Source organism: Pseudomonas sp. NBRC 111133 (genome assembly GCF_001320605.1).
In the GTDB taxonomy this organism is placed as follows: Bacteria; Pseudomonadota; Gammaproteobacteria; order Pseudomonadales; family Pseudomonadaceae; genus Aquipseudomonas; species Aquipseudomonas monteilii.
The window spans coordinates 52855-107965 of sequence record NZ_BCBJ01000023.1; the positions used below are offsets into that span (position 1 = coordinate 52855).

A 55111-nucleotide genomic window follows, 5' to 3' on the forward strand; every position below is an offset into this window, starting at 1 on the left:
GCCATCATCGCTGACTTCGAACTGCCCCACCAGCTTCTGCAACTTGCCGGCATCCACCTTCACCTTCTGCGCACTGCTTTGCAGCACCACGGCGGTCTGGCGCATCTCGCTGGACGACTGGTTGACCTGCTCGATGGTCTTGCCGTATTCCACACTGCGCCGGTTGAGCTGCTGGATGATGGCGAACATGCCCTCCACCGCCTGGTGCAGTTGCACATTTTCCGAAGAGGCGTCCTCGGCGAGGCGCAGACTGTTGTCGACGTCCTGCACGCCCTGCTCCATGAAGCTTACGGCCTGACGGGTTTCGCCCTGCAGGCTTTCGACCATATGGCGAATGTCGTCGGCAGCACGCGAGGTGCGCGCGGCCAGGCTACGCACTTCCTCGGCCACCACCGCAAAGCCACGGCCATGCTCCCCGGCGCGCGCCGCCTCGATGGCGGCATTGAGCGCCAGCAGGTTGGTCTGGTTGGTGATTTCGCTGATCAACCCGGTAATGTTGTCGATCTCGACCATGCGGCTGTCGAGCCGCTGCACGCTGGACGACGAGCGCGCGACCACATCGCGGATCGACTGCGTGCCCGCCTGCACCGCCAAGTACTGCTCGCGCGCGCGGCTGACCACTTCGTCCATGGCCTGCTTCATCTGCTCGGCACTGACCGAAGCCTGCTGCAACTCGCCGAGCTGCTCTTCCATGATGATCATCATCTGGTGCACGGCGTCCGCCACATCGGCGGAGCTCACGCTGGCTTCCTGGCTGCGCCCGAGCATCACTTGGTTGGTGCTGCCGACGGTGCGGCTGGCCTTGACCACCTGCCCCACCACCGCGTCCAGGCGGTCGATGAAGCTGTTGATCCAGCGCGCCATGTCGCCGCTTTCGTCGTTGGCCAAGGTGCTGGTGTCCAACCGCTGGCGCAGGTTGCCTTCTCCCTCGGCGATGGTGCGCAGCACGCCGCTCATGCCATTCAGCCTGGCCGCCAGGCGCTTGGGCCCGAGCACACCGAACAGCAACGTGGCGCCGAGCATGCTCGCGGCCTCGATTGCGTCGTTCAGCCCTTGCGGCAGGCCTGCACAGTGCTGCACCAGGTAGTTGCAGCCGAAAAGGGCCGCCATGATCGCCACATAGGGCTTCATCAAACCGTAGCTCAGCGAGCGCCGGCGGTAGACCTCCTCCAGGTCTGCCTCGCACATCATGCCCCAGCGGTCGGGTGAGCCCGGCAACTGGAACGTTACGCCCTTGCCCACCACCGGTACGTGGCGATAATCCGAATAGCCGGGGTAGGTCACGAACAGGTTTTCACCGCGCCTGATGGTCTCCCTTACGCCCGGGTGCAGTTCCCGCGTGGAGGGATCGGTGAAACGCAGCTCCAGTTCGGTATGGCGCTGGACCTGCACCGTGGTCCAGGGCGTGTGCACGCCGCTCTTGAGGTTTTCGCCATGGGTGAAGGTGGCGTCTTCGAAGCGCGAGCGGGACAGCGCGATGCCAGGCTGAATGGCAAGGTCGAAGCGCGATTGCGCCATGAACAGGTAGTTGTCACCCGACTCGGGGTAGATGTGCCCGGCCTCGCGCTGGATCAGATCGCCCAGCACGTCGTTGGGCACCCGCCCGCACAGGCAACCGAGCACTTTGCCCGCGTGCCTGAGGGGCTGGTAGAACATCAGCGTGACTTCGTCGTGAAAGCGTGAGGATGACGGGCCGATCTGCAAGGTCAGTGGGTCGCTGTAAGGCCCGTGCAGAAAGGGGGCTTTCAGCCCTTGTGCCAGGGCTGACATGTGTTCGATACGCGGCGTGCCACGTTGGGGCCAGGTCGAAGCGATGACGCTGCCGTGGGCATCGACGACAAACAGTTCGGAAAAGTCCTCGGCCTGGGCCAGCGTGCTGCGCAACATCGCGCTATCGACTTGAGCGAGACCGGGCGCCAGTTGATCGGCCAACTCGGCCAGATGCTCCCACTGCTCGCGCGCCCACTCATGCAGCAACTGCACACGGGTGTGGGCGATGGCTTCGAAGGTTTGCTCGATCTGCGGGTAACTGGCCCGGTTAACGCGGCACGCCCAGCCCATGCTGAATTTGCCAGTTTTACCAAACCACGGCAGCCAGCCCTTTTCATGCGACGACAACTGCATCGAACCACTGGAAAGCGACATTATCTTCACCATACGCGACATCGAATGGCAATCTGATAGCAAGTCGCACGCCAACGCGGCAGGGGTGATTAATGGGTGATTTCGCGAGCCTGCCGCACTTGATCAGTGCAGAACCGTGGCAGAGAAGCGCAAAGCGCACCAACGAGGGGCAACAATGATGGGATCACACGTTCAAGTTGAGTGAGGCAGATAGCTTCCGAAACTGCTCGCACATCGCACAACAGTTCGATAATCGCACAAATTCAGCCAAACCCCCTCTACTGTTGCCCTATCTTGCGGCACGCTATAGCGAAAGTCAGCAAGTAATTTCAACCGCTGACAGGCCCCATCGCGTCACGCGCTCCGGCCAGCCCGACAACCACAACTCCAGGAACAACCAGGAGCTCGCCTTGATCAATAAAACGTACGAGTCCATCGCCAGCGCGGTGGAAGGGATTACCGACGGTTCGACCATCATGGTCGGTGGCTTTGGCACGGCGGGCATGCCGTCCGAGCTGATCGACGGCCTGATTGCCACCGGTGCCCGCGACCTGACCATCATCAGCAACAACGCCGGTAACGGCGAGATCGGCCTGGCCGCCCTGCTCATGGCAGGCAGCGTGCGCAAGGTGGTCTGCTCGTTCCCGCGCCAGTCCGACTCCTACGTGTTCGACGAACTGTACCGCGCCGGCAAGATCGAGCTGGAAGTAGTCCCGCAGGGCAACCTGGCCGAGCGCATCCGCGCCGCAGGCTCGGGCATTGGTGCATTCTTCTCACCAACCGGCTACGGCACCCTGCTGGCCGAAGGCAAGGAAACCCGAGAGATCGACGGTCGCATGTACGTGCTGGAAATGCCGCTGCACGCCGACTTTGCGTTGATCAAGGCGCACAAAGGCGACCGTTGGGGCAACCTGACCTACCGCAAGGCCGCCCGCAACTTCGGCCCGATCATGGCCATGGCCGCCAAGACCGCCATCGCCCAGGTCGACCAAGTTGTCGAACTCGGTGAACTGGACCCGGAACACATCATTACCCCGGGTATCTTCGTCCAGCGCGTGGTCGCCGTGACCGGCGCTGCCGCTTCTTCGATCGCCAACGCTGTCTGAGGCCTGCCATGACCATCACCAAAAAGCTCTCCCGCACCGAGATGGCCCAGCGCGTGGCCGCAGACATCCAGGAAGGTGCCTACGTCAACCTGGGCATTGGCGCACCGACCCTGGTGGCCAACTACCTGGGCGACAAGGAAGTGTTCCTGCACAGCGAAAATGGCCTGCTGGGCATGGGCCCAAGCCCGGCGCCGGGCGAGGAAGATGATGACCTGATCAACGCTGGCAAGCAGCACGTGACCCTGCTGACCGGTGGTGCGTTCTTCCACCATGCCGACTCGTTCTCGATGATGCGCGGCGGCCACCTGGACATCGCCGTACTGGGTGCCTTCCAGGTGTCGGTGAAAGGCGACCTGGCCAACTGGCACACCGGTGCCGAAGGTTCGATCCCTGCCGTAGGCGGCGCAATGGACCTGGCCACCGGCGCCCGCCAGGTGTTCGTGATGATGGACCACCTGACCAAATCCGGCGAAAGCAAACTGGTGCCTGAGTGCACCTACCCGCTGACCGGCATTGCTTGCGTCAGCCGTATCTACACTGACCTGGCCGTGCTGGAAGTGACGCCTGAAGGGCTGAAAGTGGTCGAGATCTGTGCGGATATCGACTTTGACGAGTTGCAGAAGTTGAGTGGTGTGCCGCTGATCAAGTGATCGGCGAAACCTTCTGGCAAGACGCAATCTCTGTGGCTTGCCTGCGATGGGCTGCGTAGCAGCCCCCATGGCCCCAGTCAACAGCCACTGTCTTTGCTCACTCAGGCGATACCGATACTTGCCAGCACCGTTCCACCACCCGCACTAAAACTCCACCTTGCCCCGCCCCGCCTTGACGGTGCTCCGCCTGGCTTTTCCTTCGAGGCGGCGGGTCTTCGAGCCGAGGGTCGGCTTGGTGGGGCGGCGTTTCTTCTCGGTCTTGCCGGCAGCGATGATCAACTCGGCGAGACGCGCCAATGCGTCAGCACGGTTCTGCTCCTGGGTGCGGTACTGCTGAGCCTTGATGATCAACACGCCGTCGCCGGTGATGCGACTGTCACGCAGCGCCAGCAGCCGCTCTTTGTAGAACCCTGGCAATGATGAGGCCGGGATGTCGAAGCGCAGGTGCACGGCGCTGGACACCTTGTTGACATTCTGCCCACCCGCGCCTTGCGCACGGATGTAGGTCAGTTCGATTTCGGCATCCGGCAGATGCACGTTGTTGGAGATGGTCAGCATGACATGGTCCTGGTAATTACCCCATTATCACAGCCTCCGTCGCTCTCCCATAGAACAACAGCACGCAAAGTGTGGCCGCCTTTGCCTTAGCCGCAGCGCCTAAGGCTGGACGTTGTTGCTGCGTGCACGCTGAAAGCGTGTAACCACAATTTGAACAGCTCCGGCCACAAGGCACAGCACACCTATTTTCCAGCCCCCTTCCACGCCAAAGTTATCGGCGATCGTCCCTACGATCATCACGCTTACGAAGATGGCGGCGGGCAGGATCAGTTTGTTCATTTTGGCAATCCGAATGCGAGCGACAGAATGTGTGAAGAGGCACAGTCTACACAGAGACAGCGCCCGCGCTGGTCAGGATCTCGTGAAGAGACCGGTAACGTGTGGAAATAATCAAACCGCCAAGCGGTAAGCGCCAATGAGATGCCGTCCACCATTCGAGCCAAATGACCGCAAAAAGAAACCCCGCATTAGCGGGGGTTTGATTTCAGACTCGCTTAACCGCGGCCTCGTAGACTTCGTCATTCAGGCATTGCGGTAACCGCCCTGCACAAGGTGGAAAGGTAAGGACGCTTTATCCATGACGAGCTGGAATGCTTTCTACGAACGCACGAACACGCGTGCTCCCTCTCTGCTGCTCAGTTGCGCCATTGATCACGCCAAGCACCTACACCCCCTGCATGCGGTAGACCTCGGGTGCGGCGCCGTTAATGAAACACTGCAGATGATCCAGGCGGGCTGGCAGGTGCTGGCCATCGATACGGGGGACGGTAATTGGGTTTCTCGGGATTTCGTACAGAGCCTAGTAGGGGCTCGATTACTCACCTTAAGGCCTATTACGGGTGTAAAAGTAGATGGCAATCAGATCCACCACAGCAACCACGACAGCGATGAAGGTCATGAAGTAGATCTCATCACGAAGCATCATTTCGTTCCCCCAATACTTTCACGTCTGTACGAGCGAGGTGCGTTCGCTGTCTGCGATAACCCCAAGCCATTTACCCCATTAACATACGCTTGAGGGTGTTGTCCTTGATCCAATAGTGGTGCACCAGGCCTGCACCAGCATGCAGCCCGATCAGCGCATAGCCTGCATTGCCAACCAGTTCATGCCAGTCCTTCAGCGTCCTCGCCAGTGCGGGATCCACGGACAACGGCGCAGGCAGGTTGATGCCCCAATACGGCAGCGGTTTGCCTGCAGCCGCCAACATCAACCAAGCCAACAGCGGCGTAGCGATCATCAGGCTGTAAAGCGCCAGGTGAGTGGCGCTGGCCATCGCCACCTGCCAGACGGGAGGCTTGGGCACGATCGGCGGTCGAGGGATGAGCCGCCCCAGCAGGCGCACCCAGACCAACACGAATACAGCAATCCCCAGCATTGCGTGGCCACCCAGCAACGGGCCTTTGAGCGCGTGCCCCTTGGGTAACGCCCCGCGCAGCTCGACACAGGCATACACGCCGACGAACAGAACGACCATGCCCCAATGCATGATGATGGACAGGCGACCATAGCGGTCAACTCTTGATTCGCGCTGCATATCCATGACCTCAGAAAACTGAAAGAGATATCCGTTGCCACAAGGCTTCAATGAACAGGCCATTCCCGGCACGGACAGCGCCAGGTTGCCGAATCAAGCTTAAGGAAGTCTGAAGTGAGATTGCCGGTTGCCTCAGGCCAGAGGCAACGACAAGGTCGCAGCCAATCCACCACTGACTCGGTTCTCGAGATGCACCCGCCCACCAAGACGGTCAATGATGGTAGCCACGATGGACAACCCCAGGCCGGCACCATTGGGGCTGTTACGGCTGTAGAAGCGCTCGAATACACGTGATAGCTCAGCGGCTTCGATACCCGGCCCCTCATCCTCGACAATTAGCTCGAAGCGCTTGTCCAGGCGCCTGAGCAGCACCGTGATGCGCCCACCGGGTGGCGAATGCTCTACCGCGTTAGACACCAGGTTATGCAGCGCAATCGTCAGCGCACCGGCATCAATGGCCAGATGGTGATCTCCCTCGCCAATATCCAGCGAAGGCTCGAGGCCCCGGTCCAGTATCCAGGGGGTCAGTTCGGCCATGGTGTCGGTCACCACCTCGGCAAGGTCGACCTGAGCAATAGCGCGTTGTCCCAACCGAGGCTCGACACGGGCCAGGGTCAGCAGTTGATTGACCACCCGAGTCAAACGGTCAACCCCACCGATGAGAAAACCCAGGGCCTTGTGGCGCTCGGCTTCCTGACTGGCCTCGAGCGCGTTCTGCGCGTGCAGGCGCAACACCGCCAGCGGCGTGCGCATCTCATGGGCGGCATCGGCAATGAACCGATGCTCACGCCGCAGCAGGTCCTCGATCTGGGCCAACAGGCGGTTGATGGCCGCCTGCATCGGCTCAAGCTCGGATGGCAGAGGCACCAGTTGAAGCGGCTCCAGCGAATCGGCGTGCCGCCCGCGGATGACATTGGCCATGTTCTGCAAGGGCCGCAGCCCCCAGCCGATGGCGGCCCAGACCAACAGCACCAGGGCCAGGCTGCCGAGCAGGAAGGGGAACAAGGTGTGACGTACGATCCGGTCGATCAGGTCGTAACGCACGTCGTCACGCTCGCCGACCCAGATCACCCAGTTCTTTTCCGGTACCGGCAAGACGAAACCGCGCCATTGCCTGTCGCCACTGGAAAAGTCGTAGAAACCCGGCGCGCTAGGCAACGGATCAAGTGTGGGCGCGCTCGGTGTGTGCACGAGCAACACGCCGCCCTCCCCCCAGACTTGAAATGCCAGCTTGCTTTCGTAAGGGTGGCCAACCCGGTGACGACCCTCCTGCCCCAATGCTTCGTTGAACGCGCGGTACATGGCGGCACGCACGTCATCCTGCACTGGCATGCTCATGACACCCTGCAGCAAACGCGCGTTCTGGGCGAGGTGCGCGTCATACACCTCGTTAATCTCATGGCGGCTGTCGTGGTAGTTGTACAGCACCAGCAGGCCAGTGCCGACCAACAACAGGAACATGACCCGCCAGAGTGTGCGCTGACGCAGCGAGCTCATGCCTTGCCCTCGACCAGATAGCCAATACCGCGGACCGTGCGGATCAGGCCATTGAAGAGTTTCTTGCGCAGGTGGTAGATGTTCACCTCCAGCGTATTGCTCTCGGGCTCCTCATCCCAACCGTACAGCAGCTGAGTCAGGCGTTCGCGGGTGAAGACCTTGCCGGGTTGGGCCAGCAACTCATGCAGCAGTCGATACTCCTTGGGGGTCAGGATGACTTCCACACCGTTGTAGCGGACTTGCTGGGTGGCAGGGTCGAGGCTGACACCGGCAGGCTGTTGCCCCCTGCCCTCACGCGGCGCAGCAGTTCGATGCCATCCAGGCGGGGCAAGCCAACGTCCAGAATCGCCAGGTCGAACGCCTCATGTTGCAAGGCATGCAAACCACTTACGCCATCACGCAGCCAGTCGAGCGTGTAGCCCGCCTGGCGCAAGCCGTCGCAGATGCCCTCACCCAGCGCGGTATCGTCCTCAACCAGCAGCAGCCGCATGTTCAGTCCTGTTTGTCCTTGATGGCCTTGAGTAAAGCATCGATATCGGCGCGCCGGCCCTGGTCAGCCAATTCACGTCCTGGCCGGGGCGGTGCCTGCAAGGCTTTCTGCAACGCGGCGGTGGCTTCAGGGTAGCGCTTCTGCCGATACAGATGATCGGCCCAGAAGTAATTGCTGTCGATCCCGTTGGGGTTGATCTGCAGGGCTTTGCGCAGCAGTTTGTCGGCTATTTCAGCGTCACCAAAACCGATCGGCCAGCCGGGTACCTGGTCGTAGAGCGTACCCAGGCTGGTGTAGGCCGAGCCTTGCAGGGCGTTGGGGTCCAGCGTCATGGCCTGCTCCAGGCTGGCTTTGGCGGCCTTGACCTTGCCCAGCGCGCCGAGCCCACCGACGGCGCCCGCCCAGCTGCTGTGGATGATGCCCTCCCAGATCAACGGTTCAGGCGTGCCGGGGTATTGATGAACGAAGGCAGTGGCATCACCGGCCAGCTTTTCAAATGCGTCGGCACGTTGTTCCTTGGGCAACTGGTACTGGATCTGCGCCCAGCGCTGCTGCAGATCGCTCAGGTGCTGCATGCCTGCCGGGTCCATTGCCCAGCTGAGGGGGGCGAATGCCAGCAAGCTGGCGATCAACAGACGCTTCATTTGCTCGACTCCTTGGAATGGCTACCGATGTAGCGGCGAATAACAGGCAGTTGCTTGCGCAGCGCACGGTCGACCACCCCCGGCAACATGCCGTTGATGCGCACGAACAGCTTTTCAGGCCAACCCAGGTACAGTTCGCTGCGCTCGGACTGCACGGCCACGAGTACGGCACGGGCGACATCGGCGGGATCGTCCATGCCGACCTTCAGCGCCTGGTTCAGCGCTGTCGCGGCACTGCTGTTCATGGCTGTGCGGGTAGCCCGCGGCGCGGCATACAAGACGTTCACCGTGGTGTCGGCCAACTCGCGCCGCAGCGCTTCGGAGAACCCCCGCAACGCGAATTTGCTGGCGCAGTAGCTGGCGTAACCGGGGTAACCGATCGAGCCATAGGTGGACCCGACATTCACCACCAGGGCCTTGGGTTGCTCGCGCAGCAGCGGCAGGCAGGCGCGGGTCAGTTGCAGGGGTGCCTTGAGGTTGATGTCCAGCAACTCGTCCAGGGCGTGTTCGTCCAACTGGTCGAGCAAGGCGAACCGGTTCACGCCGGCGGCATTGATCAGCACATTGAACCCACCCATCTCACGGGCCCGGCTGACGACCTGCTCGCGACCTTGCGAGGTACGCAGGTCGGCGGTCTGCCAGCGCAGGCGGTCCGGGTAACGGTTCATCAGGCCTGCCAGCTTGCCCAGGTGCCGGCTCACCGCCAGCACCCTGGCCCCGGCCGCGCACAGTTGCTCGGCCAGTTCCAGCCCGATGCCGCCACTGGCCCCCGTAAGCACCACCACCGACTCAGGCAAGCGCATGCTGCACCTCGGCCTGGCCCGCACGCGGCAAACCTTCGAACATCTCGGTGTACAACCGGTACACCACCTTGGCGGCGTGAATCACCGCCTGGTGATCATCGACCTCGTCCAGCCGGTCCATCAGCCGCTTGTAGGTGACCATGTGGTCCTGGTCCAGCGCGCCGTGGGAGCTCAGGTAGCTGAACGCGCTGTCCGGCAGCCCCAAGGTGCTCTGGATGGAACCGGCGGCATGGGTGGCCAGGGCGATGCTGGTGCCCTCAAGGACGTTGACCATGCCGAACAGCCCCACCGGGTTGCCCCGGGCAATGAGGTCGTACAGGTAGGCGACCATCAGCTCGATCGGCAAGGCCGGGCGGCCGTCACGCACCGCCTCCCAGTCTCCGCCGCAGGCCTTGATATCGTTGAGGATCCACTGCTCGTGGCCGTATTCCTCCTCGATGTACTCGCAGACGGCGCCGCGCAACCATTCCAGGCGCGGGGGCAAGCGCGCGCCGCAGGCCATCATCAGCGGCACGGTGTGGCGCACATGGTAGTAGGCCTGGGTCAGGAAGGCGATATAGCTGTCGCGGCTGACCTGGCCGGCCAAGGCTTCCCGGATCACCGGCACCGCGAACAGGGCCTGGCGTTCATGGCTGGTTTGCAACTGCAGGGTGTCGAAAAATGACATGACGGACCTCACAACAGAATGTCGGACAACAGGGTGTGATAACGCTGCAGGATCGCCTCGCGTCGCGGGCGGCCATTGGCGGTCAGGGTGCCTTCGCCGGGGGTCAGTGGGCCTGGCAGGCGCCGCCAGGCATGCACCCTGGCGTAGTCGGGCAAGGTGGCATTGCTGCGCTGCACGGCCTGCTCAATGGCCTCGTCGGTGGCCGCCGGATCAAGTGGCCAGAGCAAGGCCAGGTTGCGCGCAAGCCCCTCTCCGTGCACGAACGCCTGGGCGATCACGCCGCTCTGGGACAGCTCGGCTTCCACCCATTCGGGGTTGACGTTGCGCCCGAAGCTGGTGATGAATTGGTGTTTCTTGCGCCCGTTCAGATACAGATAACCGTCGTCGTCGAAGTAACCCAGATCGCCCGTGGCCCACCAGACCGAAGCGTTGGGTGCCTCCCCGAGGTAGCCAAGCAGCACGGAACCGCTGACGAACACCTCGCCATCGTCAGCGATTCGCACCTGAACATGAGGCAATGGGCGGCCGACGCTGCCTCGGCGAATCGCCCCCGGACGGTTGAGCGCCACTACCGAGGCACACTCCGACAGCCCATAGCCTTCGAAAACCGGCAAGCCTATGGCCTCGGCCCGCGCCAGCAGGCCGGGCGATACCCGTGCCCCGCCGACCGCGACGAAGCGCAGCGGGCCAACCCGCATCAGCCCCCGCTCGATCGCCGTGACCAGGCCCATCAACAGCTGCGGTACCAGGATCAGGCTCTGCGCGCCACTCAAGGCGATGGCCCCGAGCAAGCGCTTGAAATCGACCTGGCTGGCGCCGCCCATACCCAGTTGCGCCTGTGAGTAGAGCAACACGCGGGCCCCTGCCATGAGTGCGGCGTAAACGCCCAGGTTTTCCAGCAGTACGCCCAACGGTAGCACCGCCAGGTAGCGCTGGGGCTCGGTAGGCCGGCTGGCCAGCTGCAGTTCATGCGCGACGCGCAGCATGGCATCGGCGCCCAGGCAAACGCCTTTGGGCGTGCCCGTGCTGCCAGAGGTATAGGTGACCTTGGCGGTACCCTCAGGCAGCACCACCGGCGCTGCCAGATCGCGCGTCCAGAATGCCTCCTGCTGGACGAAGCCTAGCTGGCTGAACAGGCCATCCCAGGCAGGCTGGCAAAGCACAAGGCTTGCGCCGCACTGTTCGATGCAGTGCTGCACCTGCGCCGTACTGAAGAACGTTGGCACGATCACGCAGGCTCGCTCCGAGACCAGCGCCGCCAGGTCCCAGAACAGCAATTCAGGGCCGTTATCCAGCGCAAGGGCCAACACGCCCGGGGGTTGCGCGCTCAAGGCCTTGGCGCGCAGCCAGACCTCGGCGAGCAATTGCTTGTAGGTGAACCGCTCATTGGCGCCCTCCACGGCCAGGGCATCGCCGCGCTCACGGCCCAGGTCAAGCAGCAACTGCCTGAAGCGTTCCAGTTCATGCGGCATGGCCGGCCTCCTCGTTCAGCGCAGGCAGCCCCAGGCGCCGGAACACCCCTGCCGACTCCAGGCGCTCGAAGCCCTGGCGGATATCACCGACGAACACGTGCGGGTGCTGGTCGTAATAGTGCCCCCAATGCTCTGCCGGCTCACTCAGGCGGGCGGGGTCGGCCTGGGCCACCACCGTCGGCACCAGGCCCAGGCGCTGGAAACTGTTGATCAGCGTCGATGCGCCGGTGAACGCCACCCAACGCAGCCCCCGTGTAGCGAGCAGCCAGGTCACGGCCGTGATCATGATCCGGGCGCTGCCGGCACTGAGCGAAGCCAGGTTGCCAACTTCGACCATGCACTCGCGCCCCAGACTCACCCCCGCCGCTCGGGATATCGCGCTTTCCAGGGGCTCATCCAGATAGCGCTCGAGAAACAAGCGCCCGCTGCTGGCCGGGCGCATGCCGGCTGCGGCTATCAACCGCCCATGGCTGTCCCGCAGGGCCAGGAGTTCTGGTAGGTAATGGTGGATATCGGCCTGGTGCACGTCGGCGAAACACTGGTGAATGAAATGCTCCAGCTCGCCACGCCCCTGATCATCCTGCAGGTGCAGGGACAAATGGGCGTGGTGTTCAACATGGGTGCCGATAGGCACTGGGAGCAGATTGCTCCATAGGGTCTGAGTCATGAAGCTCCCCCGGCTGGGTTGGTCAGGGCGAGTATCCGTGGCGAATCTGAAGGGAATCTGAAGCGGAGTGAAAAGCGGCAGGTCACCCGCAGACGCTGTCGAATCAACGCGGTGATTTGATCAAAATCAAACGCAGAGTCCGTGCGACGCTCACTATGCCTGCAAGGAACCGCTGCCTCGAAAAATCTGGCAGCTAGCGGCCAAGAGCGGCCCTTTCACACCTGGAATCATTTTGCGAGGTTCGGTCCATGAAAAGCGCACGAAAACTGTTTGCAATGGCGTTGGCAGTATCGTTGGTGGCTCCAGGTTACCTGCTGGCCGCCACCGATACCGGTACCACGACGCCACCGGCCGCAACCGGCTCGAAAGCCGGCAAGCCCACCGGGCATGAAACCTACAAGGAACAGGAAAAGCATAAAAAAACCACGAAGTCCCATGAAAAGAAACCCATGACGCCGTCTCAAGGCAAGCCCAGCAGCTCAGGTTCCATGTCCACCCAATAGCATGTTCCGGGGCAGCCGAATCCACCCACGCAGAGTCTTGCCCTGTGGGTGGCCTGGCCATCACAGCAGCCAGTTGGCGGCAATGCAAGGCGGCGTGGTCACGACCGGCTTTACGTCTGGCGGCTTTTTCGAAGCGCTTCCAAACCATTGAATAACGCCATGCCAGTCAGCATCGCAGCCACGAACAGCCAGCCTTGCCAAAACCCGCCGGCCAGCAACACCAGGGCCGGCCCTGGGCACACCCCGGCTAGCCCCCAGCCAATGCCGAAGATCAGGCTGCCCCCCACCAGCCGACGGTCAATGTCACGCCGGGCAGGCAACTGCATCGCGCCGCCGAGCAAGGCCACAGTGTGCCGACGCGCCCAGGCCATGGGCAGCAGTGCAGCCCCGATGGCGCCCACCATGACCAGTGCCAGCGACGGGTCCCACTGCCCCGCGAGGTCGAGAAACCCCAATACCTTGGCGGGGTTCGCCATGCCTGACAACAGCAACCCCACGCCGAACAGCACGCCCGCGATGAATGCACTGATCCGGGTCATTTCATGCTCCTGGGTAAAGGTGCCGAACCACGAAGACGGTGGCAAAGCCGGTGGCCATGAAGCACAACGTCGCCACCGCCGAGCGAGGGGACAGGCGAGAGAGGCCGCACACACCATGGCCACTGGTGCAGCCACTGCCATAGCGGGTACCCACCCCCACCAGAAGCCCCGCGACCATGAGTAACCCAGGGGCCGTACTGAAATGCACCGGGGGCATCGCCGAGAACGCTCGCCACATCAGTGGCGCCGCTATGATGCCCAGTAAGAAGAACAGCTTATCGCCTCGCCCCTCTTCCGCGCGTTGCAACAGCGAGCCGAGCAGGCCACTGATACCGGCAATGCGCCCATTCGCCACCACGAACAGCCCGGCGGCCAGGCCGATCAGTGCGCCGCCGGCCAGTGCCGACCACGGTGTGAAGGCTGCCATATCTACAAACATCATCAGCTCCCCTTGCCAGACTGAAGAAATGAACCGACTTTATCTTAACGCTGTGTTTTACGTTCGATCGCGTGCCACACCCTCATTCCCGAACGCGGCGTCCCAGCCGCCGTGCCCCCGGCAATGCACTCAAACCGTGCAATACCACGCTGAGCAGGACGCACGCGATGGCGCACGCGATGATCGTGCCACCCTCTTGCAACGGCGCATCCAGTATCAATATCGTGAACACGATGGACGCGAGGCCACGGGGGCCGAACCAGCCTATGAACAAGCGGCTCTCGGCGCTGAGTGTGCTCCCCGCCAGGCTGAGCCAGACAGGCAGCATCCGCACCAGCGACAGGCTCGAAAGCGCGTAGAACCAGACCGAGGGTGCCATGATCTGCGAAGCTTTGGGCGCCACGTAGGCTCCAAACACCACCCAGGTCAGCAGTGACAGCGCCTCACCGCACGACCCGCCGGTGACGAGCAACGGCTGCGTTTCGCGGTTGAACAGGTAACCTGTCAGCAGCCCTGCGCAGAAGGCGGCGATGAAGCCGCTGCCCCCCAGTGCCTGGGCGCAGGCGAAGCTCAGCAATGCCAGCGCGGGCATTACCAATTGCTGCCAGGCCTCGATCTGCAGGCAATGGCGTTGTGACAGACGTAACAATCCGCCCACCAACAGCGCAAGCGCCGCCCCCGAGAGAACACCGATTCCCAGCTCCTCCAGGAAGAAATAGCCCGTCAAAGCAAAAGGCATCGTCGAGTGGGCCTCCATCAACAATGTCAACAGCAGGAGCAGTACCGGCACGCAAATGCCGTCGTTCAAGCCGCTTTCGACATTCAAGCTCTCGCGTACATTAGCCGGCACCTCGGGGTTGCTCACGACTGCCTTGCCAAGGGCGGCATCGGTCGGGGCCAGTATCGTCGCCAACAACGCCATCTCCAGCCAGGGCATCTGTGGGAACATCAGCCAGGCGGCAAACCAGCCCGCAAACAATGTCAGCGGCAGGCCGAGGGTCAGCAGGCGCAAAGGCAGGCTACGGGATTGCCGCAATTGGGCCAGATCGGCCTTGGCGGCATCATTGAACAGGACGATTGAAAGGGTAAGCTCGGCCAGAAAGCGAAGATCGTTGCGGTCCAGCGAAAGGTTCAACAACCCAAGCCCGGAGGGACCTGTTAACAGGCCCGCCAGCAGAAACAACAGCGGCCCGTTGATAGGTTTGGATTCAAGCGCGCCGGCCAGGCTGGCGTACAGCACCAGCAAGGCGGCCAGAACAGCCAGGTTCTGATACATGGCCACGCCTCGGCATGAAAAGCGTATATACGAACGCTATCACTGCGCGCGCAACGCGACGATCTGAAAGGCGGCAGAAGTTATCCTAAGTCAACAATGCAGGTAATAAAGATCTCACGTGCCGGCAACGGTCATGGCCCATGCCTCAAGAACGAAAAATCTCGAACGGTTCCACCCGTAGCACTTTGCGAATACCCAAGTAACTGGAGGTGCCGGCAATCAGTGAAACCAGGCCAAACGTCAGGCCCAGGTTCCAGAAGGTCACGATGGCGGCATAGTTGGGCAGGTACGTTCGCACCAGTTCAATCACCCCCGTCATCAGCCCGACACCCAACCCATACCCGGTCAATGCGCATGAGATCGCCATAAACAGAATCATCAGCACCAGATCCTGAGCTCTCGCACCCATGGCCTTGAGTGCCGCGAACTTGTCCAGGTTCTCGAGGATGAAGCTGTAGAACGTCTGACCTGAAATGGATAAGCCCACCAGGAAGCTGATCAATGTCATCAGCAAAATATTGGTGCCCACGCCCGTCTGGTAGATGTAGTAATCCGCGATCCGCTGATTGAACTGGGCCTTGGTCAGCGCTAGATAGCCCAGCCGGGCGACCTCTTGGCGAATCCGTATGGCCTCAGACGCGGCTCTCGGCTTGACCAGAATGTAGGAAATCGTGAATCGCGCAGTCGGTATGTACTCGATTGCTCGCCGATAGGTGGTGTAGAGGGTCGGTACGCCAATCAGCCCGCTGGACAGCACCTTGGCGATACCGACCACCGTGCCGCGATGATCATTGAGTTCGAACTCCGTGCCTAGCGTGGGGCTACCTAGCTTGCTGAACTCCGCGTCGTGAACGACGATGAAGGCGTTTTCACCATAGAGCGCCTCGATGGCGCCCTGCTCCAGCTCCGGGCGCCCATAGAGGCTGGTATCGTCCAGCCCCACCACACTGACGATCTGGTAGCTGCCATCGGCAAGCCGGGCCTGGGCATTGCCGATGAACACCGGCACGGCGTACTCCACCTGCTCCATACTGCGCACCGCATCCAGCAGATAGTCCGGCAGCGCAATCACTGCGGTCGGCGTGTTGACTGCTGGATCCATCACCCACATCGGCGCACCGATGTGGGTGACCGTCGAATGGGCCCTGCTCAAAATGCCAGCAAACATGGCCGTCATCTGCATCATCAGGAATACCGAGAACGTCAGGCCAACCAGTAGCGCGGAAAACTTGGCCCGGTCGTTGACCAACAGCTTGTAGCCGATACGCAAGATCCCCGCATATTTCATGGCGCCTCTCTCCCGCTACCGACTTCAGGCGCGTTCCACCAGCCACCACCTAGCGCGACGTACAATGCGACTGTGTCTTGGCGCCGCTGAGCTGAGGCATCCAGCAACAACATGTTGGCCTGTTGCAACTGCACATCGGCAACCAGCACATCGACGTAGGGCACCAGCCCTGCCCGGTAGCTGGCCTGCAACGCTTGCAGCGCCGCTTCAGCCGCCGCGGCTGACTCGCTACGCTTTTGTAGCGCCACGGCGTCCAGCTGCAAGGCGTCGAGCACATCTGCCACCTGCGACAATGCCGACAGCACCACTTGCCGGTAGGTAGCCGCGGCCTGTCGGTAAGCCTCCCGCGCGGCCTCACGGCCGAACCAGCGTCGCCCACCTTCGAACAGCGGGATATCGATGGCGGGCCCAATCGACCAGAACCGTCTGGAAAACAGCGAGCCCAACGCCGTGCCGCCCGTGCCGTACTGCGCCGAAAGGGTGAAGCTGGGGAACAACGCGGCAGTTGCCACCCCGATGTCCGCGCTGGCCTGGTGCAGCTGCGCTTCGGCTACCCGTATATCGGGACGTTGACGCACCAGCTCCGAGGGCAAACTGACCGGTAAATCGTGCGGCAGCGCCAAACTGCCGAGGCTGATATCAGGCACCGGCATCTGGTTCGGTGCCGCGCCCCCCAACAGCGCCAGCAGGTGCCCCGCCTGGGTATAGCGTTGCCGCAGGCCGGCCAGCTGCGCCTGGTTGGTCGCGATCAGGCTCCTGAGGCTGGCTTGCGCCGAATCGGCGAGCGTGCCGCTGCGTACTTGCGCCTGGGTCACCTGCAGTTGCTGTTGCTGCAAGGCAATCAGTTGCTCGGAGGCCTGCATTTGCGCCGCATAGGCCGCACGGGCTATGGCGGTGTTGACCACGTTCGCTGTGAGGGCAAGAAACGCTGCGTTCATGCGCGCGGACTGCACGTCGACCTGTGCTTGCAGGCTCTCGACGGCCCGTTTTTCGCCACCAAAAACATCGAGCGCATAGCTCACGGTGCCACTGAGGGTCACGACATTGAATACCGAATCCGCCGTGCCCAGCCCCGGCTGCCCGCCATTGCCCCGCTGACGATCCCCCTCAAAACGACCACTCACCTGTGGGTAGTAGACACCCTGGCCGGCCTTGAGCAGGTCCTGACTCTGCCGCAGGCTGGCTTCAGCCGCCTGCAGGCTCGGGTTGCGGGCAATGGCTTGCGTTACCAAAGCATCCAGGGCTGGCGAGCGAAACAGTGTCCACCAGTCCCATTGCAGGTCGCCGCCAGGCACGAACCCTTGGCTCTGGCCCTGCGCTTCGATCGGGTTGGCAAGGGTGCCCTGCCAATTGCATCAGTTCAAAAGGCGGCAGTTTTTCGATCAGTATCTCATCGACGTAACAACGCACCACGAGGCGATCCTGAACGCTGGTCATCACCAGCAACGGATTGAAACCCTGAGTGTGGATGCTGTAGGCCCCCTGGGGCGATACATAGCTGCCGACGGCACTGTTGATGGAGACCACAATGCCGTCGCTGGGCGCCTTGATCACATAGCGGGCCAATTCGGCGGCAGCGGCCTTGAACGCGGCCTGGGCTTGGGCGGCCTGGTTCTTTGCGGTGTCCAGGGCGTCCTTGCTGATCGACCTGGCGTCAATACCATAGGCGGCCAGGCGTTTGGCATACTGGTCGCGGGCAATGGCCAGGTTTGCCTGCGCCAACTCAAGGTTTGCCCGAGGCACAGCGTCATCCAGTGTCACCAACGGCGAGTCACGGCTCACCGCCTGTCCTTCATGCACCAGGATGCGGTTCACGGCCGCACCGGGTCGCCTTCCATGACCCGGCCATCCTCCATATGCATGATTCGATCGGCGAAGCGTTCGATGCGGGTGTCATGGGTGACAATCAGTACGCAGCAGCGTGGGCTGAGCACGTGCTCCCTGACGAAGGCGATGATGAGTTTGCCGGTGTCACCGTCAAGCGATGCCGTTGGCTCGTCCAGAATGAGCAGGCCAGGCTGGCCCACCATCGCCCGTGCAATCGCCACCCGTTGTTGTTCGCCGCCGGACAGTTTGGCTGGCGTCAGTTCAGCACGCTCGGCAAGCCCGACAATGCCCAGCACTTCCCGGGCTGTTTGAAGTGCCGTGTGCCAGGGCTGATACCTGAGGATCAGCGGGATCGCCACGTTCTCGGCACAGGTAAGTTTGCTGAACAGGTGATAGTCCTGGAAAACGAAACCGAACTGCTGCAGCCGCAATTCGGCCAAGCGGTCAGCATCTAGGGCCCAGATGTCCTGGCCATTGATGACGACGCTGCCAGTGTCGGGGCGCAGAATGCCGGAGAGCATGCTCAACAGCGTGGTCTTGCCGCTGCCGGAAGGCCCGACGATGTAGACCATTTCGCCGAACCGCACGCTGAACGTCACGTCGTCGACCGCTTTGACCCGAGCGGCTTCATCGCCAAACCACTTGCCCAGGCCCTTGGCGGGAACGGCGGGAACGGCGACGGTATCAAGCTTGCTGTTGTCCATCATGCTCTCCCAATAGCATCGCGGGCTTTCCAGACACTCCACATTTACCCGTTGCTCAACGCAGTGCTGTCAACCAATGACGAAGTTCATGTATCGAACGAGTATTGAGCACGTTTTCAGGCTGTAAACAGGCTCGCCGTGCCTGACCCACCTCATAACGCAAACGGGCCAGTTCGTCCGCGTCGCCAGCATCGGCACTGACACTGATCAGCGCACCGTATCGCGCATACGTCGTATGCTTCCGGCGGTTGTCACCTGCGCAACACCTGGAATTTGCCGCACATAGCCAAGGATGAGGTTGGCGACGGGTTCAATGATCGCCAGTGGAAAGCGCTCAGGGAGTGTCATGCTGCCACCTCGCTCGTGCGGTGAGCCTGCAGATGTTTATGGTCCAAGGCGCATCAACCGATCCAGTGAATCTCCGGCGCCTTGCGCTGCACATCCGCTGGCACTGAGCGGGGATAACCTACAATCACCGGTGCGACAGTGGCGCACTCATCAGGCAGGTGCAAAGCCTGCTTGCCAGCCGGCGTGGCAAGATAGCGCTGTGCCAGCCCTATCCAACAACTGCCCAGGCCCTCGGCATGCGCCGCGAGCATCAGGTTCTGCGCCGCCAGCGCGCAGTCTTCAACGGCCCAGGCACTGGCCGTCTTCGCGGCAATGACGATCAGCGCGGGAGCATGGTAGAAGATCTGAAAGCGCTCATTATCCAGCATTGCTTGCAAGGATTCAGGCATCTGCTCGCCACAGTTCTTTGCCAGGTACTTCTTCGCATCGGACGATATCTGCTGCAGAAGTACTTCGTCACGTACCACGGTGAATACCCATGGTTGCAGGTTCATCGCGCTCGGCGCCTGTACAGCGGCTTCGATCAGGCGAACGATCAGATGCTGCTCGACAGGCTCGGTGGTGAACTCACGGGTCGAACGTCGCTCGCGAATCGCTTCATAGATATTCATGGCTCAGCCTCGAAAGTGTTTATCCAGACCGTAACGCGCCTTTGAGCAGCCTGTTTGACCTGGATCAGAACCGGGAAACTCATGCACTTGGCAGTGACTCGGCGGGCTATCACTTGGCTTTTATCAAGCCCACCTCAAGGCGCCCGGGTAAGCTCCCCGACAGAGTTATCCAGTAGAGGAAAAACGCCATGAATCGCACCGTTCCATCAAGGGTCCGTCTGTATGACGAACACGATTTGGACACTGTGCTGCGCTCGATGGCCCGCCAGGCCTTGGCACGTCTGCCTGCGTCCGCAGTGGCGCTGGTAGGCATTCAGCGGCGTGGTGAGCCGCTGGCGCAGCGCCTGCAACTGCACCTGCAAGCCCTGACCGGTGCTGCGCCATTGCCGCTCTACCCGATCAAGGTCAAGCGCTACGCGGATGACCTCAGCCTCCTGCATGCCCATACTCAACTCACCGAGAACCCTGAGCTCGCCAAGCTGGACCTTGCCGGCACCACCTTGCTGGTGGTCGACGACGTGCTCTACGAAGGGCACTCGCTGCTGCGTACCTGCGCCTACCTCGCCGAACTGGGTGCGCGCCATCTCATCAGCGCAGTGCTCGTCGACCGCCACGTCTGCCGCCAACCGGTGCGTGCCGATATCGTCGGCATTCACCTACAGGTCGCGACGCAGGATATCGTCGAATGCCATGTGCCTCCGTACGAAGCGCAATTCTGCGTGGAGGTGGTGCGCCATGGCCGAACAGGCGATACCGCCTGATTCAACTGTCACGTGCGGGCTTGATCGTCAGGATGCTGCACGGCGCATGGCTGACCAGCCGCTCGGTGGTATCGCCGATCAGCTTGGCCCATCCTCTGGCCTGCACGGCGCCGACCACCACCACATCGGCCCCCAGCGTAGCGATATGGGACTTGATGACGCGCAACGGCGCACCTTCGCTGAAGAACCGATGGCTGTGGGCGATGCCATGGGCATCGGCCAACGCATCGAACGGCAACTGCAGCGATTCGCGCACTTCGTCCGCCCAGGGGCCGGCGAGGTCTGGGTTGGCCAGCATGGCGATTGGCAGGTCGTAAGCCGACAGCAGGTGCAACTGGCCCTGGCATTGCGTCGCCAGTTGCTGACCGGCCATCACCAGCGCGTCATTGAGTGGCGAGGGATGGGAGACATCCACCGCGACCAGCACGTTACCTGGCAGGGCCGGGGCATTGGCCGGTACGAACATCAGCGGCACCTCGCTCGCATGCAACAGCACTTGGTCAAGCGAGGTCCGGGCCAGCTGGTCGGTCAGGGAGCAGCCCGGGCAGCCCTTGATCACCAGGTCTGGCGCGTAGCGGGTGATACAGGCCGGCACCTGGTCTCGTGGATCGGAGGTTTCCACGGCCTCGAAACCTGGGCGTGCCCCCCTCGCCGGCTGTTCGTCCAGTAGCGCCTTGAGCTCTGTGCTGAAGTGCATGAAGGAAACGGAAGGCAGCGGGGTTGTCTGCAACTCGTGGCGCAGGCGCAGCTCGCCCGGTTCATGGATACCCAGCACGTGCAGGGCAGCACCAGACGCCTCAGCCAAGGCCATGGCCCGGGACAGTGCGGCATTGGCCTGAACCTCAGTCATGATCAACAGGATCCGGCGATACGGGTTCATCGGGCACCTCCCGGCGCGGCTGTTGGTTGGCGTACGTTTGTCATTATCGAAGCCGTTGCCGATTCGTTCTTGATAAAAATCAAGGCTCCCAGGCGCCATCGCGCCACCCTACGCGTAAGCCCGTGAGCCGTCATTGCGACGGCCATCGCTGCGGAGGCCATCATGAACGCTTTGACGCGACTGCTACTCATCTGCCATCCGGACCTGCACCCCTCACCAGCCTTGGCGCGCGCGCAAGCGTTGGCCAAGGCCACAGGCGCCACCTTGCACCTGGTGGTGCTGAGCCAACTGCCATCACGCCTGACCACCCTTGACCAGGTACTGCGCAGCAGTGCCCGCAAACAAGACGCCGAGCATCGCAAGGCATGGCTGAATGAGCAGGCACAGGCGCTTGCCAAGCAGGGCATTACCGCCTATGCCGAAACGCTGGATGACGATGATCCACTCAAGGACCTGATCCGCCTGGCGCAGTTACACCGCGTGGAAATGCTGATCAAGGACATCCGCCACGAAACCGTCGTCAGCCGTGCCCTTCTCACGCCGCTGGACTGGCAGTTGCTGCGCCGTTGCCCGATTCCGTTGCACTTGGTCGCTCAGGCTGACGCGGCACTGCCTGCGCGGGTGCTGGCGGCCGTGGACCTGGTCGAGCACGACGCGGCGGTGCACAAGTGCAACGACCATGTCCTGCAAGCTGCACAGGTGCTGGCGCAGCGCTGCAAGGCACAACTGCATGTGCTCCAGGCCTATGAACCGAGCCCTAGCTTCATGGCCTACGCCGCCGCACCGGTGGCATGGACCGATGAGGTGATCGAAGAAGTGACAGGTAGAGCGCGGGAACGCCTGACCCGCTTCGCGGCCCACTACGGCATCAAGCCGGACCATTTGCACCTGATACGCGGGGCTGCCCGGAGTGTCATCAGCGAATACGCCAACCAGCATGGCTTCGATGTGGTTGTCATGGGCACCCTTTACCATGAAGGCTTGACCAAGGTCATCGGCAGTACCACCGAGCAGACCTTGTACAAGGTGCATACGAGCATCCTGGCAATCCACGGCTGATTGGCCGCCGGTTTGCAATGCTCCGTGCCCTGCAAACCGGCAGCCCGTCTCAATCGCGATGCCAATCGACGCTCAGGTAGCGCTCACTGTCGCTGTAGCGATAGCTGCAGACGCCGTCATAAGCGGCTTCCAGTTCATGTCCAATACGGTTGGCCAGGTGCGTGCCCGTGGTGGTCGCCAACAGTTCGTCGTCCTTGCAGTCGATGGCGATCAGCCGCTCGAGCACGTGGGTCTGGCGCTCTTGTTGTTCGGCATGCTGCATGAGCTGGCGAATCTCCTGCTCATGGGTCGTGACGAAACGGCCCGACACGCGCACCTGGCCCGCCGCGGCATGGTCTTCAATGCGTCGACAGGCGGGGCATACAGTCGACTCCAGTGGCCCGAGGCCGTTGGCTCCGTGCGGGTGCCATTCACCCTCGTGATAGACCGCGCCACATTGCGGGCAAAGCGCGCTGCCGCCTGGGCGAAGGGGTATGGCGTAGGGGTCGAAGGGACGGGTTTTGAACAATTTGTCCTTGTGGCTTTTCTGATACTTGTCCATCGGCGTGCTCGCTATACGGATTGTGAAAATCGCAGCTCTTAGCATGCGCTGACCTGCACAGTGTCCGTCCATGGGCCACGCTGCACTTGATAATCGTCAAACCCAGCGCTGCCACGCCGCTTATGTTGCCGATAACGATCCAGGGAGCACCGCCAATGAATACCACAGCGCCATTGATGTTTGCATTGCAATGCAGCGAGGGCTACGGCAATGCCGTTGCCCGACGCCTGGGCGTCACGCTGTCGGCACATGAAGAGCGAGACTATGAGGACGGCGAGCACAAGTGCTGGCCCATGGACCCGGTCGAGGGGCGAAACGCCGTCGTGATCCACTCGCTTTACGGTGACACGCACCACAGCGCTCACGACAAACTGTGCCGGCTGCTGTTCTTCTGTGGCGCGCTCAAGGACGCCGGCGCCAGCCAGGTGACAGCGGTGACGCCCTATCTGTGCTACGGCCGCAAGGACCGCAAGGTGGAATTTCAGGACTCGACCATTACCCGCCACCTGGCTCGCCTGATGGAAGGCTGCGGCATCGACCGGGTGGTGGCCTTGGATGTGCATAACCCCAGCGCATTCGACAACGCCTACCGGATCCCGGCCTGGAACCTGGCCTGCGCGCAGCTGTTCGCCCAGCGCCTGGCGCCGCTGCTGGCTGCCCAGGTTATCACGGTGGTGTCGCCGGACATGGGCGGCATCAAGCGTGCCGAACAGTTTCGCCAGGCACTGGCCCAGCTGCTCGCGCGCCCGGTCGTCATGGCCATGGTGGAAAAGCACCGGCAACACACGCACCTCAGCGGGGAGTGCCTGGTGGGTAATGTGGCTGGCAGCACGGTCGTGCTGTTTGACGACATCATCAGTACCGGCCAGACACTGTTGCGGGCCGCACAAGCCTGCCATGGCGCTGGCGCATCCCGCATTCTGGCTGCCGCCACCCACGGTCTGTTCACCACCGCAGGAGCGCTGTTCGAAAGCGGGATGTTCGAACGCATCCTGGTCGCCGACAGCATCACGCCCTTTCGCCTGCCCGCCGGTTGCCGGGCTCAGTTGGACATCGTCGACACCAGCGCCCTGGTCGCTCAACGGCTTATGCCGTGACGTGGTCAGCCGTACAGCCCTACACCACCAGGATATTGCAAGGCACCTGGTACAACACATGCTCGGTGGTGCTGCCGAACAGACGGTCCAGTCCCCGTGCGATGGGCCGCCCCATGACCAACACGTCTACCGGCTGTGATTCTATGTATTCGCTGAGCACCGCGACAGGACGGCCCAGCACGAAGTGGCGGTGTTCCGGTGGCGCTCCGAAGCGATCGGCCAGTTTTTTGAAATCATCCTCCAACGCTTGGCGCAAAGGCCCGGCGATGTCCCCGATGGCCCAGGCGGCATACCCCATATCGCCCATATAGGCCATCGACAGATCGCAGGCGTGCAGGAGGTCCAGTTGCGCCCCGGTCTGCAAGGCCAAGGCACTGGCCTGCTGGACGATACTGTCATTTCGGGCTTGCCCCTCATCCGAGGTATCAGCCACGTCCACCGCCGCCACGACCTGGCGTGGCAACGCTGGCCGGCTGGCACCGAGCAAGTAGACCGGGACCGGACAGTGACGCAACAGCTGCCAGTCAAGCGGCGTGAAGAAAGCGCGCTTCAGCGCAGGTTCATGCTCGACCTGCTTGAGCAGCAGGTCCGGTTGCATCTCCAGCACGTGCTGCAGAATGTCATCCTGCAGGTCGTTGCTCCAGGCCACCTCGGTCGTCACCTGCACGCCAGAGGCACGCAGCACGTTTGCCTGGGCTTCCAACTGTTCCTGCTGAGCCTGCCGGTAAGCCTCCCGCTCCGTTTGATGCTTACCGGACTCCAGCAACCAGAGTTTGTCCAATGATTCGAGCAAGGCGACGATGTGCAGGCTGGCCGATGCCGACCTTGCCAGGGCAACGGCCTGCTCCAGGGCGACCGCCTGGTGCAGCATTGGGCGCATGATCAGCAACAGGCGTTGATAGTGACTCATGATTGCCTCCAACGGTAGGCCGGCCTGATCACTCAGGTATCGGGGGTTGCATCAGCGGTGCGCTCTTTTCCGGGATATCGGTCATGGTGGCTTCGGTCAGCAGCAAAATGCTGGCGACCGAGACCGCATTTTCAAGTGCGACGCGCACCACTTTCGTAGGGTCGATGATGCCCGCCTCGTACATGTCGACGTACGTGTTGGATGCGGCATCGAAGCCGATGCTGCCCGTTTCGGCTAGCATGCGAGCCACTACGACGCCAGCATCCACGGCGGAATTTTCAGCGATCGTCCGTGCTGGCGACTCCAGTGCCCGGCGCAGGATCTGCAGCCCCGTGCGCGTGTCGCCTTCCTGGTTGAGCTCCTCGGCAAGCAATGCCGGTACAGCCTTGAGCAAAGCAAGGCCACCACCGGGCACGATGCCCTCGGCAATCGCTGCGCGGGTAGCCGACAATGCGTCATCCAGGGCGTCCTTGCGCGCTTTCATCTCGGCTTCGGAAGGTGCGCCCACGCGGATGACCGCCACCCCACCGGCAAGCCTGGCCAGACGCTCCTGAAGCTTCTCCCGGTCGTAATCACTGGTGCTGGATGCGATCTGCGCACGGATTTGTGCGACACGATCAGCCACGGCCTCTCGCGTACCCTTACCGCCGACCAGTGCAGTGCTGTCTTTGAGCACCACTGCACGGTGCACCTGGCCCAGCTGGGACAGTTGCAGGTGGTCGAGATTGACGCCCAGTTCAGCCGAAACCACCGTGGCACCGGTGAGTACGGCAATGTCCTGGAGCATTTCCTTGCGCCGATCACCATACCCGGGAGCCTTCACCGCCACGGCGCGCAATACACCGCGAATCTGATTGACCACCAGCGTGGTCAAGGCTTCGCCATCGATGTCCTCGGCAATCACCATCAACGGCTGGCCGCTCTTGGCCACCTGTTCAAGCAGTGGCAGCAGGTCGGCCAGCGCACCGATCTTGTGATCACACAGCAGTACACACGCATCGGTGAGTTCGACCTGCATCTTTTCAGTGTCGGTGACAAAGTACGGGGACACGTACCCCCTGTCGAAACGCATGCCATCCATGATGTCGACCACGGTTTCGGTGGTCTTGGATTCCTCCACGCTCACCACGCCTTCCACGCCTACCTTTTCCAGGGCGTCGGCGACCAGCTGGCCGATCAGGGGGTCATTGTGGGCGGACAATGTGGCTACCTGGGCTTTTTCCCGAGTCGTGTCGACCGGGCGTGACTGCGCCAGCAATGCCGCCTGAACCAACCCCAGGCCCTTGTCCAGTCCGCGTTTGAGGTCGATGGCACTGGCCCCGGCCACCACGTTTCTGACGCCATCGGCAAGGATTGCCTGGGCCAGTACCGTCGCCGTGCTCGTACCATCTCCGACCGCCTCCGCCGTGCGCTCGGCGGCCTGGCGCAACATCTGGGCACCGAGGTTCTCCTCAGGGTCCTGCAGGTCAACGCGCTTGGCGATGGACACGCCGTCATTGCAGACAGTCGGGCGACCCCAGGTACTCTGCATCAGCACCGACTTCGACTTGGGGCCCAACGTGACGCGTACGGCATCGGCGAGCTGGGTGGCGCCACTGAGGATCTTCTCCCGTGCCGCTGACCGAAAGAGGATTTTGCTGTGCGGCATGATGTTCGGCTCCCGTGTAGGGCAGCGTGATTGACTGGTACTGCCAGCATCCGGCTCAGACCGCCCTTGGCGCTTGATTTTTATCAATCGTGCGAACGCCTGCAGCGTTGCTCAATGTTTATCGAGGTACCGATACAAGGCGTCTTCCTGGTCGAAATGCAGTTTCGCCAGGGTATCCAGGCGTATGAGCTGGTGCTGGATTTCGTCGGCGCTCGGGATGGCGGCGGCCTGGGCGAAATCCTCGTTCATGCGCGTCAGCACATGGATCAGCCTGAACATTTCCCGGTGGGTATGGCTGAGCGCCGAGAGGCGGTCCTCGCCCACCATGTAGCGGCTCAACAGCGGGGACAGCCGCAGCTCGTCGGCCCGCTCGTGGCGCTCCAGCAAGCCATGCAGGGCGGCGACCAGATGCTGGAGGTCGGCCCGTGCCCGCTCTACAGGGCGGCTGGCAAAGTCCCGCGCCATCTGGCTCAGTTCGGTCAACAACCCGTCCAGTTGCCGATGCTCGTCCTGCATGCGCTGCAGACTCTCGGCCGGCAACCCGTTGCGGCCATCACCCGCAACCGGGCCGAGGGCGCGAAGGGCGTTGAGGATGATCAACAGGTCGATGCCTTCCTGCAGTATCGCCCCCATCACCGCAGGCAGGTAGCCGGCCGCAGCGAACAGCATGGCCAGCAGCGAGAGGCTCATGCCCATCCACACGCCTTGCCGGGCGATGTGCACGGCGTCCCGGGCGATGTCGAGCGCTTCGATCAAGCGATCCAGCCTGTCGACCAGCAGCACAACGCCGGCTGACTGCGCCGAGGCTGTCACGCCGGACGCGCCCATGGCAACCCCGACATCGGCCGCAGCCAGTGCCGGAGCATCATTGATGCCATCCCCGACCATCAGCGTGGGGCCTCTTCGGCAACCCTCCTGCACCAGGCGGACCTTGTCCTGCGGTGAGAGGCCAGAGCGAAGTGCATCGATACCCGCGGTCAACGCGATCATTTGCGCCGTCTGCGGGCGGTCGCCAGTCAGCATGACAATCTGGTCGATCCCGCGCGCTCGAAGCCGACGCAAGGTCTGGGGTGTTTCCCGACGCACATCGTCGGCCAGCCGCAGCATCGCTTTCAATTCACCGTCCACGGCCACGAAACTGCCACTGCTGGCCAGATAGTCCAGCTGCTGCAAGCATGCCTGTGCCCAGTGGCCCGCATCCCTGCCCTGCTGCACGAATGCCAGCAGCCCCAAGCGCACGGCTTTACCTTGTACCTGGCCGGCCAAGCCTTGGCATGGAGCCTCCTGCACCTGTTGCGGCGCCGCCAGAGTCAGGCCCCGCGCAAGGGCCGCGTCGACAATGGCCCGAGCGATCGGATGGGTGGAGGCCTGGGCCAACGACGCGGCCCACTGCAAGATCTGCAGCGGCGCGCCCTCTCCGTTAAGCTCGATCGATTGCAACCGGGCGTGGCCGCTGGTCAAGGTACCAGTCTTGTCGGGAAAAGCCTGGCGGATTCCGGCGAGCGCCTCCAGTACCGCGCCATCGCGCACCAGAATGCTACGCCGCGCCGCTCGCGAGATGCCCGACAGCACGGCAATCGGCACCGCAAATATCAGCGGGCAGGGCGTGGCGACCACCAGCACGGCCAGCACACGTTGCGGGTCGCCACTGGTCCACCAGGCGAGCGCGGCGATCAACAATGTCAGCGGGATGAACGCCAGCGCGTAGCGGTCAGCCAGGCGCACGAAGGGTGCCCGTGACCGGCGCGCCGCCTCGACCAGGCGCACGATGCCGGCATAGGTGCTTTGGGCCGCGGTCTGCGTAGCCATCAGCAGCATCGGCGCGCCAGCGTTGCACACTCCGCTGGCCACCGGATCGCCGCAATGGCGAGTGACGGGTAACGACTCCCCGGTCAGTGCCGCCTCGTCCAGGGTGGCCTGGGGACTCTGCAGCCGCCCATCCACTGGCACGATTTCACCCAGGCGTACCAGCACGGTCTGACCTGGCCTGACCTGATCCACCGCTACCTCGTGCAGCCCGTCGTGTTCCTGGACCCACGCACGTTGCGGCGCTCGGTCGATCAGCGCGCGCAGTTCGCGCTCGGCATGCCGCACGCTGAACGCGTCGAGGGCTCGTCCGGTGGACAGCATCAGCGCGACCACCGCAGCCACCAGCATGTTCTCCAAGGCCAGGGCGGCGGTGATCGACAGCAAGGCAATCAGGTCGATACCCGCCTCACCTCTGGCCAGGCGCCTGAACATTTCTACCGCCAGGACCCCGGCCATGACCAGGCCGCCGGCTCCCCAGACCAGCGCGGCCCAGGCAGGCCGCTGCGCCGCGTAGGCCATGCCGCCAGTCAGCAAGGCCAGCAAGCAGACCACCAACAGTGCAGGGTCAAGCCATCGACGAGGCATGGCAGGCTACTTGCGCCTGGCCTGCTGGCGCAATTGCTGCACCTCGTCCTGAGCCTGGGTTGCCCGTCGTAGCGCCTCGTTGGCGGTCTGCTCGACCAGATCGATGCGGTAACACACTTGATCGGCGCGCAACCGTGCGGTGGCGGCATTGTTCTCCGCCGATTCCAGGCGCGCATCGTACTCCTCGGCGCGCCACGCCGTGCAGCCGGACGCGGTAATTAGCAGCAGGCTTGCCCACCCGCAAAGCACATAACGTCGCATTTCCATACCCTCGTGCATGCCCAAGACACGCTGAGTATCGATTGCGGCGTGCGCCGCAGCCTGACATTTGTCAACCGCGAACGGCCTGTTCACCGGGTTTGACCTTTATCAATCGCGCTGTGGGGCACACGTGTAGAAACAAGTACTCAGGGCACTTCAGCCCCTCCCCTATCCGCTACCGGAGCCGATCATGAACGACCTTGACTTGCGAGACCTTGTGCTCGAAGAGCTGGAATTCAAACCCGATATCAACGCTGCCAGCATCGGTGTGACGGTGCAGGACGGTGTAGTCACCCTCTCCGGGCACGTCAACAGCTACGCCCAGAAAGTCAGTGCCGAGCGCACGGTCAAGGCCATGAAAGGCGTGCGCGGCCTGGCCGAGGAAATAGAGGTACGCCTGAACAAACTCGAAGGTACCGCTGACGACACCATTGCCAGCCGTGCCCTGAACATCATCGCCTGGAGCTCGGACGCCAACGTGGAGGGCATCAAGGTCACCGTGCAGAAAGGGACGGTGACCCTGGAAGGCCAGCTCGATTGGCAATACCAGAAGGAAGTGATCGAACAGGCGGTCTGGCGCCTGTCGGGCGTGGTCGGCGTGCACAACCGCATCACCCTCAAAGCCCGGGCCGACGCGGTCGATATCAAGCGCCACATCGAAGACGCACTCAAGCGCAGCGCCGAGATCCAGGCCGAAGGCATCCGCGTCACGGTCAACGGTAGCGTGGTCAAGCTGGAAGGGAAGGTCCACTTGCTGCGCGAGCGAGAAGTGGTCGAGCGTGCGGCCTGGTCGGTGCCGGGCGTCAGCAAGGTCGAAGATTATCTGTTGATCGCCTAGCGCCGCCGCGCCGAGGAGAGATGGCCATGAACAAGGATCAGCCCTGGAAGCTCTACTTACTGGCAGTCGGCCTGGCGGTGCTCGCAGCCGTGCAGTTCGGCCTGTTCAGCCAGCCGGCCGTGCAAGCCATCCCTTACAGCCAGTTCCTGCAGTTGCTCGATCAGCAGAAGGTCAGCGACCTGCATATCGAGCATGACCGTATCCTCGGCAGGCTGCAGGAGCCGATCGATGGCCATTCGGTGTTCTCCACCGTGCGCGTCGACCCGACACTGAGCGAGCAGTTGGGGCGCTCGGGCGTGGCCTTCACCGGTGTTACCGAAGACAGCACGGTAGCGACCGTGCTGGGCGCATTCATGCCGCTGCTGATGATGCTGGCGCTGTGGTACTTCCTGTTCCACGGGCTGGGGCAGAAACAGGGGTTGGGCGGGTTGATGGGGGTGGGCAAGTCGCGCGCGCGGGTTTATGTCGAACATGACACCCAGGTGACCTTTGCCGATGTGGCCGGTATCGACGACGTCAAGGGCGAGCTGACCGAGATCGTGGCCTTCCTGAAAAACAAGGCGTGGTATGCACGCCTTGGCGCCCATGTACCCAAAGGCACGTTGCTGGTCGGCCCGCCCGGCACCGGCAAGACCCTGGTCGCCAAGGCAATCGCCGGGGAAGCGGCGGTGCCGTTCTTCTCGATCTCCGGCTCGGAGTTCGTGGAGATGTTCGTGGGCGTGGGTGCCGCACGGGTACGTGACCTCTTCGACCAGGCCCGCCAGGCTGCACCTTGCATCATTTTCATCGACGAGCTGGATGCCCTGGGCAAGATGCGCGGCGTCGGCAGCTTTGGCGGCAATGACGAGAAAGAACAAACCCTCAATCAGTTGCTCGCCGAGCTCGACGGTTTCGACCCACGTGAAGGCGTGGTGCTGTTGGCCGCGACCAATCGCCCGGAAGTGCTGGACCCGGCGCTGCTGCGTGCCGGGCGCTTCGACCGGCAGATTCTCATCGACCGGCCCGACCGCAAGGGCCGCCTGGCGATCCTGAAAGTCCACCTGCACAAGATCATCTACAAGAATGACCTGGACTGCGAGCGGATTGCCGAGATTACCCCGGGCCTGACGGGCGCCGACCTGGCCAACCTGGTCAACGAGGCGGCCATCGTCGCGACCCGGCGCTCCAGCCAGTGGGTCGAGTTGCAGGACTTTACCGCTGCAGTCGAGCGCCTGGTGGCAGGTGTCGAGCGCAAGGGCAGCGTGTTGCGCAGCGACGAACGCCAGGTGGTGGCGTACCACGAAATGGGGCATGCCCTGGCCGCCAGCAGCCTGCCGGCAATGGATCCGGTCCACAAGGTGTCGATCATTCCCCGCGCCGCAGGTTCACTGGGTTACACCTTGCAGCGGCCGACCGACGACCGCTTCCTGATCAGCGCGCAGATGCTGCGCGACCGCCTGGTGGTGCTGATGGCCGGGCGCGCCGCCGAGCACCTTGCGTTCGGCCAGGTCTCCACGGGCGCCGCCGACGACCTGGGACGCGCCACCGACATTGCCCGCCAACTGGTGACCCGATTCGGCATGAACCCCGTTTTGGGCCAGGCGGTACTGGAACGGCAACAAGCCGGCTTTCTGAGCGACTCGGTACTGCACCAGGCGCTCAAGGACTACTCCGAGCAGACCGCGCGCGAGATCGACCTGGCCATCCGCAGCTTGCTGGAAGAAGCCTATGGCCGCGCCCGGTCGTTGCTGGAGCAGCGCCGCCACGACCTGGATACAGGCGCGCGCCTGTTGCTGGCGAAGGAGACCATCACCCCCGAGGAGTTCCCCGCGCTGCTGCCGCAAGCCAGGGAGCCTGCCACCTATGTGTTGGTCGATGCCACGAAATGAACCGCCGATCCTGGCCAGGGTACCCACGATGCTCTCTGTCACGCTGATCAACATGCTCGTGGTGATCCTGGTGGTGATCATTCATTACGAATGCCTGCTGCGCCTGAACGACTGGCTCCCTCGGCTCAAGCTCTGGAGCCGTTTTCGCATCGTGGCAGGCGTATTCGGCGCGCTGCTGGCGCACGCTGTGGAGGTGTGGTGCTTTGCCCTGGCCTATTACCTGATGGCCCATGCCCCTGGCTGGGGTACGCTCAGCGGCAATTTCGACGGGAGCTTCCTGGACTGCGTGTATTTCTCCTTCACCACCTATACCACGATAGGCTTCGGCGACATCGCCCCCACCGGCCATCTCAAGTACCTCACCGGCCTGCAGGCCCTGACGGGCCTGGTACTGATCACCTGGACCGCGTCCTTCCTGTTCCTGGAAATGCAGAAGTACTGGAAGGCCAAGTAGCGCTGGGTCAAGCACCTGGGGGGGAAGTCCATCGCCATTGCGCAACTTCAGGCATGTCTTCGCCATGTTCGATGAGGTAGAGCTTGTGCTTCTCCATCATTGCCCAATAGCGGGCGCGGGCCTGCTCGAGCCGAGGCTGCAAGCGTGGCACGCGCTCGAACACATCGAGCAGCAACTGGTAGCGGTCCAGGTTGTTGATGACCGCCATGTCGAACGGCGTGGTGGTTGCGCCCTCTTCGCGAAAGCCCCGCACATGAAAACGTTGCGGATTGGCGCGCTTGTAAATCAGGCGGTGGATCAACGCCGGGTAGCCGTGGAAGGCGAAGATGACCGGTCGATCTTCGGTAAACAGCCCAGTGAAGTCGCTGTCGGACAGCCCGTGAGGGTGCTGTTGTGACAGTTGCAGCGCCATGAGGTCAACGACATTCACCACCCTCACGCGCACATCAGGAGCCTGCTCCTGTAGCAGTGTAACTGCCGCCAGCACCTCCAGTGTCGGCACATCGCCCGCGCAGGCAAGCACCACCTCGGGCATCTCGTCATCGTGGGAGGCCCAGCCCCAACGTCCGATACCTGATTGGCAATGCACGGCGGCCGCTTCGCCATCAAGCCATTGCCACTCCATCTGCTTGCCGGCGACGATCACATTGATGTACCCACGGCTGCGCAGGCAATGCTCAGCCACCGATAACAGGCAATTGGCGTCAGGTGGCAGATAGATCCGCGCAAGATTGGCCTTCTTGTTTGCCAGCAGGTCGAGCAAACCCGGGTCCTGGTGCGAGAAACCATTATGGTCCTGCCGCCAGACATGCGAAGTCAGGAGGATATTCAATGAGGCGATCGGCTTGCGCCACGGTACCTCGGCAGCTGTCTTGAGCCATTTGGCATGTTGGTTGATCATCGAATCGACGATATGGATGAAGGCTTCGTAGCAGGAAAACAGGCCGTGGCGGCCCGTCAGTAGATACCCCTCCAGCCAGCCCTCGCAGATATGCTCACTGAGGATCTCCATGACCCGCCCTTGTGCCGAAAGGTGTACATCATCGCTGGCCTGAGCATCCAGCCAAACCTTGTCGGTCACCTCGAACACTGCATCCAGGCGGTTGGACGCCGTTTCGTCAGGACCGAACAGGCGAAAATTCTGCGACGCCAGGCTGTTCTTCATGACATCGCGCACATAACCGCCCAGCACTCTGGTCGCCTCGGCCCGCACCTGGCCCGGCCCCGGCATCGGCACGCAGTAATCGGCGTAGTGCGGTAAATCCAGTGAGCGCAACAAAAGACCGCCGTTGGCATGCGGGCTCGCGCTCATGCGCCGCCGGCCAGTCGGGGTCAGCGCAGCCAGATCAGGCACCAACGTACCCTGTGCGTCAAAAAGCTCATGGGGACGGTAACTTTCCAGCCATTGTTGCAACTGCATCAGGTGCGACGGTTTGCCAAGGTCCGCCAACGGCAACTGATGGGACCGCCAGGTGCCCTCTACGCGTTGCCCATCTACGTACCTGGGCCCCGTCCACCCTTTTGGGGTACGAAGAATCAGGACCGGCCACAATGGCCTGTCGACCACCTGCGGGTCTTCGGCATGCCGCGCGAGGCGCTGGATCTGACTGATCTTCTCGTAGATGACATCCAGCGTCCTGGCCAAAGCACGATGGACGTCCGTGGGCTCGTCACCCTCGACAAAATAGGGATCATAACCGTAGCCTTACATGAGGCTGGTCAGTTCCTCCTCACTGATCGTCGACAGCACGCTGGGGTTGGCGATCTTGTAACCGTTCAGATGCAAAATGGGCAGCACCGCGCCGTCGCGGGCGGGGTTGAGGAACTTGTTGCAGTGCCAGCTCGCAGCCAGAGGCCCGGTTTCGGCTTCACCATCACCAATGACGCACGCCACGATCAGTTGCGGATTGTCCAGTGCAGCACCATAGGCATGGGCCAGCGAATAGCCCAGTTCGCCCCCTTCGTGAATGGAGCCAGGCACATGGGGACCGACATGGCTGCCAATGCCATAAGGCCAGGAAAACTGCTGAAAGAGCCGGGCCATGCCAAGTGCGTTGCGCTCGACCGATGGGTTGAGCTCGGTGTAGGTACCATCGAGGTACGCCTGAGCGACCAGAGCGGGACCGCCGTGGCCGGGCCCCGTGACGAACAGCACATTGAGGCTGTACTGGCGAATCAACCGGTTCAGATGGGTATAGATCAGATTGAGCCCCGGCGAAGTCCCCCAGTGGCCCAGCAATCGGGGTTTGACATCCGCCAAGGTCAATGGCCTGGTCAACAAGGCATTACCCTGCAGATAGATCTGGCCAACGGTGAGGTAGTTTGCCGCCCGCCAATAGGCGTCCAGGCTTTCGAGTTCTTCAGCACTGGGGAAATCACTCATGCCAGCCTCCTGTCTTGATCGCGCACGGGTGCGCTCAAAGGTCTTCGCCGCGCAGGTCTTCCTCCCGCCGGCTCTGTTGACGGATCAGCAGTGACAGTTCGTGCAGGTGGTCGGACAGAAGCCCCACCAAGTCGTCGGCCGTGGCGATTCCGACCAGCAGGCCGAAGTCATCGACTACCGGAATGCGTCGGATATTGGCGCGCCGCATGTTGAGGATGACATCGAACAAGTCTTCGTTCTGGTTCGCGGTGATCAGAGGCCGAGGCAGCACATCGACCGCCTGCAGGTCTTCCTGATCCGGTGGATTGCGCGCGATGATGCGCAACGCCAGGTCGCGATCGGTGATCAGGCCGATGGGCCGACAACGCTCGCGGTCGACATGTTCGGCCAATACCAGGTCGCCAACATGGTACTGATTCATCATGCGCGCTGCGGCATAGATGGAAATACCGGGTGGTGCAGTGACCACGTCACGGTTGCAGTATTTGCCAATGGACATCATGTTTTACCTCCACAGGCGGAGCCTCCTTGCTCCTCGATGCAGCGAAAATGGGTGAGATCATTTACCGTTCTTGATCGGAATCACCTTTTCCGGATGGATGGCTTCGGCGCGCTTGGGCAGGTGCACCAGCAGCACGCCTTTGCTGAACTGGGCATTGATCTTCTCGGCGTCAACTTCACGGGGCAACTGGAAAACCCGTTCGAAGCTGCCGTAATGGCGCTCGGACAGGTGGTATTCCTTGCGTTTTTCGTCCTTTTCCTCCTGTTTCTCGCCGCGGATCACCAGGTTGCCATTGGCGAGTTTGATCTCGATGTCCTTGTCATCTACGCCAGGCAACTCGGCGCTGATGCGGTACTCCTCGGCCAGCTCGCTGATGTCCATGGCTGGCATACCGTGGGTGAACAAGTCACGCCGCCAGAAGGGTTCGAGATCGAACGGTGTGTGGCTGAACGGCATGCGCATCGGCCGCCGGCCGAAATCTTCGAACAGGCTGTCGATCTGACGGCGCAATTGCTGGAAGGGCCGCCACAGATCCGAAGGTTCGACGCTGGGCGGCGAAGCTTTGGCTGGCTGGGTGGCGACCGGGGTAACAGGCACTTTCTTGGCAACTTCTGACATGGCGACCTCCTCGAAATGAGTAATGCCTCCCAGGGAGACGCCTCGAGCATGCGCCGTGGGGCTGCCCCCCGTTTGACCTTTATCAAGAGCGTGGCGCCCCTTCCGCCCGCCGGTTTGATCCTGGTCAACATGCCGCATTGACCACGGCCTAGGCAGATATCAGCAAGACATAATTACAGTCCGAGGCAGCCATGAACCAAGAGGGCGGTGCCAGCGTCCGCTTGCTGCAAACGTTGCCGGGGCCGGGCATCCAGCAATTCGTGCGCCTGGCCCTGTGCCGCCAGCCGTGCAGCGAGGCAATGGCAGGCCAGTACTGCATGCTCGGCCGTGGTAGCGAGTGCTGGCCATGCAGCTACGTACCCCTGCCTGGCGTCGCTGGGCAATTTATCGTCAGCATTCAGAGTGCGCAGCCATTAGGTCGACAGGGGGAACTGTTCGACTATTCCGGGCCGCTTGGCAGCGCCTGGCCGCTGCCCCTGCAAAGTACAAGGCTGTTAGCCATCAGTCGCGCCGATGGCCTGCTGCCCTTGCTGGGCGCGCTGGATGAGATTCGCTGCTGGCTGCCTTGGGTGCAATTGCAGCTGTCACATGAGGGCATTGCCGCCGAACTCCTGCCAGACGATTGTCAAACCTGGCTGTCGGCGCTGTCGCCACTGCCGCGTGATATCAGCAGTGGCTGGTGGCAAACCAGACGCTTGCTGACCACCTTTCACCCGGACACGGTCTACTGCTGCGCACCGCCACAGGTAGCGCGCCAGCTGGCTCAGCTGTGCTGGCAAACCGGCGTAGCCCCGCAGCGCATCTGGATACGCACAGATCATGTACCACGCACACTCTGCGTTAGGCCACCACTCGAACGCTGGCCTGTGCAACGCTATGACCGATTGCTTGCTGCACTCAAGTGGGCTCCTCTAGGTGGGTCAGGTTGACCAAGCCTTGCATGTCGATGAGCCTGACCTCACGCCCGACGCATTGCAGGAAACCTGAATGGACGAAACGGCCGAACAGGCGGCTGATCGTTTCCTGCGTGAGGTCCAGGTAGTTGGCGATATCAGCTCGGGACATCGGCAGCTTGAACATATCAGCCCACAGCCCCCGCGCCTGGTAACGCGCCGACATGCCTAGGAGGAAGATCGCCAGCCGCTGCTCGGCACGCCCGTGGCAGCATCGCAGGTGCTCGTCCTTGCCCTGGATCCCCAGGCTGAGCATATGCAACAACTGATACCGAAGCCCCGGAATCTGCCCGGACAGGTCCACCAGCTGGTCCAGCCGGATGGAGCAGACCAGCGAGATTTCCAGGGCAATGGCAAAGCTTCGGTAATGGCTGGCACCAATGGCGTCCAGCCCCAGCATTTCCCCTGGCAGGAGGAAGCCGGTCACCCGTTCGGTGCCGTCGGCATCGAGCAGGAAATTCTTGATCGCCCCGGAGCGCAAGGCGAACACGTGCTCCATGGGCTCATTGGCCTTGAACAGGTATTCACCCCGCTTCAACGGCCGGTTACGGCGGACAATCCGCTCCAGCTTGTCCACTTCGTCGGCACTGAGGCTGGCGGGCAAACAGAGCCGGCTCAACGAGCACGCAAGGCACTTCACATGGGGCCTTGCCCCCATTTCTGCAGAGCCTGACATGACGATGCCTCCGCTTTTTTGCAGGCGGGCATCTATTTAAGTTAGCGGCCTCACAAAACGTTAGCGGTCTGTCCGACCAAGGGTTGGATGCCACCCGAGGCAACTTGATGAAGATCAAGCCACGCCTTGCCCGCGCCCGCATGCTCAAGCGTCGAAAACTTCGTTGAATCCCGACTGTTTACCGGGGCGCTATCCGCTAAAAGGTGAAAGATCATGCAAATCAAGAGATTGCTCGTAATTGCAGTGGACGAAGATTGGTACGATCCGGCTATCGAACAAGCGGTGGAGCTGGCGATGGCAATCGGCGCCTCTGTGACCCTTGCCATCCAGCCAGCGCCCGCTGGGCAGGCCAGGCACGTCGATACCCTGAGCCGACAGAAAAGCCTGACCAAGGTCTTGCTCGACAGTGGCATCCAACTGGAGTCCGAGGTCAGGCGAATCAAGCCCACGGCCGCAGCATTGGTCAAACTGGCAAGGGCATGCGACGCCGACCTGATGATCCTGCAGGCTCAAGCCGACGGGCGCGTCAGTTTCGGCCTCGAACTGATGCGGCTTGCGCCCTGCCCCGTGTTGTTCGCACGGGAACGTTCAGAGTCAATTCAAGCCAAGCTGTTCGTAGCAGCGCCCGCCAGCTGCGAAGACCTGGACGACGGGGACGCGAATGCCGCAGTCGTCGAAGCCGCGAGGCTCATAACCCACGCGCGCAAGGCGAAGATGCATCTCTTCTGCGTTTATGACCAGGCCGCCCTCCTGCGTCACAGCGAGCACTACAGCCTGGCGGAAATCCCCTCGTATGAATCCCTCGCAAGCGCATTCAAACGCTTCGTCGCGCAACTGGGTATCCCTGACGCCCATCACCAGTTGATCGTCGGATCATGCGCGCACACCCTCTGCGCATACGCCAATCGCTGTGGCTACGACACTGTGGTGATCACCAGCCCTCACCGCGCCTGGCAGTTTGCGACCCTGGAATACCTATTAAGCAGCCTGAAATGCAGCTTGCTCGTGGTCCCCGTCAAGGCACGCCAGCAGCAGTTGGCTATCCCTGAATCGGAGGAGCTTCTTCAATCGGTTTGACAGTTCATCAGTGAAGCATTTGACAACTGTCAAGTCAGCGCAGCGCCCACTGTCGACACTGAACTTCCTTGTTCATTCAACATAGAGGACATTGCCATGGCGCCCGCCGAAACTTCCCGTCTGCACACAACGCCTTCGTTCCCCAAACCTTCGGGTGAATACTGGATCGAAGCCCTTGAAAACGGCGTTCACGTGTTGATCAGGCCCTTGCAAGCCCAGGACCGAGCACGCGAAAAAGCCTTCATCGAACGGCTGTCACCCGAATCGCGGCATTTCCGCTTCCTGTGCCAGTTCAGGGAGCCCGGTGAGGCAATGCTCGACCAGCTGATGAAGGTCGACCAGGATCGCCAGGCGGCCTATGTCGCTCTCGCCCACGTGGATGGCGAATTGCAGGAAGTGGGCATTTCCCGCTACGCCACCGCTAGCGGCAAGGATGAGTGCGAATGCGCCGTTACCGTCATGGACAGCTGGCAGCACCATGGTTTGGGCCGCCTGCTGCTCAAGCACCTGATCGATCATGCCCGAGCCAAGGGGTTGCGGCAGATGTATTCGGTCGATGCGGCAGCCAACCAGGCGATGCGCGACCTGGCCAAGGCGGCGGGGTTCACCACCGCCGCTGACCCGGATGACCCCAGCCAAGTCATTCACCGGCTTTCCCTGATCTGACCCCGGGCCGCCGCACCCTGACGGGTCAAGGCGCGGCGGACCGACTACGGAAGCATCCCCATGAACGGCCCTTCGAAGAAATTGATGGAAAAACTCTACGGCAAGCAGTATCAGGTCGACACCGGCGATATTGCCCCGGTGCTTCATCAGTACGCCGAACCTTTGCCGGACCTGGATACGCCGGCATTCGCAGCGCTGTTCGACCGCTACGCTGACGCGCGCGTCATCCTGCTGGGCGAGGCAAGCCACGGCAGCAGCGAATTCTATCGCGCCCGAGCGGCGATCACCCGGCGCCTGATCGAACAGCATGGCTTCAATATCGTCGCCGTCGAGGCCGACTGGCCGGATGCTGGGCATGTCGATCAGTACGTCCGAGGCTTGGCGCACTCGGCGTGGAAACGCCATTTTTTCAGCCGTTTTCCGACCTGGATGTGGCGCAATAGCGAAGTCAAAGCCTTCGCCCAATGGCTGCACGGGCACAACCGCAGGCTGCCCACCGACCATCGCGTGGAATTCCGCGGCCTGGATGTCTACAGCCTGCGCAATTCCATCCATGAAGTCCTGGCGTATCTGGACCGGGTCGATCCGCATCTGGCCCATGAAGCCCGTCGCCGCTACGGTTGCCTGACGCCTTGGCAGGACGACCCCGCGCTGTACGGGCACTTTGTCGAGCGCGGTGGCGTCATGCCCTGCGAGCAACCGGTGATCCAGCAGTTGAATGTCATGCTCGCGGAGCAATTGTCAGGGCTTATCCGCAATGATGAAGCCTTCTTCAACGCCACACAGAACGCACGTGTAATCATCGCCGCAGAGCAGTACTACCGCGCCATTTACCGAGGTTCGACGGCTTCCTGGAACCTGCGCGACCGGCACATGTTCGATACCTTGCGCGCGCTGCTGGAACACCGTGGTCCCCACGCCAAGGCGGTAGTCTGGGCACACAACTCCCATATCGGCAACGCTGGCGCCACGGAAATGGGCTGGAAAGGCCAGTTCAACATCGGCCAGCTTTGCCGCAGCGCTTTCGGGCACGACGCAGTGCTGATCGGCATGGCCACCGACCGCGGCCAGGTGGCCGCCGCCGATGACTGGGACGGCGACATGCAGATCAAGGAAATCCGTCCTTCGCGCAGCGACAGCTGGGAGCACCAGTTCCGCCTCGCAGGCGTGCCAGCTTGCCTGAGCGACTGGCGCGACCCACAGCGCAAGGAGTTGCGCCATGTGTTGTCCACGGTGCTACTCGAACGCGCCATCGGCGTCATCTATCGCCCCGAGAGCGAACGGCTCAGCCACTACTTCGAGGCGGTGCTGGCCGAGCAGTTCGATGCGCTGCTGTGGTTCGAGCAGACCCAGCCGGTCACTGCCCTGGCCTTGCCGAAACAACAGCATCTTGAGCCTGAAGACGAAACCTATCCATTTGGTGTATGAGCCTCGGCGAAGCCCCATCACTGCAGGTATTTCACAAACCAGTCACCGGCAAGCGCAGCGGCCTTTGCCAAGGTACCCGGTTCTTCGAAAAGATGCGTAGCACCTGGCACCACTTCAAGATGCCGCTCACAGCCAAGCAAGCGATCCACCTGACGATTGAGCTCAAGCACAAGGGCATCCCGGCTACCTACGATGTGCAACGTTGGCGCCTGTACACGGTCGAGCATCGGTCCCGCCAGGTCTGTTCTGCCACCTCTGCTCACCACCGCCGCCACCCGCTCGGGACGCTGCGCAGCCGCCCACAGGGCCGCAGCGGCCCCCGTGCTGGCACCGAACAAGCCAATGCGCAATGTGCCCAACTGCGGATCGCTTGCAACCCAATCGATGACATCGATCAAGCGCTTGGCCAGCAAGGCGATATCAAAACGCAACTCTCCGGTCTCGTTATCCAGTCGCTGCTCAGCCTCGGTCAGCAGGTCGAAAAGGAGTGATCCCAGGCCACGTGCCGCGAGAACGTCCGCAACGTATTGATTGCGGGCGCTCAAACGCCCGCTGCCACTGCCATGGGCGAAGATGACCAAGGCACGGGCATTGGCCGGCTCGCGTACGTCCGCCAGAAGCTCGACGCCTGCCAGCTTCATCGTCTGCGTGCGAACTTCAACCCTGTGCTCAGTCATGGGGTGCATTCCGGTAAAGTGCTTGCTGATCGGCTTGCCCCATGAGCGTCATGACTTCTTCGTCTGAAGTTTGCGGAAAATCCTGATACCAATAGCCAACCGACACCATCCGCTCAGGCACCAGCGGGCACACCAGTTCATCCACTTCATCGTACAAGGCTTCAAGCGTTTCTGGCGGTGCGACCGGCACGGCCACCACGATCCGCGCCGGTGACTGGGCTCGCGCAGCCTGGATAGCCGCCCTCATCGTGGCGCCGGTCGCCAAGCCATCATCGATGAGAATCACTACCTGATTCTTGAGCTGCAGGGCTGGCCGCCCTCCCCGGTAGGCCCGTTCGCGCCGCGCCAGCTCCTCAGTTTCCCTGGCAACCACGGCGTCGAACAACGCCGGTTCTACCGGATAGGCCCGCAGCATGTCGTCATTGAGGACACTGGCTCCGCCGCTGGCTATCGCACCCATGGCAAACTCGGGGTGAAACGGCATGCCGAGCTTGCGCACCACCAACAGGTCCAGGCGCACGTTGAGGGCGGTCGCGACTTCGTAGGCCACCGGAACGCCACCCCGCGGCAGTGCGAGCACGATCACGTCGGGCCTGCCGGCGTAGCGGGTCAGTGGCTCGACCAGGCTTCGTCCAGCCTGGGTACGGTCGGCGAACAAGGTTGGCAAGGCAAGATCATGGGACATGGGAACACCTCCCGCGCCGCGGTGGGCGCCTGTCATTGCAGCATCCGATGGGGCTCTGATCGCTTCAAGGTGTAACTGCACGCCCCTCCTCGGGCAACAGGTCGAACTGCGCGAGGCAACGCTGCTCATCAGCGGGCGTCAGCGCCTTCAGGCCGCTGACTTCCTGCATGGGCGTTTCGAACAGGGCCAGGCGAAGCACCCCATTGCGCTGCAGAAAGGTCTGAGCCAGGCAGGTGCATACGGGTTTGCCAACCAGCGCAGCGAGCTTGTCATCCTCAGGTACATCGACCTGGGCCTGCAGGTTGGCCGTGCAGTTTTCCACGATCTGCGCCACGGAGCGCCCCGCCAGCCACACAGTGCCAGCACCCAGCAGGACCAGCAGCAGCAACACACTCATCAACCTGTTCGATTCCCGGGTGATTGAACGGAGCAACGCCAACCTGGCCTGCCAACCCGTCTCCTGTCCATTGAAAATGGCCTTGCCGACCGTGCGTTTGACGCCCCGCTGCACCGCCCACCCCAGCGCGACACTCAACGCCAGCAGGCTCAGCAACACCGCCGGGTCGCGCATGGGCATGCGCCAGCTCGGGCTCAATGCGCGGTAGACGGAAGCGGCGACGAGCAAAGCGACGATGGCCACGATCCAACCCAGGCTGCCCCTGGGCCTGTGCATCCAAGCCCGCAGTTTCGCCCTTGCTTGCGTACTCATGATTCACCTCCCGCGCCCGGCTAGCGCACCGGGTCGATGGCGACGGTTTCCTGATACTCCGGCACGCAAACCTGCCAGCCGAGTTCGAGGCTGATGCGCCGTCGCAACGTGTCGGCGGCGTGCGGCTCGCCGTGAATGACATAGGTCTGCCGGGGTGGCCGGGTAAAACCTCGCAACCACTCCATGATTTCGTCGGCGTCGGCGTGCGCGGAGAGGTTCTCCATGGCATGCACCTGCGCCCTTATCGGCACGTCTTCACCCTGCAGGCGCACGCTGCGGGCACCGGCGACGATATCGGCACCCCGCGTGCCGCCGGCCTGAAAGCCGGAGAACAGGATGCTGTTGCGTGGGTTGGGGGCCAGCGTCTTGAGGTGGTGCAGTACCCGGCCACCGGTGGCCATGCCACTGGCGGCAATGATCACCGCCGGTTCGCGCAGCTGGTCCAGGTGCCTGGACTCATCGACTGTTCGCACGATATGCGTGCCTTGGCACATCGCCGCGCACTCGGCGGCCGACAGCCGATGTTCGCTGCGGTACTGCTGGTAGAGGGCGGTGGCGTCGGTGGCCATCGGGCTGTTCAGGTAGACCGGGATATCCGGTATCAACCGGTCGCGCTTGAGCGTGTACAGGTAGTACATCAACAGCTGGGCGCGGCCGACGGCGAACGATGGCACCAGGGTGATGCCATGGCGCAGCAGTGTTTCATTGATGACCTTTGCCAGGTATTGCGCGGTTGATTCGTCAGGGTGCTGGCGATCACCGTAAGTCGACTCGATCAACAGCACGTCCGCCGTCCTGACCAGTTCCGGCGCACGCATGATCGGGTCCTGAGGGCGGCCCAGGTCACCCGAGAACAGCACGGTCTGGCCTTCGGCAGTGATCTGCACCGTCGCCGCACCGAGAATATGCCCAGCGGTACGCATCAGCAGCTCCATGCCGTCGGCAATCGGCAACGGGTGATGCAGCTCCACAGGCTGCAACAGGGCCAAGGCCCGTTTCGCGTCCTGCTCGGTGTAGAGCGGGCGCGCTGGCGTGTGCTTGGAGTAACCGTGGCGGTTGGCATGCTCAGCCTGCTCCTCCTGCAAGCGCGCACTGTCCAACAGCAAGATCTCTGCCAGGGCACAGGTAGCGGGGGTGGCGTAGATCGGCCCGCTGTAGCCCTCCCGCGCCAGCACCGGAAGATAACCGCTATGGTCGAGATGAGCGTGGGTCAGCACCACCGCATCGAGAGCGCGCAAGGCCGGTGGCAGCGGCTCCCAGTTACGCAGGCGCAGTTGTTTGAAGCCCTGGAACAGCCCGCAGTCGACCAGCACCCGCGTGCTGTCGTGGGTCAGCAGGAATTTGCTACCGGTCACGGTCCCCGTGCCGCCAAGAAAGGTCAGTTGCATGGCTCAAGGCTCCCATTGCTCGGCTACGTCAGGGTGCACGGCGAGGACGCTGCAGGGTGGGTGGCTGATGATCCGTTCGGTGGTATCGCCCAGCAGCTTGTCCAGCCCTTTGGGCTGCACGACACCCATCACGAGCGCATCGATATCCAGTGCGGCCACCTGTTCGCGGATCACCTGCACCGGGCCGCCTTCCATGAAGTGCCTGCGCTCCGGCGCGACGCCCTCGGCGTCGGCCAAGGCGTCGAATGGCTCCTGAAGCGCTTCGCGCATCTCGTCGATCCAGGCCTGGGTCACATTCATGTCCGCGGCAAACACGCCGGCCAGGTTGTAGGCCGATAGCAGGTGTAACGGCGCATCACACTGCAGGGCCAGTGACTGGGCGGCGCGGATGAGCCCACGGTTGAAGTGCTCCTGCACAGCAGGTGTTTCGCTGAACGCCGTGTCCACGGCAACCAGGACGCGTCGGGTCAGCGTGAAGGAGGATTTCGGCACAAACTGGATGATGCCTTTGAATCCCCGCATCAAGGCGCAGTCCAGCGGCGTACTGAACAGCCGCGCCAGGGCCGAGGCGGTTTCGCTGTCCTTGATGACCATGTCGGGCTGCAGTTCGCTGATGTAGTCGATGGCCATGCTGCGGATATCGTCTGCATTCAGGGTGTCGACCGTCAGCGTGATGCCACTGCCGCGATGCCGCTCGACCAAAGCGGCCAGCGTTGCCCGATAGTGTTCGTACTGACGCTTGATGTCGGCTTCATTGAGGCGCTCCTCGCGCAGCAGGTGCTCCTCGCTCGGTTCGAACAGCCCCAGCACATGTACGCTGGCGCCGCTGACATGTGCCAGGGCCAGGGCCCTGCGCAGCGCCGCTGAATGCGCATCGACCTCGGTGAGCAGCACCAGCAGTTGTCGGTATTGACCCATGATGAACCTCCGGGCTTGCGCGACTGGGGGGATATGCAGGCGATGTTCCGCGCACAGCCTCGCTGGCGTTTGATGCAGATCAGAAAACTGCCATTGGCCCTGAACTTGACCATTGTCAGAACCGAACCGGTTGGCCACGTTACAACGACTGCACCAGGCACAGATCAATCCAGGTCACCGGGAGGCAGCATGAATGGGCAGCAAACTGAACAGGCGCAAGCCTGTGAGCACTGGGTCGAAACGCTTGACGACGGTTCAGCGGTGCTGATCCGCCCGCTGCGCGAGGAAGACCACGAACGGGACAAGCGCTTTCTGAGCACGATCGCCTACGAGGCCAGGCGCTTTCGCTTCATCGCCGGGCTCAGCGGCGCAATGCCCAGCCTCGACCCGCGGTGGATGCCGGTCGATCAGCACCAGCGCATGGCCTATGTCGCACTCGCCCACGTGGACGGTAAATTGCAACAGGTGGGCGTCAGCCGCTACGCCAGCATAGCGGGCAGCCTGAGCTGCGAATTTGCGGTGGCGGTCAGCGAAGACTGGCAGCGCAAAGGCCTGGGCAAACGCCTGTTGCAGCACCTGATCGAGGCGGCACGGCGCAATGGCTACCAGTGCATGGTCTCCCGGGACCTGGCAAACAACTACGCCATGCACCGGCTGACCAAGGCCCTAGGCTTCACCTCGCGCTACCTGGGCGGCGACGTCAGTGAAATTGTCCATGAGCTGGATCTCAGTGCCTGAACGACAAGGCCCTGACGGGCCTTGTGCGTTTACCCCTGGAAATGCTCGGGCGAAATTACCAGCACACTGTTGGACAACCGGTGCATGACCCGCTCCGCAGTGCTGCCAATGAACCAGCCGATACCATGGTGGTGATAACTGCCCATCACCAGCACGTCGATGTCATGGCTGTCCATGAACAATCCCAGGACCTTGGCCGGGTCGCCCATGTGCATGTGGCGGTGCTCGCTGGCGATACCATTGCGCTCGGCCAGCGCCTGGAAGGCCTCACTCTGGGCTTCGTGAAGGGTCTGGGCGAGGTTGGAGTCGAACACGAACGAATGCTCACGGCTGCCCCCGGCGTCAAGGTACATCGAACCCAGGTCGTAGACGTAGAGCAAGTCGATCTGAGCGTTGCACTGCAAGGCCAGTTTCAGTGCTTCACTGATGATCTGGTCATTGAAGCCTTCATACTGGTCCTCGGGCCTGGACAGGTCGACGGCCGCCAGTATCTTGCGGGGCAAGGCGTGGCTGGCTTTGTGCACCAGGTGCAACGGTATGCGCGTATCGCGCAACAGCTGGATATCCAGCGATGTGAACATGGCACGCATCCACCAGGGCTCGTGCTCGAACTCCTTGATCAGCATGGCGAAGGGTTGCTCGCGCAAATGCACCAGGATCTCGTTGAGCGGATGCAGCACCCAAACGACTTCGGTGGTGACCGTGACACCAGTGCGCCGCATCGGTTGCGCCTGGCTTTCCAGCCACTCGCGGTGCTGCCGCACATAGCCATCGCGCATCACCGCCAGGGCCTGGTCATTGACCAGGCCCGCCGTGGCCAGCCCCTCGACGTAGTCGAAAGCGACGATGTGCAAGGCCATGCCCTTGGCCTTGGCCAATGCTGCAGCGCGGTCATAGACCGGAGTTCGGCGCATCAGGGGCGATGCGATCATCAAGAGTCTTTGCGGGTTGTCCATGGCACACCTCTGCGGTTGGGAAGCGTGTATCGATCATCTGTCCCCGGCTCAGACGCGGCTTGATGTTTGTCAACTCACGCAGCGTGCGGACGATCGGTGATTCGAACCGCGCGAGAATTTGATGCGGATCAAGGATTGCTGGCAGATCCGGCGCACGCTGAGCCTATATCAAGAACCATCACGCAGTGCCTCGGGAGACGTGCCATGGCGCTCATGAAAGCGGCAGTTTTCGTTGAGAAGAACCGAATCGTGCTGGAAGACAAGCCCATCCCGGATATCGGCCCACTGGATGCACTGGTGAGAATCACCACCACAACGATCTGCGGCACCGATGTGCACATCCTGCGTGGCGAATATCCGGTGGCCAGGGGCCTGACCGTAGGCCACGAGCCGGTAGGCGTGATCGAGAAGCTCGGCTCGCAGGTTCAGGGCTTTCAGGAAGGCCAGCGGGTCATCGCCGGCGCCATCACCCCCAGCGGCCACAGCTATGCCTGCCTGTGTGGCTGCGCCTCCCAGGACGGCGCGGGCACCGTGCATGGTTTCAAGGCCATCGGCGGCTGGAAGTTCGGCAACCTTATCGATGGCTGCCAAGCCGAATACGTTCGCGTGCCGGACGCCATGGTCAACCTCTCCCCTATTCCCGACCGGCTCAGCGACGAGCAGGTACTGATGTGCCCGGACATCATGTCTACCGGTTTTTCCGGTGCCGAGCGCGGTGGCGTCAGCGTCGGCGACAGCGTGGCCGTGTTCGCCCTCGGCCCGATCGGCCTGTGCGCAGTCGCAGGGGCCAGACTGCTGGGCGCAACCACCATCATCGGTGTCGACACGGTCGCCGCGCGCATCAGCGTCGCACGTCAGTTGGGTGCCGACCACGTCATCGACTTTCAGCAAGGCAACGTGGTGGAGCAGATCATGGCGCTCACCGATGGCCGTGGCGTGGATGTCGCCATCGAAGCATTGGGCACTCAAGGCACCTTTGAATCGGCGCTGCGGGTGCTGCGCCCGGGCGGCACCTTGTCGAGCCTGGGCGTCTACAGCGCCGACCTCAGCATTCCCTTGGGCCCATTCGCCGCAGGTTTGGGCGACTACCGCATCGTGACGACCCTGTGCCCAGGCGGCAAAGAGCGCATGCGCCGGCTGATGGCGGTGGTCGCCAGTGGCCGCGTCGACGTTTCGCCACTGGTCACGCACCGTTTCCACCTCGATGACATCGAGGCCGCCTATGAACTGTTCGCCCACCAGCGCGACGGCGTAATGAAAGTGGCAATCACGCCCTGAGCAACGCCCCGCTGTCGGCAGGGACGCCTTCGTTTTGCACGGTCACGCAGTTGTCTTGCTCATGCAGGCTTTGGAGGCTCCAATGAACGTCTACGTCGAAAACAACATCGAACACAACCGCTGGTGGGTACGCCTGGATGACTGCCGGGTAAGCTTCACCTCGTCCGCTGAGGCCGAACAATTTGTCGAGCGATTGCTTGCCCGCCTCAACGCCCCCCACTCGTTCGACAAGCTGGCCAATTGCCCCCCCCGTAGCGGGTCGGCCGAAAGTCGATGCGCGAAGGAGGCCTGACGATGTCCGGGCAACTGAAGGTCATGCTGCTCGATCACTCCGATGCATTGCAGGCGGCAACCCCGATTCACCTGAGACCGCTGGCGACCCTGTGCAGGGATTGCCGCGTCAGCGGCCTGTGCCTGCCCACCGGCTTGCCCCTTCACGACAACAGCTGCCTGGGCGCCCTGATAGGTCCACGCATGCGTATTCGCAAAGGCGCCGCGCTGTTCAATGCCAATGACCCACTCACCACGCTCTATGCGGTGCGCTGCGGCAGCTTCAAGACCAGCCTCAACACCGTCGAAGGCCAGGGCGTGGTGATCAATTTCTGGATGCCGGGTGACGTGCTCGGCCTCGATGCCATTGCCACCGAGCACCATGTCTGCGACGCCATTGCCCTGGAAGACAGCGAAGTCTGCCCGGTGCCCTACCGCCGTCTGCAAACCCTGGCACGCGACTTTCCGGTTCTGCAGCAAAGCCTGAATCGCTTGATGAGCCGGGAGATCGTACGTGAACACGAGCGCGTGCTGATGCTGTGTAACCTCACCGCCGAGCAACGCCTGGCCAGCTTCCTGGTGGGGCTGTCCAGGCGCTTCGTCAGCCGCGGTTACTCTGCCCATGGCTTCGTGTTGCGCATGTCCCGTGAAGACATGGCCTCGTACCTGGGCCTGCGCCTGGAAACCGTTTGCCGTTCCGTCGCTCGCCTACGCGCACTGCGCATCGTCAGCCTTCACGGCAGGCTGGTCGAGATACTCGACATGCCTGCGCTGATGGCGCTCGAACAAGGCGTCAGTGACGGCGTACACAAGGACAACCCGAAGGCACCATGCTCGACACCGTGAATGTAGGCCATGGCGCCGTGGCCCTGGGCATCGGCATGCTGGTCGGGCTTGAGCGTGAACGCAAGAAAGGCCGAAACGAAGACCACGCAGCCGCCGGGCTCAGAACCTTTGCCATCACCGCCCTGCTGGGCTATGTCAGCATGTTGCTGGCGGGCGCGATGCTGGTCGGGGTGGCGAGCCTGGGCCTGGTGCTGATGCTTTGTATGCATTACCGCAAACATGCCGAGAAGGATCCAGAAGTCACCAGCGAGATCGCTCTGCTGCTAGTGCTGACGCTGGGCGCGCTGAGCCTCGATCAACCCGAACTCGCCACGGCAGCAGGCGTTGTACTGACTTTACTGTTAGCGCTGCGCCGTCAGCTGCATCATTTCGTGCTGCAGCAACTGAGCGAGCAGGAGCTGCGCGACGGCCTGATGTTACTGACGGTGGCACTAGTGGTGCTGCCGTTGACACCGGATCGCTTCGTCGGGCCCTACCAGGTACTCAACCCACGCACGATCTGCACACTGGTGGTCTTGCTGATGACCGTCGGCGCCTTGGGCCATATCGCCCTAAGGTTGCTGGGCCCCAGGTATGGCCTGCCCTTGAGCGCAATCGCATCGGGCTTTGCCTCCGGCTCGGCGACCATTGCGTTGCTGGCCCACCAGGCCAGGCAGCAAGGGACGGCAATCAGGCCTTATGCCGCTGCGGCCGTACTGTCCAACCTCGCAAGCATCAGCCAGTTCGCCCTGGTACTGGGTGTCGTCGACAGGCGCCTACTGAGCCCGTTCATGGTATCGATCGGGCTTGGCGTACTAGTTACCCTGACGTATGGGCTATTGCTGCTGGCCCCTTGGCGCACAGCCTCGGGCAATGCAACAGCGCATCAAAGCGAGGGAGCCTTCAGCCTCTGGACGGCCCTGATCATCACCCTTGCCCTGACCGGCATCGCACTGTTCTCGGCCTTTCTCCTGCAGCATCTGGGCCACAATGGTGTGAGCATCGCTGCCTTCGTCAGCGGGCTGGGGGATGCCCACGCGGCCACGGCTTCGGTGGCCGCGCTAGTGGTAGCCGGCCGGCTTGGGCTGGGCGATCTTGTCATTCCGGGCATGATGGCGTTGACGGCAAACACGCTAACCAAATGCGTGCTGGCGTTCAGCAATGGCGGCTACGGTTTTGCGCGATACCTCGTTCCGGCGCAGTTCGTGATTCTCAGTGCGATGTGGTTGGGATTGCTCGCATAAGATGTACAGGATGGCCAAGGCTTCAATTGGTTGACTGAACGTCTGCAATGCATCGAGAGTAGACATTCGCAGGATGGTCGCTGACCACCTCTGGATACTGCCCAAGCAACAAAAAAGATAGGACACCCGGTGGATGCCCCCAACCAGCCCTAGTGATTGTGGGCTCTTTTTGTCGGGTGAAGAAACGCTCGTACTCTTCAGAGATCTGAGACCGTTGAGCAGAAAAATCCACGGACGCTCATTGAAAGCCAGCGCCCAAAGTATGGGCTATGGTATGGGCTGAAAGCGACCATGCACAAAAAAGCCCTGAAAAATCAGGGCTTTATTGATAAATGGTGGCGGAAGCGTAGAGATTCGAACTCTAGGATAGTTGCCCATCGACGGTTTTCAAGACCGTGGTATAAGCGCCCAATCCATGCGGCATCAGGGGCAAATTCGATTCCAAAACAAAGACGAAACGGCACGGCTACAGGCCGCATACTGCAAGGGTCGCTATTTCAGTTTTGGAATCGATTTTCGCTTAGAAACTAGCTGATAAATCGCTATCCTCCAGGTTCCTCCTCACCTTGAAGGAATAGAAAATTGGACGTGAAGGCGCTTCAGATGCTTCTGCTACCGTGGCTTCGGGTCGAGACCTGGCACACACGTCACCCGAAAGATGACGAGCGCTTCCATAAGGCGCTCCATGAGGTGTTTGCGCAGCTTGGCTACTCGATCGCATATGAGCAGTTTTACGATGCCATTCGAGCCGTAATCGTCGAATTGACGCCAGGCCATGAGCTTTTCAGAGACAGGGACATCGAGCACTTCGCCCGGCGCGCAGAAGTGGTCGGCTCGTACCTGTATGACGTGCGCAACTGTCAGTAATGCAGCAGTAGCGTGATAATCTAGCATCAGGCCGCGCCGCAAGCGGCCTGTGCATCGAGCCTGTCTAAAACCGTTCGGCTAGTTTCGGCGACTTTCGCCCAGTAAAACCGGGAAGCTTTCGAGCGGTTTTAGACAGCAAAACCACCCTCCTCCGGCGTTCTGCCGACACCCCCCCTTTCCTGAAATAACACCATCTCGTCGCCCCGGGCTTGGCCGGTAGCGCTTGGCAATATACTGTATGCAAATACAGCATTCGTATAGGTGCCCCATGGACATCGACACAACCGGATTCGAGCACGGCATGCCGACTCAAGTCGAAATGCTCGAGCAGCAATCCCACCTCCTGATGGCCGAGAATGACGACCTAAGGGCACAGCTCGCCCAGGCACAGGCCAACATCACCAAGCTGGTCGATATCAATCAGGGGCTCAATTCACAGGTGGCCGCCGAGTCGCTGCGGGCTAACGGCACCCACGTTCGCCTGGTTCAAATCGGCAACCGCCTGCGCTGCAGCCATGGGATCGACATCACCCACTGGTTTACCGACTGACCTGAGCAGGCGGCGTCAGGGCGTCATACTCGCGCTCGCACTGCCGGCCGGCAGCCCTTGCCCGGTCAAGAGCTGCCGCCAGCTCTCCCGCTCGTTCGTCAGCCCGTGCGAGCAGGTCGGAGAGCACCATGGCGGCGCGGGTGGCTGTCTGGCCTCTGGCGACAGCGGCGGTATCCGTGCCGGTGCAACTGACGGTGGCGGCGAGCTTGCCGGCTTCGTCGCGCAACCGCTGACCAGCAGCATCGGCGTCAGCAGCGCCAGCATCAGCAATCGTTCTTTCTTCCTGTGCATGGGCTCTCGCCTCCTCCTGCGCCTCGGCGCGTCGTTGTTCTTCCTGCCGGGCGCCGCGCTCGCCGATCACCTCTGCCAGCCGGTCACCACTGTCACGTTGCGCTGACGCTTGGCCGGCAACCGCGCGCTCCACCGACCGGCCATGCTGGTAGGCGCCCCAGTAGGACGCCACCAAAAGGACCAAGGCTGCGGCCTTGACCCAGCCGTTCACGCCGCCATCTCCCCGCCGCAGGCGCTGAACATCGCCAGAAGCTGATCCTGTGGCTTGGCCTCAGCCGCCCGCTCCGCCTCGTAGATGCCCAGCAGCGCGGCCAGCTTGTGCTCGCGTTGGCCATAGCCGGCACCGGGCAGACTGGCCCAGATCGGCGCGGCATTGGCGATCGCTTCGGCAATCCGGCCGGCCTTGATGAGAGGCAGTGCGCCGCACTCCGTCAGCAACTTGACTGCAGCCAAGTCCTGGGCCTCGGGAATGAAACGCCCCTTGAACCCGTAGTTCTTCACGATGGCGTCCCAAGTGCCGGCGAGGAATTGGTACCGGCCGGCAGCGGAGCTGTAGATGCTGTACTTCGGCAGCCACACCATCACCTTCGGGTGCTTCCCGTAGTCGCTGAACAGCTTGCCGCCCACCAGGACGTTGTACCCGTCGTCACTGGCCTTGATAGTCGAAGTGCCTTCGGACCAGGCCAGCATGTCCAAGAAGGCAATCACGTTTACGCCGCCGGCATCTGCGGCAGAAATTCGGGCCATGGTTTTCTCCAAGCAAAAAGAAGCCCGCGCTAGGCGGGCATCGGGTGGTTGCGAATCACGTCAGGCAACAGGCGCTTCAGGCTCCGGCACCGGCTCAGCCGGATCTTTCGCGCTGATGGATACCTTGGCGGTGTAGTCCTTCAGCACCTGCGCGACACAGACCTGGGCGGCCGGGAACTGGGTCAGGATCTCGCGGGCACGGGCGTCAGCCTCCTCTTGGGTGGCGTAGCGGGTTTTGTTGGCAACTTCGTAGTCATTGCTCAGGTTGATGGCGACAAATGGCATGGGTTTTCTCCAGATAAAAAGAAGCCCGCTCGATGGCGGGCATTGGGTAGGTGTTGCGTTCAGGTTTTAGGGTGTTGCTGCTTGACCCGTTGCAGGGTCGTGTAGAAGGGTTCGGCCTTGGGCATCGCCCCTTGGTCCATGGCGTGCCAGAGCATGTCCAGCTGTTCCTCTATGGGCGGGTAACCTTCCCGGCGCGCCAGGTCGTAACTCACCTCGGGCGTGTAGGGCTCGAACTCGCCGTTGATGTATTTGAAGCGGCCGTGCGGGGCCGCCCCCAAGTGAAGCCGGCCACCTTGGGCGTGGTCATTCAGGTGCAGGCGCTGGGAGGTGCCCGCCTGAATGACCACGCCCTGCTGGTCGGTAACAAAATAGGAGACGACTTCATACGGGTCGTCCCTTTCCACGGTCGAACTGTTCATCGTTTGCATACCACCGCAAGGATCGAGGCGCCGTTGGTGTTGCCGGCGTGGTTTGAGGAAAGGGTGTAGGTGTGCGTGCCCGGCCCGGGGTAGTCCATCACTCCGCGACTGGCGAGCGTTGATTCCCGGGGCCGCTCCATCCAAAGCAGGACGCCGTTACGGGTCATGCTGATATCCGACTGGTAGGTTTGCGTCAGAGACCCCTGCAAGAAAACCGCATAGTTGCCATCCAACGTTACCGTCACGCTAACCGTGTTGGACCCTGCGAAAGCGCCTACCGGGATCGTCACCGCATTACCCCGGATGCGCAGCGTGTCCACCTCCGCCTCCCCAATCTTCACGGTGGTGATGGCACCGTTCGTGATCTTGGCGTTACCGATACTTGCGTCCCGGATATACGCATCACTGATGAACGTCTGGTTGCCGACCACGGCAAACGGGCTTGAAACTGCATCGCCAGAAGGGTTGAGAATCGCAAACCTGCTTGCCAGGATCGCGAACGTCGATTGCACCGCGCCTTTGGAGTTGTCGATGCTCAGGCCAAACCCGGCCACATGGCGGATGCCATTGGCGGTGATCTGAACCTTGATCACTTCCGAGGCGTTCGCCACGCCATTGAGCTGGTTGAGCGTCGTGCTGACTCGCTGTACAGACGCAGTCGTCTCCCCCAAGGTCGACTGCGTGGTCTGGATTTGCTCGCTCAGCGCCGAATCGGCGTTGGTCCGTGCCGTGATCTCGTTCTGAATCGCTGCCTGGGCGCCGCCTACCGATGCAGACAACACATCGATTCGCTGCGTCTCGGCAGAGAGCTTTTCACCCTGCTGGTTGACGGTGCTGGTCACACTACTGACAGCGTTCGCCGTGGCAGCTTCGGCCTCCGATACCCGGCGCGCCACGATATTGCACCACAGCGCCCGGCCGCTGCCGTCCGAAGGTTCCAGGCGGGTCACGAACCGTGCCGATACGGCGCCGGCCGGGGCGGTGATCCGACCGGCATAGGCTTTGAAAGAACCAAGCCCGGACACCACCGCAAAGGCGTCCAAGTAGCTGATGGCCGCGCCGGCCTTGTCGAAGAACTGCATTTGCATCCGGGCAATCTGCCCGCTGGTCATGTAGCCCGCGAAGATATCGGCCGACAGGTCGAACTGCTCGCCGCCCTTGGTCAACACGTTGCGCTCAAGGCCGCAGAAGCTGTTGCCATAGAACGCAATCGCTTTGCTGGCCGAGGGATGCGCCGAAACCCCGACAATCACTGGTCCAGCCGTCCAAGGATCTGAAACTCCGTCTTCGAACGCCCCCCGCAAAATGAGGTTATCTGGCTGCTGCCCCATGGAGGCCTTGATCTGGGTGATCGAGGTCGCCTGGCTATTCAACGTGGCCCCTTGCTGCGAGACCGTTGACCCCAGCGTCTGCAATGCAGACGCATCCGCTTTCAGCGCCACCTGACTGAGCGCCGCTTGGGCAGCGGTGGCCGCATCCGTGGCCACCTTGTCGGTCACCGC

60 protein-coding genes and 2 pseudogenes (2 of these 62 running past the window's edge) are annotated in these 55111 nt (G+C 62.2%); 21 read left to right on the forward strand and 41 right to left on the reverse strand.

Annotation, left to right across the window (positions count from 1 at the left end; all coding sequences use genetic code 11):
* A protein-coding gene (locus tag APH36_RS04495) for a methyl-accepting chemotaxis protein (RefSeq protein ID WP_374754778.1) crosses the window boundary here: on the reverse strand, positions 1-2166 show its 5' portion. It extends 21 nt beyond the left edge of the window; the window shows 2166 of its 2187 coding nt (coding positions 1-2166); its start codon is at positions 2164-2166; its stop codon lies off the left edge, out of view.
* Positions 2167-2534: 368 nt separating this feature from the next.
* Between APH36_RS04495 and APH36_RS04500 the strand changes: the two genes are divergently transcribed.
* Positions 2535-3230, forward strand: coding sequence for a 3-oxoacid CoA-transferase subunit A (locus tag APH36_RS04500; RefSeq protein ID WP_026020319.1), 696 nt, complete (start codon positions 2535-2537; stop codon positions 3228-3230).
* A gap of 8 nt (positions 3231-3238) precedes the next feature.
* Positions 3239-3880, forward strand: a complete 642-nt coding sequence (locus tag APH36_RS04505; RefSeq protein WP_060497646.1) for a 3-oxoacid CoA-transferase subunit B — start codon at positions 3239-3241, stop codon at positions 3878-3880.
* A 144-nt stretch (positions 3881-4024) separates the two neighbouring features.
* On the opposite strand, the gene arfB is transcribed toward APH36_RS04505, so the two are convergent.
* Complete coding sequence (gene arfB, locus APH36_RS04510; RefSeq protein ID WP_060497647.1) at positions 4025-4438, reverse strand: alternative ribosome rescue aminoacyl-tRNA hydrolase ArfB; 414 nt, start codon at positions 4436-4438, stop codon at positions 4025-4027.
* A gap of 99 nt (positions 4439-4537) precedes the next feature.
* The gene (locus APH36_RS04515; RefSeq protein WP_060497648.1) at positions 4538-4717 is read right to left on the reverse strand and encodes a hypothetical protein; all 180 of its coding nucleotides are present in this window, start codon (positions 4715-4717) and stop codon (positions 4538-4540) included.
* 298 nt (positions 4718-5015) lie between these two features.
* Between APH36_RS04515 and APH36_RS32020 the strand changes: the two genes are divergently transcribed.
* Entirely contained in the window at positions 5016-5456 is a 441-nt protein-coding gene (locus tag APH36_RS32020) for a hypothetical protein (protein ID WP_177337079.1), read from the forward strand.
* Here APH36_RS32020 and APH36_RS04520 read toward each other — a convergent pair.
* From APH36_RS04520 to APH36_RS04555, 8 genes and pseudogenes are all read right to left on the reverse strand, one after another.
* On the reverse strand, positions 5434-5973 hold the full coding sequence (locus APH36_RS04520; protein ID WP_060497649.1) for a cytochrome b: 540 nt from the start codon (positions 5971-5973) through the stop codon (positions 5434-5436). The genes APH36_RS32020 and APH36_RS04520 overlap by 23 nt on opposite strands.
* Positions 5974-6105: 132 nt before the next feature.
* A complete protein-coding gene (locus tag APH36_RS04525) occupies positions 6106-7470 on the reverse strand; it encodes an ATP-binding protein (protein ID WP_060497650.1) in 1365 nt (454 codons plus the stop codon).
* Positions 7467-7960, reverse strand: a pseudogene (locus APH36_RS04530) (response regulator transcription factor). The gene APH36_RS04525 and the pseudogene APH36_RS04530 overlap by 4 nt, the downstream one beginning before the upstream one ends.
* 2 nt (positions 7961-7962) lie before the next feature.
* Positions 7963-8604, reverse strand: coding sequence for a hypothetical protein (locus APH36_RS04535; protein WP_060497651.1), 642 nt, complete (start codon positions 8602-8604; stop codon positions 7963-7965).
* The gene (locus APH36_RS04540; RefSeq protein WP_060497652.1) at positions 8601-9407 is read right to left on the reverse strand and encodes an SDR family oxidoreductase; all 807 of its coding nucleotides are present in this window, start codon (positions 9405-9407) and stop codon (positions 8601-8603) included. Before APH36_RS04540 ends, APH36_RS04535 begins: the two co-directional genes overlap by 4 nt.
* Entirely contained in the window at positions 9394-10074 is a 681-nt protein-coding gene (locus APH36_RS04545) for a TenA family transcriptional regulator (RefSeq protein WP_060497653.1), read from the reverse strand. Before APH36_RS04545 ends, APH36_RS04540 begins: the two co-directional genes overlap by 14 nt.
* 8 nt (positions 10075-10082) lie before the next feature.
* Positions 10083-11546 carry an AMP-binding protein gene (locus APH36_RS04550; RefSeq protein ID WP_060497654.1) on the reverse strand — a complete coding sequence of 488 codons (1464 nt, stop codon included), beginning with the start codon at positions 11544-11546 and terminating at the stop codon, positions 10083-10085.
* Positions 11536-12213 carry a thermostable hemolysin gene (locus APH36_RS04555; RefSeq protein WP_060497655.1) on the reverse strand — a complete coding sequence of 226 codons (678 nt, stop codon included), beginning with the start codon at positions 12211-12213 and terminating at the stop codon, positions 11536-11538. Before APH36_RS04555 ends, APH36_RS04550 begins: the two co-directional genes overlap by 11 nt.
* Positions 12214-12461: 248 nt before the next feature.
* Here APH36_RS04555 and APH36_RS04560 point away from each other — a divergent pair, with 248 nt between their 5' ends.
* Positions 12462-12716 carry a hypothetical protein gene (locus tag APH36_RS04560; protein WP_060497656.1) on the forward strand — a complete coding sequence of 85 codons (255 nt, stop codon included), beginning with the start codon at positions 12462-12464 and terminating at the stop codon, positions 12714-12716.
* Between the two features lie 110 nt (positions 12717-12826).
* Here APH36_RS04560 and APH36_RS04565 read toward each other — a convergent pair whose 3' ends face one another.
* The 9 genes from APH36_RS04565 to APH36_RS04600 all read right to left on the reverse strand — a co-directional run bounded on the left by APH36_RS04565 (position 12827) and on the right by APH36_RS04600 (position 19748).
* Positions 12827-13255: a DUF6691 family protein gene (locus APH36_RS04565; protein ID WP_060497657.1), complete on the reverse strand. Its 429-nt coding sequence runs from the start codon at positions 13253-13255 to the stop codon at positions 12827-12829.
* Position 13256: 1 nt separating this feature from the next.
* Positions 13257-13694, reverse strand: a complete 438-nt coding sequence (locus tag APH36_RS04570) for a YeeE/YedE family protein (RefSeq protein WP_060497658.1) — start codon at positions 13692-13694, stop codon at positions 13257-13259.
* Positions 13695-13776: 82 nt separating this feature from the next.
* Positions 13777-14970, reverse strand: coding sequence for a cation:proton antiporter (locus APH36_RS04575; protein WP_060497659.1), 1194 nt, complete (start codon positions 14968-14970; stop codon positions 13777-13779).
* 145 nt (positions 14971-15115) lie between these two features.
* The gene (locus APH36_RS04580; protein WP_060497660.1) at positions 15116-16258 is read right to left on the reverse strand and encodes an ABC transporter permease; all 1143 of its coding nucleotides are present in this window, start codon (positions 16256-16258) and stop codon (positions 15116-15118) included.
* Positions 16255-17553, reverse strand: a complete 1299-nt coding sequence (locus APH36_RS04585; RefSeq protein WP_256219098.1) for an efflux transporter outer membrane subunit — start codon at positions 17551-17553, stop codon at positions 16255-16257. Before APH36_RS04585 ends, APH36_RS04580 begins: the two co-directional genes overlap by 4 nt.
* Positions 17444-18073: a hypothetical protein gene (locus tag APH36_RS32540; protein WP_060497662.1), complete on the reverse strand. Its 630-nt coding sequence runs from the start codon at positions 18071-18073 to the stop codon at positions 17444-17446. Before APH36_RS32540 ends, APH36_RS04585 begins: the two co-directional genes overlap by 110 nt.
* Positions 18070-18789 (reverse strand): ABC transporter ATP-binding protein, encoded by a 720-nt coding sequence (locus APH36_RS04595; protein WP_060497663.1) that lies wholly within the window; start codon positions 18787-18789, stop codon positions 18070-18072. Before APH36_RS04595 ends, APH36_RS32540 begins: the two co-directional genes overlap by 4 nt.
* A gap of 207 nt (positions 18790-18996) precedes the next feature.
* Positions 18997-19137 (reverse strand): hypothetical protein, encoded by a 141-nt coding sequence (locus APH36_RS31555; RefSeq protein WP_156342060.1) that lies wholly within the window; start codon positions 19135-19137, stop codon positions 18997-18999.
* 53 nt (positions 19138-19190) lie between these two features.
* Entirely contained in the window at positions 19191-19748 is a 558-nt protein-coding gene (locus APH36_RS04600; protein WP_060497664.1) for a nitroreductase, read from the reverse strand.
* 188 nt (positions 19749-19936) lie between these two features.
* Between APH36_RS04600 and APH36_RS04605 the strand changes: the two genes are divergently transcribed.
* Positions 19937-20509: a bifunctional pyr operon transcriptional regulator/uracil phosphoribosyltransferase gene (locus APH36_RS04605; RefSeq protein ID WP_060497665.1), complete on the forward strand. Its 573-nt coding sequence runs from the start codon at positions 19937-19939 to the stop codon at positions 20507-20509.
* A gap of 1 nt (position 20510) precedes the next feature.
* Here APH36_RS04605 and APH36_RS04610 read toward each other — a convergent pair whose 3' ends face one another.
* Positions 20511-21389, reverse strand: coding sequence for a universal stress protein (locus APH36_RS04610; protein WP_060497666.1), 879 nt, complete (start codon positions 21387-21389; stop codon positions 20511-20513).
* A gap of 162 nt (positions 21390-21551) precedes the next feature.
* Here APH36_RS04610 and APH36_RS04615 point away from each other — a divergent pair, with 162 nt between their 5' ends.
* On the forward strand, positions 21552-22448 hold the full coding sequence (locus APH36_RS04615) for a universal stress protein (RefSeq protein WP_060497667.1): 897 nt from the start codon (positions 21552-21554) through the stop codon (positions 22446-22448).
* Between the two features lie 49 nt (positions 22449-22497).
* Here APH36_RS04615 and APH36_RS04620 read toward each other — a convergent pair whose 3' ends face one another.
* Positions 22498-22989 carry a BCAM0308 family protein gene (locus APH36_RS04620; protein WP_028697428.1) on the reverse strand — a complete coding sequence of 164 codons (492 nt, stop codon included), beginning with the start codon at positions 22987-22989 and terminating at the stop codon, positions 22498-22500.
* A 155-nt stretch (positions 22990-23144) separates the two neighbouring features.
* On the opposite strand from APH36_RS04620, the gene APH36_RS04625 reads away from it, so the two are divergent.
* The gene (locus APH36_RS04625) at positions 23145-24086 is read left to right on the forward strand and encodes a ribose-phosphate pyrophosphokinase (protein ID WP_060497668.1); all 942 of its coding nucleotides are present in this window, start codon (positions 23145-23147) and stop codon (positions 24084-24086) included.
* 19 nt (positions 24087-24105) lie between these two features.
* Here the strand turns inward: APH36_RS04625 and APH36_RS04630 are convergent, their stop codons facing one another.
* From APH36_RS04630 to APH36_RS04645, 4 genes are all read right to left on the reverse strand, one after another.
* Entirely contained in the window at positions 24106-24996 is an 891-nt protein-coding gene (locus APH36_RS04630; RefSeq protein WP_060497669.1) for a universal stress protein, read from the reverse strand.
* A gap of 28 nt (positions 24997-25024) precedes the next feature.
* Positions 25025-26644, reverse strand: a complete 1620-nt coding sequence (groL, locus tag APH36_RS04635) for a chaperonin GroEL (protein WP_060497670.1) — start codon at positions 26642-26644, stop codon at positions 25025-25027.
* Positions 26645-26755: 111 nt separating this feature from the next.
* A complete protein-coding gene (locus tag APH36_RS04640) occupies positions 26756-29038 on the reverse strand; it encodes a heavy metal translocating P-type ATPase (protein ID WP_060497671.1) in 2283 nt (760 codons plus the stop codon).
* Positions 29039-29044: 6 nt separating this feature from the next.
* Positions 29045-29299, reverse strand: a complete 255-nt coding sequence (locus APH36_RS04645) for a hypothetical protein (protein WP_060497712.1) — start codon at positions 29297-29299, stop codon at positions 29045-29047.
* A 190-nt stretch (positions 29300-29489) separates the two neighbouring features.
* On the opposite strand from APH36_RS04645, the gene APH36_RS04650 reads away from it, so the two are divergent.
* The 3 genes from APH36_RS04650 to APH36_RS04660 are packed head-to-tail and all read left to right on the forward strand — an operon-like array spanning position 29490 to position 32459.
* Positions 29490-30137, forward strand: coding sequence for a BON domain-containing protein (locus APH36_RS04650; RefSeq protein WP_060497672.1), 648 nt, complete (start codon positions 29490-29492; stop codon positions 30135-30137).
* A gap of 26 nt (positions 30138-30163) precedes the next feature.
* Entirely contained in the window at positions 30164-32005 is a 1842-nt protein-coding gene (gene ftsH / locus APH36_RS04655) for an ATP-dependent zinc metalloprotease FtsH (RefSeq protein ID WP_060497673.1), read from the forward strand.
* 28 nt (positions 32006-32033) lie between these two features.
* Positions 32034-32459 carry a potassium channel family protein gene (locus APH36_RS04660; RefSeq protein ID WP_027917281.1) on the forward strand — a complete coding sequence of 142 codons (426 nt, stop codon included), beginning with the start codon at positions 32034-32036 and terminating at the stop codon, positions 32457-32459.
* 7 nt (positions 32460-32466) lie between these two features.
* Here the strand turns inward: APH36_RS04660 and APH36_RS04665 are convergent.
* The 3 genes and pseudogenes from APH36_RS04665 to APH36_RS04675 all read right to left on the reverse strand — a co-directional run bounded on the left by APH36_RS04665 (position 32467) and on the right by APH36_RS04675 (position 35962).
* Positions 32467-34842 (reverse strand): annotated as a pseudogene (locus APH36_RS04665) (phosphoketolase).
* 34 nt (positions 34843-34876) lie between these two features.
* Positions 34877-35341: a CBS domain-containing protein gene (locus APH36_RS04670; RefSeq protein WP_033695979.1), complete on the reverse strand. Its 465-nt coding sequence runs from the start codon at positions 35339-35341 to the stop codon at positions 34877-34879.
* A gap of 60 nt (positions 35342-35401) precedes the next feature.
* Positions 35402-35962, reverse strand: coding sequence for an Hsp20/alpha crystallin family protein (locus tag APH36_RS04675; protein WP_060497674.1), 561 nt, complete (start codon positions 35960-35962; stop codon positions 35402-35404).
* A 191-nt stretch (positions 35963-36153) separates the two neighbouring features.
* On the opposite strand from APH36_RS04675, the gene APH36_RS04680 reads away from it, so the two are divergent.
* Positions 36154-36891 (forward strand): hypothetical protein, encoded by a 738-nt coding sequence (locus tag APH36_RS04680; protein WP_060497675.1) that lies wholly within the window; start codon positions 36154-36156, stop codon positions 36889-36891.
* Here the strand turns inward: APH36_RS04680 and fnr are convergent.
* Positions 36860-37591: a fumarate/nitrate reduction transcriptional regulator Fnr gene (gene fnr, locus APH36_RS04685; protein ID WP_060497676.1), complete on the reverse strand. Its 732-nt coding sequence runs from the start codon at positions 37589-37591 to the stop codon at positions 36860-36862. The genes APH36_RS04680 and fnr overlap by 32 nt on opposite strands.
* Positions 37592-37804: 213 nt before the next feature.
* On the opposite strand from fnr, the gene APH36_RS04690 reads away from it, so the two are divergent.
* From APH36_RS04690 to APH36_RS04700, 3 genes are all read left to right on the forward strand, one after another.
* Positions 37805-38668, forward strand: a complete 864-nt coding sequence (locus APH36_RS04690) for a universal stress protein (protein WP_060497677.1) — start codon at positions 37805-37807, stop codon at positions 38666-38668.
* Between the two features lie 96 nt (positions 38669-38764).
* Positions 38765-39334, forward strand: coding sequence for a GNAT family N-acetyltransferase (locus APH36_RS04695; RefSeq protein WP_060497678.1), 570 nt, complete (start codon positions 38765-38767; stop codon positions 39332-39334).
* A gap of 60 nt (positions 39335-39394) precedes the next feature.
* Complete coding sequence (locus APH36_RS04700) at positions 39395-40762, forward strand: erythromycin esterase family protein (protein ID WP_060497679.1); 1368 nt, start codon at positions 39395-39397, stop codon at positions 40760-40762.
* Positions 40763-40779: 17 nt separating this feature from the next.
* Here the strand turns inward: APH36_RS04700 and APH36_RS04705 are convergent, their stop codons facing one another.
* The 5 genes from APH36_RS04705 to APH36_RS04725 form a co-directional block, all read right to left on the reverse strand.
* Positions 40780-41403, reverse strand: a complete 624-nt coding sequence (locus tag APH36_RS04705) for a dienelactone hydrolase family protein (protein ID WP_060497713.1) — start codon at positions 41401-41403, stop codon at positions 40780-40782.
* A 28-nt stretch (positions 41404-41431) separates the two neighbouring features.
* Complete coding sequence (locus APH36_RS04710; protein WP_060497680.1) at positions 41432-42124, reverse strand: phosphoribosyltransferase; 693 nt, start codon at positions 42122-42124, stop codon at positions 41432-41434.
* Positions 42125-42188: 64 nt separating this feature from the next.
* Entirely contained in the window at positions 42189-42797 is a 609-nt protein-coding gene (locus APH36_RS04715; protein ID WP_374754779.1) for a hypothetical protein, read from the reverse strand.
* Positions 42798-42853: 56 nt separating this feature from the next.
* Positions 42854-44221, reverse strand: a complete 1368-nt coding sequence (locus APH36_RS04720) for an MBL fold metallo-hydrolase RNA specificity domain-containing protein (RefSeq protein ID WP_060497681.1) — start codon at positions 44219-44221, stop codon at positions 42854-42856.
* A gap of 3 nt (positions 44222-44224) precedes the next feature.
* A complete protein-coding gene (locus APH36_RS04725; protein WP_060497682.1) occupies positions 44225-45139 on the reverse strand; it encodes a universal stress protein in 915 nt (304 codons plus the stop codon).
* A 189-nt stretch (positions 45140-45328) separates the two neighbouring features.
* Here APH36_RS04725 and APH36_RS04730 point away from each other — a divergent pair, with 189 nt between their 5' ends.
* Positions 45329-45877, forward strand: coding sequence for a GNAT family N-acetyltransferase (locus tag APH36_RS04730; RefSeq protein WP_060497683.1), 549 nt, complete (start codon positions 45329-45331; stop codon positions 45875-45877).
* 29 nt (positions 45878-45906) lie between these two features.
* Here the strand turns inward: APH36_RS04730 and APH36_RS04735 are convergent, their stop codons facing one another.
* Complete coding sequence (locus APH36_RS04735) at positions 45907-46833, reverse strand: universal stress protein (protein ID WP_060497684.1); 927 nt, start codon at positions 46831-46833, stop codon at positions 45907-45909.
* Positions 46834-47037: 204 nt separating this feature from the next.
* On the opposite strand from APH36_RS04735, the gene APH36_RS04740 reads away from it, so the two are divergent.
* The 6 genes from APH36_RS04740 to APH36_RS04765 all read left to right on the forward strand — a co-directional run bounded on the left by APH36_RS04740 (position 47038) and on the right by APH36_RS04765 (position 51867).
* A complete protein-coding gene (locus APH36_RS04740) occupies positions 47038-48111 on the forward strand; it encodes an NAD(P)-dependent alcohol dehydrogenase (protein ID WP_060497685.1) in 1074 nt (357 codons plus the stop codon).
* Positions 48112-48193: 82 nt separating this feature from the next.
* Entirely contained in the window at positions 48194-48403 is a 210-nt protein-coding gene (locus APH36_RS04745; protein ID WP_060497686.1) for a hypothetical protein, read from the forward strand.
* Between the two features lie 2 nt (positions 48404-48405).
* Positions 48406-49227: a helix-turn-helix domain-containing protein gene (locus APH36_RS04750; RefSeq protein WP_060497687.1), complete on the forward strand. Its 822-nt coding sequence runs from the start codon at positions 48406-48408 to the stop codon at positions 49225-49227.
* Entirely contained in the window at positions 49212-50450 is a 1239-nt protein-coding gene (locus tag APH36_RS04755) for a DUF4010 domain-containing protein (RefSeq protein ID WP_060497688.1), read from the forward strand. Before APH36_RS04750 ends, APH36_RS04755 begins: the two co-directional genes overlap by 16 nt.
* Positions 50451-51032: 582 nt before the next feature.
* Complete coding sequence (locus tag APH36_RS04760; protein ID WP_060497689.1) at positions 51033-51317, forward strand: hypothetical protein; 285 nt, start codon at positions 51033-51035, stop codon at positions 51315-51317.
* 268 nt (positions 51318-51585) lie between these two features.
* Positions 51586-51867, forward strand: a complete 282-nt coding sequence (locus APH36_RS04765) for a hypothetical protein (RefSeq protein WP_060497690.1) — start codon at positions 51586-51588, stop codon at positions 51865-51867.
* On the opposite strand, the gene APH36_RS04770 is transcribed toward APH36_RS04765, so the two are convergent.
* The 5 genes in view from APH36_RS04770 to APH36_RS04790 are tightly spaced (at most 60 nt apart) and all read right to left on the reverse strand, a layout consistent with a single transcriptional unit that may run on beyond the window.
* Positions 51857-52369 carry a DUF2514 domain-containing protein gene (locus APH36_RS04770; RefSeq protein WP_060497691.1) on the reverse strand — a complete coding sequence of 171 codons (513 nt, stop codon included), beginning with the start codon at positions 52367-52369 and terminating at the stop codon, positions 51857-51859. The genes APH36_RS04765 and APH36_RS04770 overlap by 11 nt on opposite strands.
* Positions 52366-52905, reverse strand: a complete 540-nt coding sequence (locus tag APH36_RS04775) for a glycoside hydrolase family protein (RefSeq protein ID WP_060497692.1) — start codon at positions 52903-52905, stop codon at positions 52366-52368. The genes APH36_RS04770 and APH36_RS04775 overlap by 4 nt, the downstream gene beginning before the upstream one ends.
* Positions 52906-52965: 60 nt before the next feature.
* On the reverse strand, positions 52966-53190 hold the full coding sequence (locus APH36_RS04780) for a hypothetical protein (protein ID WP_060497693.1): 225 nt from the start codon (positions 53188-53190) through the stop codon (positions 52966-52968).
* A gap of 59 nt (positions 53191-53249) precedes the next feature.
* Entirely contained in the window at positions 53250-53609 is a 360-nt protein-coding gene (locus APH36_RS04785; RefSeq protein WP_060497694.1) for a hypothetical protein, read from the reverse strand.
* Positions 53606-55111, reverse strand: the 3' portion of a protein-coding gene (locus APH36_RS04790) for a carbohydrate binding domain-containing protein (protein ID WP_256219101.1). The gene runs 6534 nt beyond the window's last position; only the last 1506 of its 8040 coding nucleotides appear in the window; the start codon falls outside the window, past its right edge; its stop codon occupies positions 53606-53608. Before APH36_RS04790 ends, APH36_RS04785 begins: the two co-directional genes overlap by 4 nt.

What these genes read in the sequence shown, in the direction of transcription:
- APH36_RS04505 (WP_060497646.1), top strand. Translation starts at nt 3,239, where the DNA reads ATGACCATCACCAAAAAGCTCTCCCGCACCGAGATGGCCCAGCGCGTG.
- arfB (WP_060497647.1), bottom strand. Translation starts at nt 4,438, where the DNA reads ATGCTGACCATCTCCAACAACGTGCATCTGCCGGATGCCGAAATCGAA.
- APH36_RS04515 (WP_060497648.1), bottom strand. Translation starts at nt 4,717, where the DNA reads ATGAACAAACTGATCCTGCCCGCCGCCATCTTCGTAAGCGTGATGATC.
- APH36_RS32020 (WP_177337079.1), top strand. Translation starts at nt 5,016, where the DNA reads ATGACGAGCTGGAATGCTTTCTACGAACGCACGAACACGCGTGCTCCC.
- APH36_RS04520 (WP_060497649.1), bottom strand. Translation starts at nt 5,973, where the DNA reads ATGCAGCGCGAATCAAGAGTTGACCGCTATGGTCGCCTGTCCATCATC.
- APH36_RS04525 (WP_060497650.1), bottom strand. Translation starts at nt 7,470, where the DNA reads ATGAGCTCGCTGCGTCAGCGCACACTCTGGCGGGTCATGTTCCTGTTG.
- APH36_RS04535 (WP_060497651.1), bottom strand. Translation starts at nt 8,604, where the DNA reads ATGAAGCGTCTGTTGATCGCCAGCTTGCTGGCATTCGCCCCCCTCAGC.
- APH36_RS04540 (WP_060497652.1), bottom strand. Translation starts at nt 9,407, where the DNA reads ATGCGCTTGCCTGAGTCGGTGGTGGTGCTTACGGGGGCCAGTGGCGGC.
- APH36_RS04545 (WP_060497653.1), bottom strand. Translation starts at nt 10,074, where the DNA reads ATGTCATTTTTCGACACCCTGCAGTTGCAAACCAGCCATGAACGCCAG.
- APH36_RS04550 (WP_060497654.1), bottom strand. Translation starts at nt 11,546, where the DNA reads ATGCCGCATGAACTGGAACGCTTCAGGCAGTTGCTGCTTGACCTGGGC.
- APH36_RS04555 (WP_060497655.1), bottom strand. Translation starts at nt 12,213, where the DNA reads ATGACTCAGACCCTATGGAGCAATCTGCTCCCAGTGCCTATCGGCACC.
- APH36_RS04560 (WP_060497656.1), top strand. Translation starts at nt 12,462, where the DNA reads ATGAAAAGCGCACGAAAACTGTTTGCAATGGCGTTGGCAGTATCGTTG.
- APH36_RS04565 (WP_060497657.1), bottom strand. Translation starts at nt 13,255, where the DNA reads ATGACCCGGATCAGTGCATTCATCGCGGGCGTGCTGTTCGGCGTGGGG.
- APH36_RS04570 (WP_060497658.1), bottom strand. Translation starts at nt 13,694, where the DNA reads ATGTTTGTAGATATGGCAGCCTTCACACCGTGGTCGGCACTGGCCGGC.
- APH36_RS04575 (WP_060497659.1), bottom strand. Translation starts at nt 14,970, where the DNA reads ATGTATCAGAACCTGGCTGTTCTGGCCGCCTTGCTGGTGCTGTACGCC.
- APH36_RS04580 (WP_060497660.1), bottom strand. Translation starts at nt 16,258, where the DNA reads ATGAAATATGCGGGGATCTTGCGTATCGGCTACAAGCTGTTGGTCAAC.
- APH36_RS04595 (WP_060497663.1), bottom strand. Translation starts at nt 18,789, where the DNA reads ATGGACAACAGCAAGCTTGATACCGTCGCCGTTCCCGCCGTTCCCGCC.
- APH36_RS31555 (WP_156342060.1), bottom strand. Translation starts at nt 19,137, where the DNA reads ATGACACTCCCTGAGCGCTTTCCACTGGCGATCATTGAACCCGTCGCC.
- APH36_RS04600 (WP_060497664.1), bottom strand. Translation starts at nt 19,748, where the DNA reads ATGAATATCTATGAAGCGATTCGCGAGCGACGTTCGACCCGTGAGTTC.
- APH36_RS04605 (WP_060497665.1), top strand. Translation starts at nt 19,937, where the DNA reads ATGAATCGCACCGTTCCATCAAGGGTCCGTCTGTATGACGAACACGAT.
- APH36_RS04610 (WP_060497666.1), bottom strand. Translation starts at nt 21,389, where the DNA reads ATGAACCCGTATCGCCGGATCCTGTTGATCATGACTGAGGTTCAGGCC.
- APH36_RS04615 (WP_060497667.1), top strand. Translation starts at nt 21,552, where the DNA reads ATGAACGCTTTGACGCGACTGCTACTCATCTGCCATCCGGACCTGCAC.
- APH36_RS04620 (WP_028697428.1), bottom strand. Translation starts at nt 22,989, where the DNA reads ATGGACAAGTATCAGAAAAGCCACAAGGACAAATTGTTCAAAACCCGT.
- APH36_RS04625 (WP_060497668.1), top strand. Translation starts at nt 23,145, where the DNA reads ATGAATACCACAGCGCCATTGATGTTTGCATTGCAATGCAGCGAGGGC.
- APH36_RS04630 (WP_060497669.1), bottom strand. Translation starts at nt 24,996, where the DNA reads ATGAGTCACTATCAACGCCTGTTGCTGATCATGCGCCCAATGCTGCAC.
- groL (WP_060497670.1), bottom strand. Translation starts at nt 26,644, where the DNA reads ATGCCGCACAGCAAAATCCTCTTTCGGTCAGCGGCACGGGAGAAGATC.
- APH36_RS04640 (WP_060497671.1), bottom strand. Translation starts at nt 29,038, where the DNA reads ATGCCTCGTCGATGGCTTGACCCTGCACTGTTGGTGGTCTGCTTGCTG.
- APH36_RS04645 (WP_060497712.1), bottom strand. Translation starts at nt 29,299, where the DNA reads ATGCGACGTTATGTGCTTTGCGGGTGGGCAAGCCTGCTGCTAATTACC.
- APH36_RS04650 (WP_060497672.1), top strand. Translation starts at nt 29,490, where the DNA reads ATGAACGACCTTGACTTGCGAGACCTTGTGCTCGAAGAGCTGGAATTC.
- ftsH (WP_060497673.1), top strand. Translation starts at nt 30,164, where the DNA reads ATGAACAAGGATCAGCCCTGGAAGCTCTACTTACTGGCAGTCGGCCTG.
- APH36_RS04660 (WP_027917281.1), top strand. Translation starts at nt 32,034, where the DNA reads ATGCTCTCTGTCACGCTGATCAACATGCTCGTGGTGATCCTGGTGGTG.
- APH36_RS04670 (WP_033695979.1), bottom strand. Translation starts at nt 35,341, where the DNA reads ATGTCCATTGGCAAATACTGCAACCGTGACGTGGTCACTGCACCACCC.
- APH36_RS04675 (WP_060497674.1), bottom strand. Translation starts at nt 35,962, where the DNA reads ATGTCAGAAGTTGCCAAGAAAGTGCCTGTTACCCCGGTCGCCACCCAG.
- APH36_RS04680 (WP_060497675.1), top strand. Translation starts at nt 36,154, where the DNA reads ATGAACCAAGAGGGCGGTGCCAGCGTCCGCTTGCTGCAAACGTTGCCG.
- fnr (WP_060497676.1), bottom strand. Translation starts at nt 37,591, where the DNA reads ATGTCAGGCTCTGCAGAAATGGGGGCAAGGCCCCATGTGAAGTGCCTT.
- APH36_RS04690 (WP_060497677.1), top strand. Translation starts at nt 37,805, where the DNA reads ATGCAAATCAAGAGATTGCTCGTAATTGCAGTGGACGAAGATTGGTAC.
- APH36_RS04695 (WP_060497678.1), top strand. Translation starts at nt 38,765, where the DNA reads ATGGCGCCCGCCGAAACTTCCCGTCTGCACACAACGCCTTCGTTCCCC.
- APH36_RS04700 (WP_060497679.1), top strand. Translation starts at nt 39,395, where the DNA reads ATGAACGGCCCTTCGAAGAAATTGATGGAAAAACTCTACGGCAAGCAG.
- APH36_RS04705 (WP_060497713.1), bottom strand. Translation starts at nt 41,403, where the DNA reads ATGAAGCTGGCAGGCGTCGAGCTTCTGGCGGACGTACGCGAGCCGGCC.
- APH36_RS04710 (WP_060497680.1), bottom strand. Translation starts at nt 42,124, where the DNA reads ATGTCCCATGATCTTGCCTTGCCAACCTTGTTCGCCGACCGTACCCAG.
- APH36_RS04715 (WP_374754779.1), bottom strand. Translation starts at nt 42,797, where the DNA reads ATGCACAGGCCCAGGGGCAGCCTGGGTTGGATCGTGGCCATCGTCGCT.
- APH36_RS04720 (WP_060497681.1), bottom strand. Translation starts at nt 44,221, where the DNA reads ATGCAACTGACCTTTCTTGGCGGCACGGGGACCGTGACCGGTAGCAAA.
- APH36_RS04725 (WP_060497682.1), bottom strand. Translation starts at nt 45,139, where the DNA reads ATGGGTCAATACCGACAACTGCTGGTGCTGCTCACCGAGGTCGATGCG.
- APH36_RS04730 (WP_060497683.1), top strand. Translation starts at nt 45,329, where the DNA reads ATGAATGGGCAGCAAACTGAACAGGCGCAAGCCTGTGAGCACTGGGTC.
- APH36_RS04735 (WP_060497684.1), bottom strand. Translation starts at nt 46,833, where the DNA reads ATGGACAACCCGCAAAGACTCTTGATGATCGCATCGCCCCTGATGCGC.
- APH36_RS04740 (WP_060497685.1), top strand. Translation starts at nt 47,038, where the DNA reads ATGGCGCTCATGAAAGCGGCAGTTTTCGTTGAGAAGAACCGAATCGTG.
- APH36_RS04745 (WP_060497686.1), top strand. Translation starts at nt 48,194, where the DNA reads ATGAACGTCTACGTCGAAAACAACATCGAACACAACCGCTGGTGGGTA.
- APH36_RS04750 (WP_060497687.1), top strand. Translation starts at nt 48,406, where the DNA reads ATGTCCGGGCAACTGAAGGTCATGCTGCTCGATCACTCCGATGCATTG.
- APH36_RS04755 (WP_060497688.1), top strand. Translation starts at nt 49,212, where the DNA reads ATGCTCGACACCGTGAATGTAGGCCATGGCGCCGTGGCCCTGGGCATC.
- APH36_RS04765 (WP_060497690.1), top strand. Translation starts at nt 51,586, where the DNA reads ATGGACATCGACACAACCGGATTCGAGCACGGCATGCCGACTCAAGTC.
- APH36_RS04775 (WP_060497692.1), bottom strand. Translation starts at nt 52,905, where the DNA reads ATGGCCCGAATTTCTGCCGCAGATGCCGGCGGCGTAAACGTGATTGCC.
- APH36_RS04780 (WP_060497693.1), bottom strand. Translation starts at nt 53,190, where the DNA reads ATGCCATTTGTCGCCATCAACCTGAGCAATGACTACGAAGTTGCCAAC.
- APH36_RS04785 (WP_060497694.1), bottom strand. Translation starts at nt 53,609, where the DNA reads ATGAACAGTTCGACCGTGGAAAGGGACGACCCGTATGAAGTCGTCTCC.